Source organism: Delftia sp. WSY_22 (genome assembly GCF_043104185.1).
Taxonomy (GTDB): Bacteria; Pseudomonadota; Gammaproteobacteria; order Burkholderiales; family Burkholderiaceae_C; genus Comamonas; species Comamonas tsuruhatensis.
In genome coordinates this window covers 54,376-98,124 of the sequence record NZ_JBICKN010000023.1, presented here as the reverse complement: position 1 = coordinate 98,124, position 43,749 = coordinate 54,376, and the positions used below count along the sequence as shown (strand labels likewise).

At 68.0% G+C, this 43,749-nt stretch carries 38 protein-coding genes and 1 pseudogene (1 of these 39 only partly in view); 16 read left to right on the top strand and 23 right to left on the bottom strand.

Translation table 11 applies throughout. From position 1 onward, the window contains the following. The 6 genes and pseudogenes from ACF8NF_RS13355 to ACF8NF_RS13330 all read left to right on the top strand — a co-directional run. Nucleotides 1-534, top strand: a pseudogene (locus ACF8NF_RS13355) (phenylacetate--CoA ligase); the annotation flags it as partial. Nucleotides 535-551: 17 nt separating this feature from the next. Continuing rightward, the gene (locus ACF8NF_RS13350; RefSeq protein ID WP_016449263.1) at nt 552-1,211 is read left to right on the top strand and encodes a TetR/AcrR family transcriptional regulator; all 660 of its coding nucleotides are present in this window, start codon (nt 552-554) and stop codon (nt 1,209-1,211) included. 36 nt (nt 1,212-1,247) lie between these two features. Beyond that, nucleotides 1,248-2,399 carry an ABC transporter substrate-binding protein gene (locus tag ACF8NF_RS13345; protein ID WP_392450714.1) on the top strand — a complete coding sequence of 384 codons (1,152 nt, stop codon included), beginning with the start codon at nt 1,248-1,250 and terminating at the stop codon, nt 2,397-2,399. Nucleotides 2,400-2,482: 83 nt separating this feature from the next. After that, nucleotides 2,483-3,511: a branched-chain amino acid ABC transporter permease gene (locus ACF8NF_RS13340; RefSeq protein ID WP_012202505.1), complete on the top strand. Its 1,029-nt coding sequence runs from the start codon at nt 2,483-2,485 to the stop codon at nt 3,509-3,511. Beyond that, nucleotides 3,508-5,400: an ATP-binding cassette domain-containing protein gene (locus ACF8NF_RS13335; protein WP_016454720.1), complete on the top strand. Its 1,893-nt coding sequence runs from the start codon at nt 3,508-3,510 to the stop codon at nt 5,398-5,400. The genes ACF8NF_RS13340 and ACF8NF_RS13335 overlap by 4 nt, the downstream gene beginning before the upstream one ends. Next, complete coding sequence (locus ACF8NF_RS13330; RefSeq protein WP_070080829.1) at nt 5,397-6,146, top strand: ABC transporter ATP-binding protein; 750 nt, start codon at nt 5,397-5,399, stop codon at nt 6,144-6,146. The genes ACF8NF_RS13335 and ACF8NF_RS13330 overlap by 4 nt, the downstream gene beginning before the upstream one ends. 69 nt (nt 6,147-6,215) lie before the next feature. Here the strand turns inward: ACF8NF_RS13330 and ACF8NF_RS13325 are convergent, their stop codons facing one another. The 4 genes from ACF8NF_RS13325 to ACF8NF_RS13310 form a co-directional block, all read right to left on the bottom strand. Further along, the gene (locus ACF8NF_RS13325) at nt 6,216-7,187 is read right to left on the bottom strand and encodes a tripartite tricarboxylate transporter substrate binding protein (protein ID WP_203400322.1); all 972 of its coding nucleotides are present in this window, start codon (nt 7,185-7,187) and stop codon (nt 6,216-6,218) included. Nucleotides 7,188-7,291: 104 nt separating this feature from the next. Further along, complete coding sequence (locus ACF8NF_RS13320; protein WP_013800326.1) at nt 7,292-7,558, bottom strand: DUF2783 domain-containing protein; 267 nt, start codon at nt 7,556-7,558, stop codon at nt 7,292-7,294. 31 nt (nt 7,559-7,589) lie between these two features. Then, the gene (locus ACF8NF_RS13315) at nt 7,590-9,281 is read right to left on the bottom strand and encodes an FAD-dependent oxidoreductase (RefSeq protein ID WP_034368449.1); all 1,692 of its coding nucleotides are present in this window, start codon (nt 9,279-9,281) and stop codon (nt 7,590-7,592) included. A gap of 134 nt (nt 9,282-9,415) precedes the next feature. Further along, nucleotides 9,416-10,381 carry an MBL fold metallo-hydrolase gene (locus ACF8NF_RS13310; protein ID WP_043790848.1) on the bottom strand — a complete coding sequence of 322 codons (966 nt, stop codon included), beginning with the start codon at nt 10,379-10,381 and terminating at the stop codon, nt 9,416-9,418. 149 nt (nt 10,382-10,530) lie between these two features. On the opposite strand from ACF8NF_RS13310, the gene ACF8NF_RS13305 reads away from it, so the two are divergent. Beyond that, nucleotides 10,531-11,349 carry an IclR family transcriptional regulator gene (locus ACF8NF_RS13305; RefSeq protein WP_016449271.1) on the top strand — a complete coding sequence of 273 codons (819 nt, stop codon included), beginning with the start codon at nt 10,531-10,533 and terminating at the stop codon, nt 11,347-11,349. A 19-nt stretch (nt 11,350-11,368) separates the two neighbouring features. On the opposite strand, the gene ACF8NF_RS13300 is transcribed toward ACF8NF_RS13305, so the two are convergent. Then, nucleotides 11,369-13,201, bottom strand: a complete 1,833-nt coding sequence (locus ACF8NF_RS13300) for a methyl-accepting chemotaxis protein (protein WP_043790849.1) — start codon at nt 13,199-13,201, stop codon at nt 11,369-11,371. Between the two features lie 307 nt (nt 13,202-13,508). On the opposite strand from ACF8NF_RS13300, the gene ACF8NF_RS13295 reads away from it, so the two are divergent. Next, nucleotides 13,509-14,342, top strand: a complete 834-nt coding sequence (locus ACF8NF_RS13295) for a GNAT family N-acetyltransferase (RefSeq protein ID WP_026062563.1) — start codon at nt 13,509-13,511, stop codon at nt 14,340-14,342. Between the two features lie 254 nt (nt 14,343-14,596). On the opposite strand, the gene ACF8NF_RS13290 is transcribed toward ACF8NF_RS13295, so the two are convergent. The 4 genes from ACF8NF_RS13290 to ACF8NF_RS13275 all read right to left on the bottom strand — a co-directional run bounded on the left by ACF8NF_RS13290 (nt 14,597) and on the right by ACF8NF_RS13275 (nt 19,598). Continuing rightward, on the bottom strand, nt 14,597-15,064 hold the full coding sequence (locus tag ACF8NF_RS13290; RefSeq protein WP_392450713.1) for a CoA-binding protein: 468 nt from the start codon (nt 15,062-15,064) through the stop codon (nt 14,597-14,599). A gap of 28 nt (nt 15,065-15,092) precedes the next feature. Then, nucleotides 15,093-16,364 carry a Na+/H+ antiporter NhaA gene (gene nhaA, locus ACF8NF_RS13285; protein WP_203400324.1) on the bottom strand — a complete coding sequence of 424 codons (1,272 nt, stop codon included), beginning with the start codon at nt 16,362-16,364 and terminating at the stop codon, nt 15,093-15,095. A gap of 238 nt (nt 16,365-16,602) precedes the next feature. Beyond that, a complete protein-coding gene (locus ACF8NF_RS13280; RefSeq protein WP_016449276.1) occupies nt 16,603-17,136 on the bottom strand; it encodes a hypothetical protein in 534 nt (177 codons plus the stop codon). A gap of 191 nt (nt 17,137-17,327) precedes the next feature. Continuing rightward, nucleotides 17,328-19,598, bottom strand: coding sequence for a protein-disulfide reductase DsbD family protein (locus tag ACF8NF_RS13275; protein ID WP_392450712.1), 2,271 nt, complete (start codon nt 19,596-19,598; stop codon nt 17,328-17,330). 215 nt (nt 19,599-19,813) lie between these two features. On the opposite strand from ACF8NF_RS13275, the gene ACF8NF_RS13270 reads away from it, so the two are divergent. Together ACF8NF_RS13270 and ACF8NF_RS13265 are read left to right on the top strand one after the other, a co-directional pair. Continuing rightward, the gene (locus ACF8NF_RS13270) at nt 19,814-20,791 is read left to right on the top strand and encodes a tripartite tricarboxylate transporter substrate binding protein (protein WP_016449278.1); all 978 of its coding nucleotides are present in this window, start codon (nt 19,814-19,816) and stop codon (nt 20,789-20,791) included. 29 nt (nt 20,792-20,820) lie between these two features. After that, a complete protein-coding gene (locus tag ACF8NF_RS13265) occupies nt 20,821-21,681 on the top strand; it encodes a creatininase family protein (protein ID WP_392450711.1) in 861 nt (286 codons plus the stop codon). 154 nt (nt 21,682-21,835) lie between these two features. Here the strand turns inward: ACF8NF_RS13265 and ACF8NF_RS13260 are convergent, their stop codons facing one another. The 5 genes from ACF8NF_RS13260 to ACF8NF_RS13240 all read right to left on the bottom strand — a co-directional run bounded on the left by ACF8NF_RS13260 (nt 21,836) and on the right by ACF8NF_RS13240 (nt 26,904). Then, nucleotides 21,836-22,810, bottom strand: a complete 975-nt coding sequence (locus ACF8NF_RS13260; protein WP_209672366.1) for a tripartite tricarboxylate transporter substrate binding protein — start codon at nt 22,808-22,810, stop codon at nt 21,836-21,838. Nucleotides 22,811-22,929: 119 nt separating this feature from the next. Next, the gene (locus ACF8NF_RS13255; RefSeq protein ID WP_016449281.1) at nt 22,930-23,613 is read right to left on the bottom strand and encodes a histidine phosphatase family protein; all 684 of its coding nucleotides are present in this window, start codon (nt 23,611-23,613) and stop codon (nt 22,930-22,932) included. 91 nt (nt 23,614-23,704) lie between these two features. Beyond that, entirely contained in the window at nt 23,705-24,664 is a 960-nt protein-coding gene (locus ACF8NF_RS13250; protein WP_392450710.1) for a PhzF family phenazine biosynthesis protein, read from the bottom strand. A 224-nt stretch (nt 24,665-24,888) separates the two neighbouring features. Further along, nucleotides 24,889-26,067, bottom strand: coding sequence for a PLP-dependent aminotransferase family protein (locus tag ACF8NF_RS13245; protein ID WP_133073057.1), 1,179 nt, complete (start codon nt 26,065-26,067; stop codon nt 24,889-24,891). 234 nt (nt 26,068-26,301) lie between these two features. Then, a complete protein-coding gene (locus tag ACF8NF_RS13240; RefSeq protein WP_016449284.1) occupies nt 26,302-26,904 on the bottom strand; it encodes a LysE family translocator in 603 nt (200 codons plus the stop codon). Nucleotides 26,905-27,098: 194 nt separating this feature from the next. Between ACF8NF_RS13240 and ACF8NF_RS13235 the strand changes: the two genes are divergently transcribed. After that, complete coding sequence (locus ACF8NF_RS13235) at nt 27,099-28,550, top strand: PLP-dependent aminotransferase family protein (RefSeq protein WP_016449285.1); 1,452 nt, start codon at nt 27,099-27,101, stop codon at nt 28,548-28,550. 218 nt (nt 28,551-28,768) lie between these two features. Here the strand turns inward: ACF8NF_RS13235 and ACF8NF_RS13230 are convergent, their stop codons facing one another. The 9 genes from ACF8NF_RS13230 to motA all read right to left on the bottom strand — a co-directional run bounded on the left by ACF8NF_RS13230 (nt 28,769) and on the right by motA (nt 38,499). After that, nucleotides 28,769-29,482, bottom strand: a complete 714-nt coding sequence (locus ACF8NF_RS13230; protein ID WP_012202528.1) for an RNA polymerase sigma factor FliA — start codon at nt 29,480-29,482, stop codon at nt 28,769-28,771. 5 nt (nt 29,483-29,487) lie between these two features. After that, nucleotides 29,488-30,369 (bottom strand): hypothetical protein, encoded by an 882-nt coding sequence (locus ACF8NF_RS13225; RefSeq protein ID WP_392450709.1) that lies wholly within the window; start codon nt 30,367-30,369, stop codon nt 29,488-29,490. Then, nucleotides 30,362-31,975: a flagellar biosynthesis protein FlhF gene (flhF, locus tag ACF8NF_RS13220; protein ID WP_016449287.1), complete on the bottom strand. Its 1,614-nt coding sequence runs from the start codon at nt 31,973-31,975 to the stop codon at nt 30,362-30,364. The genes ACF8NF_RS13225 and flhF overlap by 8 nt, the downstream gene beginning before the upstream one ends. Further along, a complete protein-coding gene (gene flhA / locus ACF8NF_RS13215; RefSeq protein WP_016454350.1) occupies nt 31,972-34,071 on the bottom strand; it encodes a flagellar biosynthesis protein FlhA in 2,100 nt (699 codons plus the stop codon). Before flhA ends, flhF begins: the two co-directional genes overlap by 4 nt. Beyond that, on the bottom strand, nt 34,068-35,240 hold the full coding sequence (locus tag ACF8NF_RS13210) for a flagellar biosynthesis protein FlhB (RefSeq protein ID WP_016449289.1): 1,173 nt from the start codon (nt 35,238-35,240) through the stop codon (nt 34,068-34,070). The genes flhA and ACF8NF_RS13210 overlap by 4 nt, the downstream gene beginning before the upstream one ends. 200 nt (nt 35,241-35,440) lie before the next feature. After that, complete coding sequence (locus ACF8NF_RS13205) at nt 35,441-36,055, bottom strand: protein phosphatase CheZ (RefSeq protein WP_016449290.1); 615 nt, start codon at nt 36,053-36,055, stop codon at nt 35,441-35,443. Nucleotides 36,056-36,065: 10 nt separating this feature from the next. Then, nucleotides 36,066-36,452 carry a chemotaxis response regulator CheY gene (gene cheY / locus ACF8NF_RS13200; RefSeq protein WP_012202534.1) on the bottom strand — a complete coding sequence of 129 codons (387 nt, stop codon included), beginning with the start codon at nt 36,450-36,452 and terminating at the stop codon, nt 36,066-36,068. Between the two features lie 124 nt (nt 36,453-36,576). Next, on the bottom strand, nt 36,577-37,614 hold the full coding sequence (motB, locus tag ACF8NF_RS13195) for a flagellar motor protein MotB (protein ID WP_212646611.1): 1,038 nt from the start codon (nt 37,612-37,614) through the stop codon (nt 36,577-36,579). Nucleotides 37,615-37,638: 24 nt separating this feature from the next. After that, nucleotides 37,639-38,499: a flagellar motor stator protein MotA gene (motA, locus tag ACF8NF_RS13190; protein ID WP_016449292.1), complete on the bottom strand. Its 861-nt coding sequence runs from the start codon at nt 38,497-38,499 to the stop codon at nt 37,639-37,641. Nucleotides 38,500-38,863: 364 nt separating this feature from the next. Between motA and ACF8NF_RS13185 the strand changes: the two genes are divergently transcribed. The 5 genes from ACF8NF_RS13185 to ACF8NF_RS13165 form a co-directional block, all read left to right on the top strand. Continuing rightward, nucleotides 38,864-40,525, top strand: a complete 1,662-nt coding sequence (locus ACF8NF_RS13185) for a glycosyltransferase (RefSeq protein ID WP_392450708.1) — start codon at nt 38,864-38,866, stop codon at nt 40,523-40,525. Beyond that, on the top strand, nt 40,522-41,679 hold the full coding sequence (locus ACF8NF_RS13180; protein WP_312840979.1) for a DegT/DnrJ/EryC1/StrS family aminotransferase: 1,158 nt from the start codon (nt 40,522-40,524) through the stop codon (nt 41,677-41,679). Before ACF8NF_RS13185 ends, ACF8NF_RS13180 begins: the two co-directional genes overlap by 4 nt. Before the next feature lie 69 nt (nt 41,680-41,748). After that, nucleotides 41,749-42,378: an acetyltransferase gene (locus ACF8NF_RS13175; RefSeq protein ID WP_313283880.1), complete on the top strand. Its 630-nt coding sequence runs from the start codon at nt 41,749-41,751 to the stop codon at nt 42,376-42,378. Nucleotides 42,379-42,384: 6 nt separating this feature from the next. Continuing rightward, nucleotides 42,385-43,491 carry an aromatic ring-hydroxylating dioxygenase subunit alpha gene (locus tag ACF8NF_RS13170; RefSeq protein ID WP_312840977.1) on the top strand — a complete coding sequence of 369 codons (1,107 nt, stop codon included), beginning with the start codon at nt 42,385-42,387 and terminating at the stop codon, nt 43,489-43,491. Beyond that, nucleotides 43,488-43,749, top strand: partial view of a DapH/DapD/GlmU-related protein gene (locus ACF8NF_RS13165; protein WP_312840976.1) — the 5' end (the start) only. It continues 383 nt past the right edge of the window; 262 of the gene's 645 nt are visible here — the first part of the coding sequence; its start codon is at nt 43,488-43,490; its stop codon lies off the right edge, out of view. Before ACF8NF_RS13170 ends, ACF8NF_RS13165 begins: the two co-directional genes overlap by 4 nt.

Here is a 43,749-nt window from a genome sequence, read left to right as displayed (position 1 = left end):
AGCAAGGACGGGCCGGTGATCTGGGAAGACCATTTCTATCCCGAGATCATCGACCCCGACACGGGCGAGGTGCTGCCCGACGGCAGCGAGGGCGAGCTGGTCTTCACGTCGCTGTCCAAGGAAGCCATGCCCATCGTGCGCTACCGCACGCGGGATTTGACGCGGCTGCTGGCGCCGACTTCGCGCAGCTTCCGGCGCATGGGCAAGATCGTGGGGCGCAGCGACGACATGCTCATCATCCGCGGCGTGAACCTGTTTCCCACGCAGATCGAGGAGATCGTGCTGCAGAACGCCCAGCTGTCGGGCCAGTACCAGCTGGTGGTCACGCGCGAGGGCAACCTGGACCGGCTGGCCGTGCGCTGCGAGATGCAGCCGGGCACGCAGGGCGACACCGAGGCGCTGGCCCTGTGGGTGCAGCAGCGCATCAAGACCCTGGTCGGCGTGAGCGCCGAGGTCGAGGTGCTGCGGCCCGATTCCATAGAGCGCACCCTGGTGGGCAAGGCCCGCCGCGTGATCGACCACCGCAGCCGCTGAGCACGCACAGGAGTCCCATGGCCCGAGGCCGATCTTCCGGATACGACGACCAGCGCGAACTGATCCTGGGCCATGCCGCCGCGCTGTTCGCGCGCAGCGGCTACCCCGGCACTTCGATGAACGAGGTGGCCCAGGCCTGCGGCCTGTCCAAGCCCACCATCTACCACTACTTCCGCGACAAGTACGCGCTGCTGGTGGACATCACCGATGGCCACATGACGCGGCTGCAGGCCCTGGTGGACGAGGTGCAGGCCATGGGCCTGCCGCCCGAGCCGCGGCTGCGCATGCTGATCGAACGCTTCGTGCAGGAGTACGCCCATGCCCGCCATGCCCACCGCGTGCTGACCGAGGACGTGCGCTTCCTGCAGGACGAGGACCGCCAGCGCGTGGTGGGCAAGGAGCGCGCCGTGGTCGAGGCCTTTGCCCAGGCGGTGGCCCAGCTGCGGCCGGACGCCGACGGCGCGGGCCTGTCCAAGGCGCTGGCCATGCTGCTGTTCGGGATGATGAACTGGATGTTCACCTGGCTGCGGCCCGACGGAACGCTGGACCACGAGGCCATGGCCCCCGTGGTGGCCGACCTGTTCCTCGGAGGCTTGCCGGCCGTGCAGACCCCAGGCAAACCCGTGCATCAAACCGCTGGCAAAAAAATAGTTACCACGGTAAATTGTGGCGCCTGACGGCACCGCGCCCCATCCAACACAAAGGAGACAGACATGAAGCGCATGACAAAACTAGGCCTGCTGGCCGCAACCCTGGCCACGGTCTGGGGCTCGGCCCTGGCCGACATCAACGTGGGCGTGGTGGTCTCGGCCACCGGGCCGGCCGCGTCGCTGGGCATTCCCGAAAAGAACACGGTGGCGCTGATGCCGCGCACGGTGGCGGGCCAGAAGGTCAACTACATCATCCTGGACGACGCCTCCGACACCACGGCGGCCGTGGCCAACACGCGCAAGCTGATCAGCGAGAGCAAGGTCGACGTGATCCTGGGCTCCAGCATCACGCCCAACTCCCTGGCCATGGTGGACGTGGTCTCCGAGGCCAAGACGCCCATGATCACGCTGGCGGCCTCGGCCAAGATCGTCGAGCCCGTGGATGCCAAGAAGTTCTGGGTCTTCAAGACGCCCCAGCACGACGCCATGATGGCCGCCGCCATCGGCGAGCACATGGCCAAGGCCGGCATCAAGACCGTGGGCTACATCGGCTTCAACGACGCCTATGGAGAAAGCTGGCTGCAGGAATTCCGCAAGGTGGCCGATGCCAAGGGCCTCAAGCTCACCGCCACCGAGGCCTATTCGCGCAGCGACACCTCGGTCACGGGCCAGACGCTCAAGCTCATGGCGGCCAAGCCCGATGCGGTGCTGATCGCCGGCTCGGGCACGCCGGCCGCACTGCCGCAGAAGTCGCTCAAGGAGCGCGGCTACCAGGGCAAGATCTACCAGACCCACGGCGTGGCCAATGCCGACTTCCTGCGCGTGGGCGGCAAGGATGTGGAAGGCACGCTGCTGCCCGCCGGCCCCGTGCTGGTGGCCCACCAGCTGCCCGACAGCAACCCGGTCAAGAAGTCCGCCGTCTCCTATGTGGAGGCCTACGAGGCCGCCAACGGCAAGGGCACGGCTTCGACCTTTGGCGCGCATTCCTGGGATGCGGGCCGCGTGCTCGAAGCGGCGATTCCCGCCGCGCTCAAGAAGGCCCAGCCCGGCACGGCCGAGTTCCGCGCCGCGCTGCGCGATGCGCTGGAGCAGACCAAGGACGTGGCCGGCGCCCACGGCATCTTCAACATGACGCCCACCGACCACCTGGGCCTGGACCAGCGCGCGGCCGTCATGGTCAAGATCGAGAACGGTACCTGGAAGTACCAGCCCTGAACCTGCAGGCCTGAGGCCGCAGCGGCTGCCGCGCCTGGCGGCGGCCGCTGTGGCGCTTGGCCGCGTCTGCTCGAAAGTCGATCATGGATCTGCAAATCGCCCTGCTGCTGGGGCAGGACGGCATCGTCAACGGCGCCGTCTACGGCCTGATGGCGCTGGCCCTGGTGCTGGTGTTCTCGGTCACCCGCATCATCTTCATCCCGCAGGGGGAGTTCGTCGCCTTCGGCGCGCTCACCCTGGCCATGATGCAGGCCGGACGCGTGCCCACCACGCTGTGGCTGCTGCTGGCCCTGGCCGCCGCCGTGCTGGTGGTGGACCTGCTGCGCTGGCGCGCGGGCAGCCAGGTGAGCTGGCCCGCCACCTTCCTGTGGTGCCTGGCGCTGCCGGCCATTGCCGTGGCCCTGGCCTGGGGGCTGCGCCCGTCCTCGCTGATGCTGCAGGCGCTGGCCACCCTGGTGCTGATCACGCCCATGGGGCCGCTGCTGTACCGCCTGGCCTACCGGCCGCTGGCCCATGCCTCGGTGCTGATGCTGCTCATCGTCTCGGTGGCCATGCACGGCGTGCTGGTCGGCCTGGGGCTGCTGTTCTTCGGGGCCGAAGGCTCGCGCACCCCCGCGTTTTCCGAGGCGCAGCTGCGCCTGGGCGACATCACGATCTCGGGCCAGTCCCTGGTGGTGGTGGGCGTGACCCTGGTGCTGGTGGCCCTGCTGTTCGTGTTCTTCGAGCGCTCCATGATCGGCAAGGCGCTGCGCGCCACGGCCATCAACCGCGTGGGCGCACGCCTCATGGGCATTCCCACGGCCATGGCCGGCGACGTGAGCTTTGCGCTGGCCGCGCTGATCGGCGCCATCTCCGGCCTGCTGATCGCGCCGCTGACCACGGTGTACTACGACACCGGCTTTCTGATCGGCCTCAAGGGCTTCGTGGCCGCCATCGTGGGCGGGCTGGCCAGCTACCCGCTGGCCCTGGCCGGCGCGCTGCTGGTCGGGCTGCTGGAGGCCTTCTCGTCGTTCTGGGCCAGTGCCTACAAGGAGGTGCTGGTGTTCACGCTGATCATCCCGGTGCTGTGGTGGCGATCGCGCAATAGCCACCATGTGGAGGAAGAAGAATGAGCGCCCCCGTTTCCTCGCAGGCCACGGCGCCTGCCAAGGCCGCTTCGGGCGGCATCAGCACGCGCGTGCTCACGGTGGCGGCCATTGCGCTGCTGGCCGCGTCCTGGGGCTTCCTGCCCGATTTCACCGTCGTCATCCTCAGCTACATCGGCCTGTTCGCCATGGTGGCCGCAGGCCTGGTGATGCTGACCGGCGTGGGCGGCATGACCTCGTTCGGCCAGGCGGCCTTCGTGGGCATCGGCGCCTATGCCACGGCCTGGGTCTGCACGGCGCCTGCCTCGGTGGCGGCGCTGGGCGGGCTGGTGGGCGCGGCGGGCCTGCCCTGGGTGGGCCTGGCGCTGGGCCTGCTCATCACCTTCGTCGTGGCCTGGCTGCTGGGCGCGGTCACGGTCAAGCTGCAGGGCCACTACCTGCCGCTGTGCACCATCGCCTGGGGGCTGAGCCTGTACTACCTGTTCGGCAACATGGAGTTCCTGGGCGGGCAGACCGGCATCACGGGCATTGCGCCGCTGGTGATCGGTGGCGTCTCGCTGGCCTCGCCGCGCGCCATGGGCGTGGTGATCTGGGCCGTGCTGCTGGTGGCGCTGTGGCTGCTGCACAACCTGCTGGACTCGCGCGAGGGCCGGGCCATCCGCGCGCTGCGCGGCGGCCGCGTCATGGCCGAGTCCATGGGCATCGACACGGCGCACTACCGCGTCAAGCTCTTCGTGCTGGCGGCCCTGCTGGCCACGCTGTCGGGCTGGCTCTACGCCCACATGCAGCGCTTCGTGAGCCCGGCGCCCTTCAACCTGAACGTGGGCATCGAGTACCTGTTCATGGCCGTGGTCGGCGGCGCCGGCCACCTGTGGGGCGCGGTGCTGGGCGCCACGCTGATCACGCTGATCAAGCAAAAGCTGCAGGACATATTGCCGGCCCTGCTGGGCACCAGCGGCAACTTCGAGGTCATCGTCTTCGGCCTGCTGATGGTGCTGGTGCTGCAGCGCTTTGCAGAAGGCCTGTGGCCCACGCTGCAGGCGCTCACGGCGCGCTGGGTGCGCCGACCCGTGTCCGATCTGAAGCTGGCGGACGCTGCGCCGCTGGCGCAGCGCGCGCTGCCCGCGGCGGGCCAGGTGCTGCTGGCGGCCGAGCATGTGACCAAGCGCTTTGGCGGCCTGGTGGCCAACAACGATGTGGCCATGACGCTCAAGGCCGGCGAGGTGCATGCGCTGATCGGTCCCAACGGCGCGGGCAAGAGCACTTTCTTCAACATGATCTCGGGCGTGGACTCGCCCACCGAGGGCCAGGTGCGCTTCATGGACCAGGCCATGAACGATGCGCCCTCGCGCCGCTTTGCCGCCCTGGGCCTGGGCCGCACCTTCCAGCATGTGCGCCTGCTGGGCCAGCGCAGCGTGCTGGAGAACGTGGCCGTGGGCGCGCACCGGCGTGCGCACCGGGGTTGGCTGGCCTCCATGCTGCGCCTGGACCGGGCCGAGGAGGCCTCGGTGCTGGCCGAGGCGCGCCGCCAGATCGAGCGCTGCGGCCTGGGCGCCTTCGCCGATGTGCCGGCCGCCTCGCTGGCCCTGGGCCAGCAGCGCATCGTGGAGATCGCACGCGCCCTGGCCGGACAGCCTGCGGCCCTGCTGCTGGACGAGCCGGCCGCCGGCCTGCGCCACCTGGAAAAACAGGCCCTGGCCGACCTGCTGCGCCAGCTGCGCGCCGAGGGGCTGGGCATTCTCGTCGTGGAGCACGACATGGAGTTCGTCATGAATCTTGCGGACCGCATCACGGTGCTGGAGTTCGGCACCGTGATCGCCGAAGGCACGCCGGCCCAGATCCAGGTCAACCAGCGCGTGCTGGATGCCTACCTGGGCGGCGGCGACGACGACGAGGCAACCGGAGAGACGGCATGACCGACACCCTTTTGCAGCTCAAGGGCCTGAGCGTGTCCTACGGTCCCGTGGAGGCCGTGCACCAGGTGGATCTGGATGTGCGCAGCGGCGAGATCGTCACCGTCATCGGCCCCAACGGCGCGGGCAAGACCACGCTGCTGTCGGCCGCCATGGGCCTGCTGCCCTCGCGCGGCGAGATCCATCTGGACGGCAAGCGCATCGCACGCCCCGGCGTCGAGGTCATGGTGGCCAACGGCGTCGCCCTGGTGCCCGAAAAGCGCGAGCTGTTCGGCGAGATGTCGGTGGAGGACAACCTGCTGCTGGGCGGCTTCTCGCGCTGGCGCCGGGGCCTGCGCGACCAGGCGCAGCGCATGGACGAGGTCTTTGCCATCTTCCCGCGCCTGAGGGAGCGGCGCCCGCAGATGGCCTCCACCCTGTCGGGCGGCGAGCGCCAGATGCTGGCCATCGGCCGCGCGCTGATGGCGCGCCCGCGCCTGCTGCTGCTGGACGAGCCCTCGCTGGGCCTGGCGCCGCTGATCGTGCGCGAGGTGCTGCAGGTCGTGGCCGGCCTGCGCGACCACGGCGTCTCGGTGCTGCTGGTCGAGCAGAACGCGCGCGCCGCCCTCAAGGTGGCCGACCGTGCCTACGTGCTGGAGATGGGCGCCGTGGCCCTCAGCGGCGCGGCCAGGGAGCTGCTGCATGACCGGCGCATCATCGATACCTATCTGGGGATGGGGCGCAGTGCGGAGGCGGCGGCGGTGGCCTGAGACGCAACCCCCAGCCACAACGAAAAAGGCTGCCGGACCGGCAGCCTTTTTGCGTCTGCAGCGTGGCGCTCAATCCAGCTTGATGTTGTTGGCCGAGATCACCCGTCCCCACTTGCCGCGCTCGGCGCGCACGAACTGGCCCATCTGCTCGGCGCTGCCGGGCATGGGCTCCACGCCCATGGCGGCCAGGCGTGCCTTGGTGCGGGTGTCGGCCAGGGCCTGCTGCAGCGACTGGCTGAACTTCTTGACCACCTCGGCCGAGCTGCCCGTGGGCACGACGATGCCCTGCCAGGCATAGCCCTCGAAACCTTTCAGACCCTGCTCCTGCAGCGTGGCGACCTGGGGCAGCACGTCCACGCGCGCAGGGCTGGCCACGCCGATGGCCTTGAGCTTTTTCTCGCTCAGGAAGGGAATGATGGTGGCGCTGTCGGCCCACATGGCGGGAATCTGGCCGCCGACCACGTCCTGCACGGCCGGGGCGGCGCCACGGTAGGGCACATGGGTCATGTTGCTGATGCCCGCCTGTTCGCGGAACAGTTCGCCCACCAGATGGTGGGGGCTGCCCAGTCCGGCCGAGCCCCAGCTCACGCCGGTCTTTTGCTGTTTGGCCCAGGCCAGGAATTCGGAGAGGTTGGTGGCGGGCACATCGTTGTTGACCACCAGCAGCATGGGAAAGCGCACCAGCATGCCCACGGGCTTGAAGTCGCGCTCGGCGTTGTAGTTGAGCTTGCTGAACAGGAAGGGGTTGGCCGCCAGCGTGGCGAAGTCGGCCGTGAACATGAGGTTGCCGTGGTCGCGCGAGCGGGCGCTGTACTCGGCCGCGATGTTGGTGCCTGCGCCGGGCTTGTTATTGATGACGATGACCCGCTCCATGTTGCGGCCCATGGCTTCGGCGATGACGCGGGCGACCACGTCCGAGCCGCCGCCGGCCGCATAGCCCACGACCCATTCCAGGGGCTTGTCCTGTGCCAGGGCGGCAGGCCCTGCGGCCAGGGCCAGGCCCGAGCAGGCCAGTGCGGCCAGAAACTGCTTGCGTTGCATCCTTGTCTCCATGTTGTATGCGGCGCCCTTGTGAGATGTCCAAGGTGTGAGGCGGGCGCCTTTGTGGGGATGGCAGGCCGCCGCACGGGCGGCGGCGCGCGGCTTCAGGCGGCCGCGTGCACCGGGGCGACCGGTGTCACGGCGCCGCGCTCGGCCGGGTCCGCGCCGGCAGGCGCAAGTCCTGCGCTGGCGCGGGCCAGTTCGAGCGCATGCAGCAAGGTGCCCTGGTGGCCGATGTGGTTGGCCAGCAGCAGCACGAGGCGGGCATTGAGGGCATGGCTTTGCGCGGTATCGAGCCCCTGGTGGGTGGCGATCAGGGCTTCGTAGAAATCGTCGCAGGCCTGCAGGTTGGGGTGGGTGGACAGCAGCATGGCGGTCTCCTGTGGATGGGGCGTAAGAGGTTCAGGCCGTGGCGGCGGCGCCGCAGGCTCTTTGGAGAGCGGCGCGCACGCCGGCCTCGTCGGGGCGGCGCCAGCGCGCGCAGACATGCTGGTCGGGCCGCAGCAGGTAGCTGGTGCCGGGGCGCGCATCCAGGCGTCTGGCCGCCAGGCCGCGCGCATCGATGAGGTCGGCGTCTGGTGCATGGGCCTCGCCCTCTGTCGCGATGGACAGGTTGAGCACGCCGGGCAGCGCCTGCGCCCAGGCCGGCGTGGGGCCGAAGTGCAGCAGCGTGAAGTCCGGGCCCAGGGCGCGCAGCAGCCAGGCCGTGCCGTCCACGCCGGGCCGGCGCATGGGCGCATCGGCCAGCACGGCGCCGGGCAGCTGCGTTCCGTCGAAGGTGTCGGTGTCGGGCGTGTTGAGCGCCGAGCCATGCAGCGTGGCCGGCACGGACAGCCGCCCGCTGTTGACGATGCGGCGCGCGAATTCATGGTCGCGCGCCAGGTCCAGCACGGCGTCGCGGAACAGGCGGCTGATCTCGCTCTTGGGCGTGATGAAGTCGGTGGCGCGCGTGGAGTTGCGGATGTTCTCGTCGGCCGCGTATTCGCGCTCGGCGCCATAGGTGGCGATCAGCGAGGCATCGGCCTGGCCGCGCAGCACGCGGTCCAGCTTCCAGGCCAGGTTCTCGGCATCCTGCACGCCACTGTTGGCGCCGCGTGCGCCAAACGGCGAGACGCCGTGGGCGCTGTCGCCCGCGAAGACCACGCGGCCATGGACGAAGCGGTCCATGCGCAGACAGGCGAAGGTGTAGACGCTGGCCCATTCCAGCTCGAAGGGCGCGTCCTTGCCCAGCAGGGCGCGGATGCGGGGAATGATGTTCTCGGGCTTTTTCTCTTCCTCGGGATCGGCGTCCCAGCCCAGCTGGAAGTCGATGCGCCAGACATCGTCGGGCTGGCGGTGCAGCAGCACGCTCTGGCCCGGGTGGAAGGGCGGGTCGAACCAGAACCAGCGCTCGGTGGGGAATTCGGCATGCATCTTCACGTCGGCGATCAGGAAGCGGTCGCGGAAGATGCGGCCATGGCTTTCCTGGCCCAGCAGGCCGCGCAGCGGCGAGCGCGAGCCGTCGCAGGCCAGGACCCATTGCGCATCGATGCGGTAGCTGCCGTCGGGCGTCTCCACGGTCAGCAGCGCGCCCTCGGCCTGCGGCTCGAGCGCCGTGACCTTGCTGTGCCAGCGCAGGTCGATCAGCGGCAGCTGCAGGGCTCGCTCGACCAGGTAGGCCTCGGCGTAGTACTGCTGCAGGTTGATGAAGGCCGGGCGCTCGTGGCCGTCCTCGGGCAGCAGGTCGAAGCGGTACAGCGGCTGGTCCTTGAAGAAGACCTTGCCCAGGTTCCAGGACACGCCCTTGTCCACCATCGCCTGGCCCACGCCCAGGCGGTCCCAGATCTCCAGCGTGCGCTTGGAAAAGCAGATGGCGCGCGAGCCCGTGGACAGCCGGCAGTCGTTGTCCAGCAGCACCACGCGCTGGCCGCGCTGGGCCAGGTCGATGGCCAGCGACAGGCCTACGGGGCCGGCGCCGACGATGACCACGGGATGCCGGGCGGGCGTGTCCGCACCGGCGTCCTGGTCGGCATGGCGCTCGTAGGGGATGTGGATGGCCTGTATGTCTGCGCCGCTGCCGCGCAGCGCTTGCAGGGAGATGGCGGGGTGGGACATGGGGTTCGTCCTCTGGCGTGGGCGTATGAGAGAGAAAAGGCGCAGCCATCCCCGCCGGCATCAGGGAATGCCGGTGCGCGGGCGGGTGCGATGGGCAGGCGTGCCGGTGCTCAGGACCGGCACGCCGCCGTGGTTCAGCCTTCGAGCGCTTCCCACATCTGGCGGTCGCGCTCGGCGGTCCAGATGCGCGGGTCGGCATGGCCCGAGGCCTCGTCGTAGGCGCGGGTCACATCGAAGGGCATGCAGTGGTTGAAGATCACCCACTGGCCGTACTTGGGCTGCAGCTTGGCGAAGGCGGCCTCGTAGACCTTGCGCAGGTCCTGCTGGGCGTCGGCGCCGGCCTTGACCTCGGTCCACAGGTCGCTGATGAAGTCGCGCGTGCCGGCCAGGCCGGCCTGCACCTCGGCCGGCGTCTGCAGCGCGGCGCCCCGGCCTGGCACCAGCTTTTCGGGCTGCAGGGCGGCAATGGCGTCCAGCGTGTGAGGCCAGTCCTGGAAGTAGGCATCGCCCGCATAGGGCGTGGCGCCGAACTCCACCAGGTCGCCGCTGAACAGCACCTTGTCCTGGGGCAGCCAGACCACGGTGTCGCCCTTGGTGTGGCCGCGGCCCAGCTGCAGGATCTGCACTTCCAGCTTGCCCAGCCACAGCGTCATCTTGCCGGTGAAGGTCAGGGTGGGCCAGGTCATGCCGTCGGGCACGCTTTCCACGTTCTGGAACAGGCGGGGAAAGCGGCCGATCTCGCTGGCCTTGTCCTGCTCGCCGCGCTCCACGATCAGGTCATAGGTGTCCTGGCTGGCAATGATGTGCTCGGCACCTTCCGCGAAGAAGGCCGAGGCGCCCAGCACGCGCACCGCGTGGTAGTGCGACAGCGTGACGTACTTGATGGGCTTGTCGGTGATCTCGCGGATGCGGCGGATCACGTCCTGCGCCATGACGGGCGTGGCCTGGGTGTCGATCACCATCACGGCGTCGTCGCCAATGATGATGCCGGTGTTGGGGTCGCCCTCGGCCGTGTAGGCGTAGGCGTGCTCGGAGAGCTTGTCGAAGCTGACCTGCTTGATTTCGAGGTCGGCGGCGGAGGCAAAGGTCTTGGTGGTCATGGGCATCCTGCTTTTGAAATGGACAAACGCATTTGTTTTTATCGAATGCCTGAATGCTAGGGAAAAATTCAACATTGAACAATTCGTTTGGCATAGTGAAAAACCCTCGGAGCCGCAAACTCCGGGTTCCAGCCTTCACAATGCCTGCCATGTCCGATGCCGCCTCTTCCCCGAACAGCCCCGTCTTCCTTCCTGACAGCAGCGATGACGAGCCCGCGCGCGGCCCGCGCGGCATCCAGAGCGTGGAAGTCGGCGGCCAGTTGCTCAAGGCACTGGCACGCACGGGCCGGCGCATGGCGCTCAAGGATCTGGCGCGCGAGGCCGAGATGACGGCGGCCAAGGCCCACCCCTACCTGGTGAGCTTTTGCAAACTGGGCCTGATGGAGCAGGACCGCGCCAGCGGCCACTACGGCCTGGGGCCGCTGGCCATACAGATGGGGCTGATCAGCCTGCAGCAGGCCGATCCCGTGCGCCTGGCGATCGCCGAGCTGCCCGCGCTGGCGCAGGAGGTGGGCAGCACGGTGTCGATTGCCATGTGGAGCGGCCAGGGGCCGACCATCATCCGCGTGGAAGAGGGGCCCACCCATGTCTATGTGGCCATGCGCCACGGCACGCCCGCATCGCTGCGCCACACGGCCACGGGCAAGATCTTTGCGGCCTTTGGCGAGCCCGGGCGCATTGCGCCCCTGCTGGACGCGGAAGGCCACAGCCTGGAGGAGCCCGCCTTTGCAAAGGAGCTGGCCGCCATCCGCGCCAGCCGCCTGAGCCGGGTCGAGAACCAGCTGCTGTCAGGCGTGAGCGCGCTGGCCGTGCCGGTGTTCGACGGCTTTGGCCAGCTGGTGCTGGCCATTGCCGCCATCGGCCCCTCGGCCACGCTGGACCTGGACCCCCAGGGCCGGCCGGCCCGGCTGCTGCAGGCCCAGGCGCGCAGCCTGTCCCAGCGCCTGGGAGCGCCGGCCCAGGCCTGAGCCCGTCGCTTGCGGCGGCTCAGTTGGTGAGCAGCAGCTGATCCCGGGCAGGCGCACGCCCTTCCAGCGTGAAGCCGGCCACCGTGCGCGACAGGTGGTGGGCCTGTTCGTTGAGCACGGACGATGCGGCGGTGGACTCCTCCACCAGCGCGGCGTTCTGCTGCGTGGCGCGGTCCATGTCGGCCACGGCCTGGTTGATCTGGCCGATGCCCACGCTCTGCTCGGTCATGGCGCCGTTGATCTCGACAATGATCTGGGAGACGCGCTGGATGCCGTCCACGATCTCGCCCATGGTCTGGCCGGCCGCGCGCACGCGCTCCGTGCCCATGGCCACGCTGGCGCCGGAGGCGTCGATCAGGGTCTTGATCTCCTTGGCGGCCGCCGCGCTGCGATGGGCCAGGCTGCGCACCTCCGAGGCCACCACGGCAAAGCCCCGGCCCTGCTCACCGGCGCGGGCGGCCTCGACGGCGGCATTGAGCGCCAGGATGTTGGTCTGGAAGGCGATGGCGTCGATGACGCCGATGATCTCGCCGATCTTGGACGAGGCCCGGGAGATGTCGTCCATGGTGCTCACGGCGCTGCCCACCACGTCGCCACCCTTGGTGGCCGAGCTGCTGGCCGACTGGGCCAGGCGCGTGGCCATGGCGGCCGCCTCGGCCGACTGGCGCACATTGGCCGTCAGCTGCGACAGCGAGGCCGAGGTCTCCTGCAGGCTGCTGGCCGAGGATTCGGTGCGGTTGGACAGGTCCAGGTTGCCCAGCTTGATCTCGTCGGTGGCGGTCTTCATGGACTCCACGCCGTTGCGCACATCCTTGAGCACGGTGCCGATCTGCTCGACGAAGCCGTTGAAGGACGAGGCGATCTGCGCCACTTCGTCATTGCCCGACACCGGCAGGCGCTGCGTCAGGTCGCCGCCGCCCGAGCCGATCTTGTCCATGGCGTCGCGCACCTGGGACAGGCGCCGGAAGGACTGGGCCGTCAGCGCCGCCGCCACGGCCGTGGCCAGGCAGGCCAGCAGCACGATGGCGATGGCCAGCGTCTTGAGCACGCTTTGCAGGCCGGTCGTGGCCTCGGCCTTGTCCAGCGCCACCACCAGCAGCCAGTCCGTGCCTTGCACCGGGCGGGCCTTGAGCAGCTTGGCGCTGCCGCCCAGGTTCACTTCCAGCGGCGCCGTGGCGCTGGCCAGCGCGGTCAGCGCGGCCGGCGTCAGCAGCTCGGAGATGTCGGACGTGGGCTTGAGCAGCAGCTTGGCATCGGCATGCGCCAGCACCTGGCCGTCACGGCTGACCACGAAGCCCAGGCTGCCGGGCGTGGGGCGGATGGCGGAGACCACCTCGCGCACGCCCTCCAGCGGCACGGCGCCGCTGATCACGCCCTGCAGCGCGCCGCCGCGCAGCATGGGCGCCACGAAGGCCACATAGGGCACGCCCGTGGTGGAGTCGCCATAGGGCTTGGTCAGGGCCAGCTTGCCGGCCTGCACGGCGCTCTTGTACCAGGGGCGGGCCGTGGGGTCGTAGTCGGGCGGAGTGCTGGTGGTGGACTTGTAGGTCTTGTCTTCCCAGCCCACCGTGGTGATGGGAAAGCCGCTGGCCTGGCCCATGTGGGCGGCAAAGCCCTGCGGGTCGCCGTGCTCGATCACGGCGGCGGCGGCGCTGACGGCGCGTGCCTTGGAGGCCACCCACTGGTCGATGGCCATGGTGTTGCCGGCGGTGATGGCGTCCAGGTCCTGTTCAATGGTCTGGAAAGTGCTGCCGCGAACGATGTGGTACGTGGCAGCCCCCGTGATGGCAAGGGCGCCGACCACGGTGGCTGTGCTGATGGCAAGGATCTTGGAGCGAAGGGTCTGGAGCATGGCGCGGCAAGGGAAGACTGAGGACTCCGCAAGCCGCAATGGCCGGGCATGCGGCCCTGTCATTAACGCACAATTTGTTTCATTTTTGACGACATGCCAACCCTGTGGTGGCGTGCACCAACTTGCGCGCAACACCTGTCATAGAGGCATTTGCTGCAGTGCACCATTGCAGTGCGGTGTGACATGTTGCTGTAACGCAACCGTCGCGGGACTTTCATGGCCGCTTTCCACAATGGCGGCACGCAGGCAAACCGAGTGGCACAGGCAGGTCACCGACTGCGTCCAACATGACGAGGAAGGCGGGCATATGGACGTTCTGGACACCCTTCGCAACGCGGCGATCGAGATCGCCAAGCCCCCGCTTTCCGCGCTTCTCCAGCCACCCCAGGCCGCGGACAAACCGCTGCGGCTGGATGTGCGCTGGGCCCGCCATCTCGACGAGGTGCGCCAGGTGCAGCGCCTGCGCCACGCGGTGTTCGCCGCCGAGATGGGCGCCGTGCTGCAGACGCCGCTGGCCGGGCACGACATTGATGCCTTCGACGACTTCTGCGAGCACCTCATGGTCTGCGATGCCGACAAGGGCGTGGTCATCGGCACCTACCGCCTGCTCACTCCCACCCAGGCGCTGCGCGCCGGGGGCCTGTACTCCGACCAGGAATTCGACCTGGGCCCGCTCGCCGCCTGGCGCCCGCGCATGGTGGAGCTGGGCCGCAGCTGCGTGCACGCATCGCACCGCCAGGGCGGCGTGATCCTGGCGCTGTGGGGCGCGCTGGCCGAATTCATGCAGCGCAACCGGCTCGACGCCATGGTCGGCTGCGCCAGCATCCCCATGCAGTACCCGGGCCTGGCCCATGGCGAGGGCCCGGCGCGCGTCTGGCAGCAACTGCGCCAGACCCATCTGGCCGAGCCCGAGCTGCAGGTGCGTCCCCGCGTGGCCCTGCCCGAGGAGCTGGCATCCGTCAGCACCAGCGGCATGAGCGTGGAGCCGCCCGCGCTGATCCAGGGCTATCTGCGCACGGGCGCCAAGGTGCTGGGCGCACCGGCCTGGGACAGCGACTTCAACACGGCCGACCTGCCCATCATGATGCGCATGCAGGACCTGCCTTCGCGCTACCTGCGCCTGTTCACGCGGCGCGGCTGAGGCCGTCGCAGCGTTTTGGGGAAATTGGGAATTTTCGGAAAGAGAGGGCGGAGCCGGCTTCTTGTGCAATGGGCCGGACCGTGATGTGCATCACAGGGCTGTCACAAAGACCGTGCATGATGCTGGATGTGGGCTGAAGCAGACACCCGGACGGAGGCAGGTAACCTGCACCGGACTGACCGGGCCTTGGTCCACGCCAATTGCAGGCCGCAGCCTCTTCGGGGCTGCGGCCTTTTTCATGGGCAATTCCTGAGTTACCGGGCAGTGGGCGGGGCATCGGCCAGAAGGCGCTGGTGTTCGATCTTCACGCAGCGGTCCTGCACGGTCCACAGGCCCGCAGCGCGGGCCAGTTCCAGGGCCTTGTCGTTGACCACGCCCAATTGCAGCCACAGGCAGCGCGCGCCGACGGCAACGGCCTCGGCGGCCAGCGGCGGGATGTCCTCGCTCTTTCGGAAGCAATCGACCATGTCGATGCGCGGGCCCTGTGCGGCCAGCGCGGCCGCAGCGTCGGCCAGGCTTGCATGGACGGGCTCGCCCAGGATGCTTCCGCCTTCGCGTGCCACCACGGGGTTCACGGGAACGATGCGGTAGCCGTGGCGCTGCATGTACTGCGAGGCCTGGTGGCTGGGCCGCTCGGGCTGCGGCGACAGGCCGACCACGGCCAGGGTGCGGCACTGCACGAGGATGTCGCGCAGGCGGGAGTCTGTGGCTGTATCACTCATGCGCCGCAGTGTACGCAGCGCATGCGGATCAGGCCGGCTGCACTGTCGCGTCCGCAGCATGGCGCCGGCGCAGCACCATCCCCCAGCCCAGCCCCAGCACGGCGGCCGTGGCCGAGGCCAACAGCACGCCCAGCTTGGCGGCATTGAGCAGGGCCTCGCTGTCAAAGGCCAGCGTGGCGATGAAGATGGCCATGGTGAAGCCAATGCCTGCCAGCAGGCCTGCCAGCAGCGTGTCGCCCCAGCCCATGCCCGGCGGCAGCGCGCACAGCCGCAGGCGCACGGCCAGCCAGCAGCTGATCAGCACGCCCAGCGGCTTGCCCAGCACCAGGGCCAGGGCCACGCCCCACATCACGGCCGAGGTGCCCGCCGCATCGATGCCAGCGGTGCCCGCCCCCTGCAGCGGCACGCCGGCATTGGCCAGCGCAAACAACGGCATCACGCCAAAGGCCACCCAGGGATGCAGGTCCGCCTGCACGCGCTCCACGGGCGCGGCGCTTTCGCGGCCGGCCAGCGCATGCACGGGCGTCACCAGGCCCAGCACCACGCCGGCCAGCGTGGGATGGGCGCCGGTCTGCCAGATGCCCCACCAGAGCACGGCGCCCGGCAGCACATAGGCCCAGGCGCGGCGCACGCCCAGCGACTGCAGCAGGAACACGCCGGCCAGGCCGGCGGCGGCCACCAGCAGCTGGCTCCATTGCAGCCCGCCCGAATAGAACAGCGCAATGATGAGCACGGCGACCAGGTCGTCGATGATGGCCAGCGCCAGCAGGAACACGCGCAGCGCGGGCGGCAGCCCCCGGCCCAGCAGGGCCAGCACGCCCATGGCAAAGGCGATGTCGGTGGCCGTGGGCACGGCCCAGCCATTGCGCAGCGGCGGCGCGGCATTGAAGGCCAGGAAGATCAGGGCCGGCGCCACAACGCCGCCCAGCGCGGCCATCACGGGCAGCAGCGCCTGGCGCGGCCGGGCCAGTGCGCCGGAATGCATCTCGCGGCGTATCTCCATGCCGACCACGAGAAAGAACACGCTCATCAGCGCATCATTGACCCAGAAATGCAGGGATTGCGACAGCTGCCACGGGCCCAGGCCCACGCTCAGCGGCGTGTGCCACAGCGCCTCGTAGGAGCCGGCCCAGCCGGAGTTCGCCCAGAGCAGGGCGGCGGCCGCTGCCAGTAGCAGCACGATGCCGCCCGCGGCCTCGGCATGGGACCAGCGGGACAGGAAGGCGCCGACGCGATCGGCGAAAGACAGGAAAAGGGGCGTGCGCGGGCCGGACGGCCGCGGGGTCGTGTAGGTGTTCATGTGCAAAGCAGCAAAGGGGCCTTGCGGCCCCGGTGCGCAGGCGGCCCGACCTGCGCTATCAACACCTGTCCTGCCGCCCCATGCGGTCTGGACACCCAGCCGCCATTATAAAAGAAGCCCCCACGCCCCCTTTTGCTGCGCAAGGTCCGCTGCCCCCCCGAGGGGGCCGCTTTTTGCCTTGGGGCGGCCCGGCGGCAAAAAATCGGCGGCCGGGACTCTTGCGCAAGACCGTGCGGATTCAGGGCCTGGGCGGCTCATTGCGCGAGACGCATTCGGCCAGCAGCCCCAGCGAGGACAGCGCAATCATGAATACCAGGAACACATAGGCCGCCGTAGCCACGCCCAGGCTCATGCTGAAGCCCCATTGCAGCACCGAGCAGGCCATGCCGGTCTGCGGATACATGGCCGTGCATTGCGATGCGGCCGGCATGTGCACGTACCAGGTGATGGCCACCAGCATGGCGCCCGCCACCATGGCGGCGTTGGCCCAGGGATGGGTCTGCGGGTGGTAGAGCGCATAGATCAGCGCCACGGGAACGGCCAGGCCCCAGGCGAACATCATCAGCCAGCTGAACACCGGCGAGACTGCCAGGATGGACTGCAGCCACTCCATCTTGGGCAACCCGTTGACGAAGCCCAGCAGGTCCCACACAAAGGGCAGGACGATCCCCGCCACAGCCAGGCTGGCCAGTCCCAGCGCCAGCAGCAATCCCTTGCCGCGTGAACGATGGTGCACCCCCGAAGGGTGCGAATGGGTGATCAGTGCATGCATGGCCCACCTCCTGTGTCGTGCAGGGCGGGCAGTTGCCGCGCGGGCGGGTCCGGAGTCGGGCGGCAGCCGCGGCGCCTAGCGTTCGGATTGCGGTATTCCCCGGATGGATCCAGTCTAGGACGGCGTGCACTGCAACAGATGTAGGTCTTGCACCTACCCAAAATCGGGGTTTGTCCCAGGAGGGGGTGCCGTCAAAGCGCGGCCAGCGCCCCCAGCACCTCGCCCTTGGACAGCAGTTCGCTGAGCACCACCGGGGGCTTGCCCGGCGCATGCAGCACATAGACGGGCACGCCGCTGCGGCCCAGTTGCTGCAGCGCGGCGGTGATGGCCGGGTCGCGCCGCGTCCAGTCGGCGCGCAGCAGGGTCACGCCGTACTTGTCGAAGGCGGCCAGCACCTCCTCATGGTTGAGCGTGGTGCGCTTGTTGACCTGGCAGGTCACGCACCAGGCGGCCGTGTAGTCCACGAACACGGGCTTGCCCGCCGCCTGCAGCTCGGCCACGCGGGCGGCCGACCAGGGCTGCCAGCGCTGGCCTGCAGCGGACGCCATGCCCGTGCCCTCCGCCTGGGCAGGTGTGGCGATCAGCGGTGCGGTGGTGGCCAGCAGCGCGCCTGCCAGCACCACGGCCAGCGTGGCCAGCACGGCCCGCGTGCGGCCCTTGAGCGTCAGCGTCCAGACCAGGGCGCTGAAGGCCAGCAGCAGGGCCAGCAGCGCGGTGGCGGCGTCGATGCCGCTTTGGTGCCCCAGCACCCAGACCAGCCAGACCACGGTGGCGAACATGGGAAAGGCCATGGCACGGCGGAAAGTGTCCATCCAGGCGCCAGGGCGTGGCAGCCAGCGCACTACGGCGGGAACGAAGCTGGCCAGCAGATAGGGCAGGGCCATGCCCAGGCCCAGGGCGGCGAACACCGTCAGCGCCTGCAGGGCCGGCATGTCGATGGCAAAGCCCAGCGAGGCGCCCATGAACGGCGCCGTGCAGGGCGAGGCAATGGCCACGGCCAGCACGCCGGACAGAAAGGCATCGGCCACCGGGTGGCGCGCATGCGCCGCAGCCCAACGCCCGGGCAGCATGGAGCCGAACTCGAACAGGCCGGCCAGGTTCAGGCCCAGCAGCGTGAACAGGGCTGCCAGCAGGGCCACGATGGCCGGCGACTGCAGCTGAAACCCCCAGCCCAGCTGCTCGCCTGCCGCGCGCAGCGCCAGCAGCAGCCCGCCCAGGGCCAGGAAGGACAGCACCACGCCGGCCGTATAGGCCAGCCCGCCCAGGCGCTGGGCGCGGCGGTCCTGTCCATGGCGTGCAAAGCCCAGGATCTTGATGGCCAGCACCGGGAAGACGCAGGGCATGAGGTTGAGGATCAGTCCACCCACCAAGCCACCGAGCAGGGCCATCCACAGGCTGGCGGCGCTGGCAGCAGGCGCAGCGGCCTGGTTGGCAGCCAGGGCCGCAGCCAGTGCGGGCGAGACGCTGGCCATGGCGGCGGCCGTCCAGCGGCCCTCGACCGGGGCCTCGGCGCGCCAGGCCACGGGCTGGCCCTGCTCCAGCGCTGCGGCGCGCTCGGCGGGCGGCAGGGCCAGGACCACGGGCAGCTTGGCCGGAGTGTCGCCACGCATGTCGGACAGGGGCAGCTCTGCCACCCAGGCCGCACCATCCCAGCGCTGCTGCCAGTCCTTGCCCAGTTCTGCCGCGTGGTGGAAGGTGTCGGAGGGTTCGGGATAGAAGTCCAGCGTGCGGCCCTGCAGGGATTCAGGCAGCCCCTCGATGCGCAGCTGCACGCGCTCGTCGGGCGTCCTGCCTTGTGCGGCAGGCTGGCTGGCCGGCACCACCTTGGCCTGGGCCGGCGCGGACAGTGCCTGGGGCTTGAGCGCCCAGGCCTGGGTGAAGGCCTGACCCTGGCCTGCCGTGCTGCCCTGCACGGGCAGCTGCAGCTGGAAATCGCCTTCCTCGGGAATGCACTCCACGCGGCAGACCAGCCAGTTCGCATGCAGGCGCAGGTCCAGCATGCCGGACGCGGGCAGCTTGAAGTCGGGGGCCACCTGCACGGGCACGGGCAGCAGCACCTGGCCCTCATAGCCGTAGTTGAGCAGCGGGCCCACGCGCAGCGCCTCGGGCACGGGCCACTGGATCTCGCCCGCCGTCAGGCCCGCAGGCAGCTGCCAGTTCAGCTCGGTGGCCAGGCCGGAGTCACCGGCGTTCTTCCAGTAGGTATGCCATTCGGGCTGGTGGGTGATCAGCAGGCCCAGCCACAGTGTCTGGCCAGGCTGTACGCCTTCGGGCGCCTGGGCCACGAGTTCGGCGCGCACGCGCGGCGTGTCCACGGTCGCTGCCGCCCCGCTGCCGGTTTTCAGGCGGATCTGCGCGCCGGCCTGGAAGGCCAGCAGGCTGGAGGCGGCCAGAAGGAAGGCAAGAAGCCAGAAGGCGAGGCGCTGGGGTGCGGTGTGGCGAGGAGGCGTTTGGAGTGGCATGGCGGACTATGGGAGCCCGGGGCGGGATCTTTGGTTCCCCTGGCTACAGGCGGCGATGGTAGCGGCCATGCGCCATGGAATCCTCTGTGCGTTGTTGCAAGACGATTGGCAAAAGATATCGTTGCATAGGCGCTTGGTATTGGACAGGCGATAGGTCCGTTGCCCATCATGGGCCGGCCACCCATCCGGGATAGAGCAACACAAGGAGACAAGCCATGCAGGAGACATCTCGCCGCCAATTCCTGGCCGCCGGCGCGGCAGCGGCCGCCGCCTGGGGGCTGCCGCAGCACGCGCGCGCGGCCGCTGCCTATCCCGACAAGTCCGTGCGCGTGATCGTGCCCTTTCCCGCCGGTGGCACCACCGACGTGGTGGCGCGGCTGGCCATGCAAAAGCTCGGGGAGCTGACCGGCCAGTCCTTCGTGGTGGACAACAAGGGCGGTGCCAATGGCGTCATCGGCACGGAACTGGCCGCCCGCGCCACGCCCGACGGCTACACCCTGCTGATGAACACGGCGGGCGCGCAGACCCTGAGCCCGGTGCTCTACAAGACCAGCTACGAGGCGCTGGCCAGCTTCGAGCCCATCAGCCATCTGTGCGACGTGGGCTTCGTCCTCATTGCGCGCAAGGACCTGCCCGTGAACAGCCTGCAGGAGCTGGTTGACATGGCCAAACAGGGCAAGCCGCTGAGCGTGTCCTCGGGCAGCAGCATGATTTCGCTGATCACCGAGCAGTTCAAGAAGGTGATTGGCGCGCCGGGCATCGTCAACGCCCAGTACAAGGGCACGGCGCCGCAGATGCAGGCCGTGGTGGCGGGCGAGGTGGATTTCTCGTTCGACTCCTTCACCTCGGTGGAGATGATCCGCACGGGCAAGGTCAAGGCCCTGGCCGTGCTGCTGCCCCAGCGCGCCGAAGTCTTTCCCCAGGTGCCCACCATCAAGGAGGCCGGCGTGGACGGCATGGGCTTCAGCTCCTGGTCGGGCCTGCTCGCGCCCAAGGGCACGCCCCGCGACATCGTGGCCCAGCTCGCGCAGCAGATGGACAAGGTCATGCAGATGCCCGACGTGCTGGCCAAGCTGCGCAGCTACAGCTATGTGCCGCGCCGGGGCACGCCCGAGGAGTTCGCGCGGCTGATCGAATCCGACAACGAGCGCTGGAAGCGCATCGTCAGGGAATCCAACTTCAAGGTCGAATGAGACGCAGGGCGGGGGCTAAGATCATGGCCATGCCAAGCTCCCCGCCTCCACACACGTCCCTCGGTACCTGGCCATCGCGCTGGTGGGCCGAAGTATCGGCGCGCGATTTCGCGCTGGCCCAGGCGGGGCTTGCCGCGGAAACCGTGGCGGTGCTGCCCGTGGCCGCCGTGGAGCAGCATGGGCCGCACCTGCCGCTGTCCGTCGATGCCCGCCTGCTGCAGGGCGTGATCGATGCGGCCCTGCCGCTGCTGCCGGCCGACCTGCCCGTGCTCTTTCTTCCTCCTCAGAACATCGGCTTCAGCGTGGAGCACCAATCGTTTGCCGGCACGCTGACGCTGTCGCCCGCCACGGTGATCGCGCTGTGGACCGAGCTGGGCGCCTGCGTGGCGCGGGCCGGCGTGCGCCGGCTGCTGTTGCTCAACGGCCATGGCGGACAGGTCAGCGTGATGGACATCGTGGCGCGCGAGCTGCGCATGCGCCACGGCCTGCTGGTCTACAGCAGCAGCTGGTTCGGCCTGGTGGACGATGCGGCCAATGCGCAGTTCAGCGCGCATGAGCACCGCTTCGGCATCCATGGCGGCGAGGTGGAGACGTCGATGATGCTGCACCTGGCGCCGGAGAGCGTGCGCATGGAGCATGCGCGGGACTTTCATTCCACTTCGGAGGATAGGGCGCAGCGGCATGCCTTGCTGGGCAATGGGCGAAGCGCCAAGATGGGCTGGGCCATCGAGGACTACAACGTTTGCGGGGCGGTGGGGAATGCTGCGGGGGCTACGGCCGAGCGGGGGGCCTTGATGGTGGAGGCTTCGGCTCGGGGGCTGGTGCGGTTGTTGTCCGAGATGGTTGCGCTGCCTGCGGATACTGTGGGAAGGGCGCCGGAGCCTCTTTAGTTTTGGGCCTTTTTTGGACCCTGCCGGGTGGTGGTTTTTCGAGGCCGGGTCTCGGCCCGGCGGCCGACTGTCCGCGACCCCTTCGCTGCGCTGCGGGGCCACCTGCGCTGACATACGGGGAGTTGTTGCGGGCCTTCGCTGCGCTCGGCCCTTTTTACTGTTTCGGGATCTTGGCCTGGACGATCACGTCGCCCCAGCGTTTGATTTCCGATTGCAGCAATTGCGCGGTCTGCTCGGGCGTACTGGATTGGGCCTGGACGTTCATTTCGCGCAGTTTCTGCGTGACTTCGGGGGAGTTCACGGCGGCGGCGATTTCCTTGTTCAGGCGGGCGATGATTTCCGGAGGGGTCTTGGCGGGGGCGGCCAGGGCGTTCCAAGAAGAGGCGACGAAGCCCTTGATGCCTGACTCCTGGGCCGTGGGCACGCCGGGCAGCAGGGCCGAGCGCTTGTCGCCGGTGATGGCCAGCAGGTTGACGGCCTTGGAGTTGATCTGGCCCATGATGGGCGTGAGGATTTCGACGGCCGCGTCGATCTGCCTGCCCCGCAGGGCCGTGACCACGGCGGGAGTGCCGTTGAAGGGCACGATCTGGGCGTCGATGCCGGCCGTGGTCTTGAACAGTTCGGCCGCCAGGTGCTGGGTGCTGCCGATGGCGATGCTGCCGATGTTGAGCTTGCCGGGGTGGGCCTTGGCCCAGGCCACCAGCTCGCCCAGGTTCCTGAAGCGCGAGTCGCTGGCGGTGAGCACGCCGATGTCGAAGTAGCCCAGGGTGGAAATCGGCGTGAAGTCCTTGACCATGTCGAAGGGCAGTTGGTTGAACAGCCCCACGGTGACGGCGCTGCCGTTGGACATGAGGAACAGCGTGTGTCCGTCAGGTGCGGATTTGGCCACGGTGTCGGCTGCGACGATGCCGCCCGCGCTGGGCTTGTTGTCGATGATGACGGGCTGGCCCAGCTGCGAGGCCAGCTTTTGCGCAACGACGCGCGAGGTGACGTCGGCCACGCCGCCTGCGCCAAAGGGCACGACGATGCGGATGGGCTTGTTCGACAGGGGCTGTGCCTGGCTGGTGATGGCGGCCAGCAGCAGGGCCGCGCAGGCCAGGGCGCTGCGCGTGAAGCGGCGTTTGTTCATGGGTCTTTTGTCTCCTGGCCGGCCAGTGTGGCGCAAAAGCGCAGGCCGGCCCAGATCGCCCGTGTTCTGGCTGCTATGCCCTGGCGCAATAGCCGTGTGGCGGCCTGGCCGGGGCTGGATCAGGCGTGCGTGATCCAGCTGCGGTGCTCGTCCGTGTCCAGGTGGTTGAGCGTGTTGAAGGTCTGCAGCATCAGGCGCTTGGGGCTGGTGGTGAACTCGGTCACGGCGCTGTTGCGGATGCGCATGTTCAGCGCAATGGTGACCTCCGGCGAGGTGCCCAGCACATGGCCCACGGCGGTGGAGATGGGGCCGCCGCTGCTGACCAGCAGCACGTTTTCGTCGGCATGTTCATGCCGCACGCGCTCCAGCACCTGGCGCACGCCGCCGGAGAAGTCGTCCCAGCTGGGCATGCCCTTGGGGCTGATGGTGCCGGCCATCCACTGGGCCAGGGCATCGCACAGCAGCCGGAAGTGGTGGCGGTACAGCTCGGGCGTGTCGGGCTTGGGCAGTGGCGCTGGGTGGATGGCCTGCAGCAGCGCGCCGCTGTCGTATTCATCGAGGCCCGCAAGCGCCTGGGTGCGGTGCTGCTCGGCAGGCAGGCTGCCCAGGCCTTCGGCAATGCCGGCCAGCGTCTGCGCATGGCGGCGCAGCGTGCCCGTGTAGACCGCATCGAAGCGCAGGCCGCGCTCTCGCCAGTAGGCACCCAGCCTTTGCGATTGCGCCTGGCCGCGTTCGCTGAGCTGGTCGTAGTCTTCGGCACCAAACGAGGCCTGGCCATGGCGCACAAGATAGAGGGTTCCCATGGCGCGGATTGTGGCCAGCGCTGGCGCCGGCGTTTGTCCTGCGGGCGACTGGCTGCCGCCTTGGCGACAGATTCCAGCACCCCGGCAGCCCTTACAACAGCACCTGGCCGCTCACGCACTCCACCACATGGCCGCCTATCCACAGCGCGCCCTGGGCGTCCTCGCTGACATGCACGCGGCCGTCGCGGCCCACGCAGCAGCCCTGGCTGGCGATGTAGGGCGCGCGCAGCAGGCCTTCGCCGCGCAGCCACAGGGCCAGGCTGGCGTTGAGGCTGCCGGTGACGGGGTCTTCGGTGACGCCGACGGGGCTGGCGAGGCCTCGCACTTCCAGGCTGGGGGCGGCATCCGCATCGGCCCCGGCCGGGCGCTGGCCCGTGGCAAAGGCGCGTGCCTCGCGGCTGCTGCGGCCGATCAGTGCCGGTGCATCTTGCGCGCTTTTGTACAAAGCGCAGGCGCCCACCTTGGTGTTCAGCGCCTTGAGCCTTGCATGGTCGGGCTCCAGCGCCAGCACCTGGTCGGGATGCTCGAAGAGCACGCCCATCCAGCGCGGGCCGTTGTCCAGCCAGGCGGCGCGCAGGATCTGGCCGGGCTCCGCGCCCAGCGCGGCAGCCACCTCGGCCAGCAGGCCCGGCTCCACGGCGCCGATGTCGGTGGCCGGTGCCTGGAAGGCCAGGCGTCCGTCCTGGCGCGCAATCGAGATCAGCCCCTTGGCGCATTCCTGCACGATGCGCCCCGCCTGCTGCGGCACGCCGCCCTGCGCCAGCCAGGCGTGGCAGCTGCCCAGCGTGGGATGGCCGGCAAAGGGCAGCTCGCCGCCCGGCGTGAAGATGCGCACGCGGTAGTCGGCGCCTGCGGCGCGGCCGGCCTCGGTGGGCGGCAGCACGAAGGTGGTCTCCGACAGATTGGTCCAGGCCGCGAAGGATTGCATCTGCGTATCTGTCAACCCGGTGGCGTCGAGCACGACGGCCAGCGGATTGCCCAGGTAGGGCCGTGCCGTGAACACGTCCACGGTCATGAAGGGGCGCTGGCGGGAGACGTATGCAGGTGTCATGGCAATGGGCAGATGGAAGGGAGGATGGAAAAGCCGACGGCAAGCCGGACTTTGGTTCGACTGCGTGTCGGCTTCCCTCTGGCCCAAGCAGGTAACTGGCCCAAACACCAGGGACGCCGAGCAAGAGCCGCCTCGCGGCGGGGGCGCCTAGCCGAGGGCGTCGTCCCCCTCCCTTGCGAAGCAAGTAGAGAGGGGGAAGCGGCGCTAGCCGCTCAGGGGGTGGTTTACATCGTGGAGCGGATGGCGTCGGCCAGGGCGGCGATGCCCTTGTCGATCTGCTCGGCCGACACGGTCACGTAGGACAGGCGCAGCGTGTTGGCCTGGGGCTCGTCCGCGTAGAACGGCGCGCCGGGCACGAAGGCCGTGCCGCGTTCCACGGCGGCGGGCAGCAGCTTTTGCGCATCCATGCCCTTGGGCAGGCGAACCCACAGGAACATGCCGCCCACGGGACGGGTCCACTGCACGTCCAGGCCGGCCATCTCGCGTTCCAGCGCGGCCAGCATGGCGTCGCGCTGGCGCTTGTACATGGCGCGGATGGTGGGCACGTGGCGGTCCAGGAATCCGTCCTTGATGACCTCGGAGACCACGCGCTGGTTGAAGCCGGGCGTGTGCAGGTCGGCCGCCTGCTTGGCCTGCAGCAGCTTGTTGTAGACGGACTTGGGCGCCACCAGGAAGCCGATGCGCAGGCCAGGGGCCAGCACCTTGGAAAACGAGCCCAGGTAGATCACGCCTTCGGGGTTGCGCGCGGCCAGCGGCAGGGCAGGGGGCTGCTCGAACCACAGGTCGCCATAGGGGTTGTCCTCGATCAGCGGGATGTCGAGTTCACGCGCCTTGTCCACCAGGGCCTGGCGGCGTGCCTCGGCCATGGTGCGGCCGGTGGGGTTCTGGAAGTTGGGCAGCACGTAGGCCAGGCGGGCCTTGTCGGCGCCGGTGCCGGCCTTGGCGGCGAAGTCCTCGACGAGGATGCCGTCGTCATCGCTGTCCACGCCCACGGGAATCGGTTCCTGCGGCGCAAAGGCCTGCAGCGCGCCCAGGTAGGTGGGCTTTTCGACCAGCATGCGGCTGCCGCGGTCCAGGAAGACCTTGCCGATCAGGTCCAGCGCCTGCTGCGAGCCCGTGGTGATCAGCACCTGGTCGGGGTCCACTTCCCAGGGCAGGAAGTCGGCCACGGCCTGGCGCAGGGGCGCGAAGCCTTCGCTGGTGGCGTATTGCAGGGCCGCTGCGCCATCGCGCTGCATCACGGTCTGGCAGGCCTGGGTGAACGCGTCCAGCGGGAAGGCCAGCGGCGAGGGCAGGCCGCCCGCCATGCTGATGATGCCGGGACGGTCGGTGAGCTTGAGGATTTCGCGGATGGCGGAGGGGTTCATCTTGGCAGCACGGTCTGCCAGCGTCCAGGTCGTCATAAAAAAAGCAGTTCCAGGTCTTTGCGGTGCCCGCCATGCGGGCGGGCTGGTATGGGTTGCCATGCCGTCGTGGGGCACGGGCCGGCCGCATGTGAAGAGCGCAGTGCGGATGGTGCTTTCGCTCTTGTGCCGGCAATGAGGGTATTTTGTCGCGGCCGTGAAGGGTCTGCGCATCCTCCCTTCAATAGCTGGGCAGGCCAGTACGGCCTTTGCCTGGGTGTGGATGGCAGACCCTCATGCGGCCACCATCCACATCGCCGTCAGCGCCAGCATGGCCGCCATGGCACGGTTGAACCACAGCAGCCTGCGTCCCTGGGCCAGCCAGTGGCGCAGCAGTGCGCCCACGCAGGCATACAGCAGATTGCTGGAGAAGGCATAGGCGGCCATGACGGGCAGCACCACGGACAGGCGCTCGCTCAGGTCGTCGTGCCCCGCCAGCCAGCCGGCCACGATGGCCAGGGCCAGCAGCCAGGCCTTGATGTTCACGAATTGCAATCCCACGCCCTGCCAGAAACCCACCTGCAGCTGCTGCTGAGATTGCAGTGACGCCATCTGTGCGCTGCGGCTCAGGCGCCAGGCCATCCACAGCAGGTAGCCGATGCCGGCGGCCTTGACCAGCCACAGCAGCAGCGGTGCCGCCACGATCGCCGCGCCCACGCCGGCCGTGCTCAGCACCAGCAGCAAGCACCAGCCCACGGGCACGGCCAGGACGAAGCGCAGCGCCGGGCGCAGGCCGTGGTTGGCGGCCAGGGCCGTGGACAGCGTGGTGTTGGGGCCGGGGCTGAAGCTCATGGAAGCGGCGAGCAGCAGCAAGGCGGTGAGTTCGGACGGTGGCATGAGGCGGTGGCCCCGGAGGTCTCCATACAGGCGGCAAGGGGCTGTTGGGGAGGAGGGCACGGCAGGCCTGCTCCGCAGCACGAATGCCTGCAATATAGGTGCAAGACCTGTACAGTACCAATACAGTTGAACCCTCAATTGCATGTTCTGTATCGGCGCCCATCCCGATACAGTGACGTATTGGTGACCCTCTCATGCCCGTTCCCCTTTCGCGGCTGGCGCCGCAGACCCTGAGTACCCAGTTGGCCGAACGCCTGGGAGAGCGCATCCGCATGCGCCTGCTGCCGGCGGGCGCACGCCTGCCCTCGGTGCGCGAATGCGCGCGCCAGCAGGGCGTGAGCACGCACACGGTGGTGGCCGCCTATGACCTGCTGCAGGCCCAGGGCCTGGTCGAGGCGCGGCCGCAAAGCGGCTTTTTCGTGCGCGATTTCGTGCAGGACGCACCGCTGCTGCAGTCCGAACAGGCCCGCGCCGCGCCTGCGGACGAGGCCACCGGCGCGCCCAAGGGCACGCGCATCAATGCCTCCATGCTGGTGCGCGGCATGTTCCACCAGAGCGTGGGCGGCAGGCCCCAGCCCGGCGCGGGCGTGCTGCCGGCCCAATGGCTGGAGGCAGGCTTTCTGGCCGCTGCCATGCGCAAGGCCTGCTCGGGAAAATCCCTGCACGACTCCTGCGTGGGCTATGGCGACCCGCTGGGCGACATCAGCCTGCGCGAGGCGCTGTCGCGGCGCCTGGCGCGCCTGGGCATTGCGGCGGCGCCGCAGCACATCATCACCACCATGGGCGCAACGCATGGGCTGGACGTGGTCAGCCGGGCCCTGCTGCAGCCGGGCGATCCGGTGATGGTGGAGGAGCCCGGCTGGGCCGTGGAGTTCGCGCGCCTGGCATCGCTGGGCATGCGCGTGCTGCCCGTGCCGCGCGGCCCCGACGGGCCGGACCTGGCCGTGATGCAGCGGTACTGCGAAAGCTGTGCGCCCAAGCTCTACGTCAGCGTGAGCGTGCTGCACAACCCCACCGGCTACAGCCTGTCGCCGGCCAGCGCCCACGAGGTGCTGCAGCTGGCGCGGCGATTCGGCTTCTACGTGGTGGAGGACGATACCTATGGCGAGATCGCGCCCGACCACGCCGCACGCATGACCGTGCTGGACCGCCTGGGCCACAGCATCTACGTGAGCGGCTTCGCCAAGCTGCTGGCGCCCAACTGGCGCGTGGGCTATCTGGCGCCGCCGCCTGCGCTGGTGGAGCGCCTGGTGGACACCAAGCTGCTGTCCACGCTGACCACCCCCGCACTGACGGAACGCGCCCTGGCCCACTGCATGGACCAGGGCCAGCTGCGCCGCCATGCCGAGCGCCTGCGCCAGCACCTGGCCCAGGCCCGCATGCGCAGCGTGGCACTGGCCCAGCAGGCCGGAGCCCGCTTCGCGGCCGAGCCGGCCGGCATGTTCGGCTGGGTGGACACCGGCGTGGACACCGAAACCCTGGCCCAGCGCCTGCTGGACGCCGGCTACTTCATCGCCCCCGGCTCCATGTTCCACGCCGGCCGCCAGCCCAGCACCTGCATGCGCATCAACTTCGCCACCACGCAGGAACCCGCCTTCTGGCGCATCTTCGAACGCGAAGTCCAAGCCATGCGCGGCAGCGCATAGAAAAGGGAATGGGAGAGAGGAGAGGGGGAGGGGGCGGAAGGCGGGGAAGGCTGTATCGACCCGCAAACATAGATCAGACCAGCAGCGCAAAAAACCGACGAGGCCCAAAGCGAGGGACACCGAGCAAGGGCCGCCCCGCTGCGAGGGTGTCGTCCCCCTCCCCCGCGAAGCAGGTAGAGAGGGGGAAGGCGCGTCAGCGCCTCAGGGGGTGCCCCCAGTCAATGCGCCCGCATCTTCGTACGCAGGCGCGCAATCGCCTGGCTGTGCAGCTGGCACACACGCGATTCGGTCACGCCCAGCACAGCGGCGATTTCCTTGAGGTTCATGTCGTGCTCGTAGTACATGCCCATGATGTACTGCTCGCGCTCGGGCAGGGCCTTGATGGCTTCGACCAGGGCCACGCGCAGGCGGTGGTCGCGCAGCAGCGCAAAGGGGTCGGCGCCGCTGTCGGCCACGTGGCGTTCGAGGAAGTCCTCGCCCTCGTCGCCGCCTGACATGTCTTCCAGGTAGACCAGCTGCGTGCCGCGCACCTTGCCCAGCAGCGACTGGTAGTCGTCCAGGTCCATGCCCAGCTCGTCGGCGATCTCGGACTCCAGCGGGGTGCGTCCCAGGCGCTGCTCCAGGCGGTGCAGCGCGTGCTCTATGTCCTTCTGGCTCTTGCGCGAGCTGCGGCTCATCCAGTCGCCCTCGCGCAGTTCATCGAGCATGGCGCCGCGGATGCGCTGGCTGGCGAAGGTCTCGAATTGCACGCCCTGCTCGCTCTCGAAGCGGGACAGGGCTTCGGCCAGGCCGATCATTCCGACCTGTATCAGATCATCAAGCTCCACATTGGGAGGCAGCTTGGCGATCATGTGCAGCGCGATCCGGCGTACCAGGGGTACGTGCCGACGGATCAGTGCATCGCGGTCGAGTTGGCCTTTGGCGGTGTACATGGCAGTCAGTGGCTCCAGGCATGGGATGCAGGCAGCGGTGCGTAGCCGGCGGCCAGGTCCTGGCCGCCATGCGGCAATACGCTGCCCGCATGGTTGAGCAACTGCAGCGCCAGGCGCTGCAGGTCCGGTGCATGGTGCAGGCGCACGGGCAGCAGCCCGGGCGCGTGGCCCAGATGGCGCTGTGCGCAGCGCAGCAGCGCGTCGATCTGTGACTGGCGCCGTTGCGCATCCTCGGCCTGGCTGCGGGCACCGGTCTGTCCGCGGCGCCAATCGTAGCTGGTCACATCCACGGGGTCAGCGCCGGGCAGCAGCGGCGCCAGCAGGCAGCGCAGGCCGGCATGCACGGCCAGCTGCTTGAGCTGGCGGTAGCAGCCCAGCACGCGGGGACCGTGTTCGGGCAGCACCATCAGCGGGTGCACGGCCTGGCCGGGCAGATTGCGGGCCAGCGTGTCGGCATCGGCATACAGCATGACGATGGCATAGCCGCGCACATGGCGCTGCAGCCATTGCATGGGCGTCATGCCGGCTTGCCGTGCCTGCAGGGGCAGCAGCTCCAGGCCCTGGCGGGCAGGCAGCACGGCCACCGAGCTGTGGCGGGGGTCGGGGTGCAGGCCGGTACGGGCCTGCCAGGCGCTTTGCTGCAGCAGCTGGGCCAGGCCAGGCGCGTCGGCCGCCTCGCCCTGGCTGGCATCGAGCACAAGGACGGGCATGCCCAGGCGCTGCAGGCTGGCGCAGACCGGCCACAGCAGGGATTGCTCGGACTGGCCTTCAGGGTCGGCCGCCGTGTCGCGCAGCATGGCCAGCACACGCAGGCTGGACGGTGCTGCGGCGCCGGGCTGGCCGTGCAGGCCCAGGCCCTGGTGCAGTTGGGGGTAGGTCTCAAGCATGGCTGACCTCGCTGTCCATGGTGCTGGGGCTGGACGGGGTGAAGAAGAAGTCCAGGTCCAGCGCCTTGGGATCGAAGGCCGAGCGGGTGGAGGCGCGCATGGAGGCGGAGACCAGCTGCTGCGCATCGGCGCGCTCCCAGTCTTCGGGCACGCGCTGGCCGTTGGTCACGCCGCGCAGCTGCATCTGGTGGCGGATCAGCGTGTCCACCGAGGGGCCCAGCTTCACGGCCTCGTCCACCTTGGTGAGGATGGCCTGGCTGGAGCCGCGTGCCTTGAAGGCCTGCATCACATCGTCCAGCGCATCGCCCTGGCCGGCCGCGTTCACGGCCAGCAGCTTTTGCACGCCGGGCAGGTCCAGCAGGTCCAGGATTTCGTCCTTGCGCGGATCGCGCGGGGCCACGCCCGTGGTGTCGATCAGCACCAGCTGCTTGTTGGCCAGCAGGCCCAGCAGGTCCTGCAGCGCGGCGCGGTCATGGGCCAGGTGGGCGACCATGCCCAGCATGCGGCCGTAGGAGCGCAGCTGGTCGTGGGCGCCGACGCGGTAGGTGTCCAGGGTGATCAGGCCGACGCTGGAGGCGCCGTACTTGGCCGCGCACAGGGCCGCCAGCTTGGCCGTGGTCGTGGTCTTGCCCACGCCGGTGGAGCCCACCAGGGCGAAGACACCGCCTTGCTCGTACAGCGGCTCCTGGCCGGCGTCGGTGCGCAGATTGCGTTCCAGCACCTGCATCAGCCAGCGCACGGCGTCGCCGGCGGACAGGTCCTGGGGCATGTGCTCGACCAGGGCGCGGGCCAGCACGGGGGAGTAGCCCGCGCGGATCAGCTTGTGCGTGAGATTGGCGTGGATGGGGTTCTGGCGCGTCTGGCCCAGCCAGGTCAGGGTGTTGAAGCGCTCTTCGATCAGGTCGCGCACGGACTGCAGCTCATCGCGCAGCGCCTGGGAGGCCATGGCTGGAGCGGGTTCGCTGCGCAGGGGCTCGCGCAGCGGCGCCTCGGCGCTGGCGCGCAGCGGATTGTGGCGGGCCACGGAAGGCGCGGGCTGTGCCTTGAACGGCTGCTGTGCGGCCATGGGGGCGGCGGCCGGCGCTTCGCGCAGGGCGTCGCCCAGGCTGCGGCGCTGGGCAAAGCTGGGCAGGGGCTCGTCGACGCCGGCCTCGTGACGGCGGCGCAGCATGCGTTCGCGCACGTAGTCCTGGAAGGACAGGGTGCTCATGGCCAGTTGCTCGGTGTCTTCCTGCACGCTCTGGCGCAGGCCGGCGGGCTCGGCACCATCTGCCGACAGCGAGGCTGCCAGCGAAGCCGCCTGTGAGGGCGCCGGCGAAGCCTGCTGTGCCGTGCGCGGCTGGGTATGTGCCTGGATCAGCTGGGCCTGCAGCTGGGGACGCAGGCCCGTGGTCTCCTCGGCCGAGCGGCGCTCGATGGCTTGCTGCAGCGGCGTGCTGCTGGCGGCGGCCTTGCTGTGCTCCAGCGTGTCCTCGGCCGTGGCCATGACCTCGACGCCGTCGGGCGTGCTGCGGTTGGACAGGATCAGGGTGCCCGCTCCGAAAGCCATGCGCGCCTTGGCCAGGGCCTCGCGGGAGGTAGGGGCGTAGAAGCGTTTGATGTTCATGCGGATGCACCTTTAAGAATCGAGCCGATGCGGATGGTGTGCGTCTCGGGGATCTCGCTGTGGGCGAGAACCTGCAGACGCGGCGCCACGCGGCGCACCAGGCGGGCAATGGAGTTGCGGATGGAATCGGGGACCAGCAGGCAGGCAGGCAGGCCCAGCTCTTCTTGCTGGTTGGCCATGTCGGCCGCCTTCTGGGTGAGGATCTCGGCCACGCCGGGATCCAGTGAGGGGGCGCCGGGGTTGGACAGGGCCTGCACCAGCAGGCGCTCGAGTCCGGGCTCGATGGCGATGACGTTCAGCTCGCGGGTCGGGCCGTAGATCTGCTGGACGATGGACGGCGACAGCGCAATGCGCACGCGGCGGGCCAGCTCGACGGGGTCCTGGGTGGTCGAGGAGTGCTCGGCCAGCGTCTCGATGATGGTGCGGATGTCGCGGACGTGCACCGAGTCTTCCAGCAGCAGCTGGAGCACTTTCTGGAACGTCGTGATGGACACCATTTTCGGAATGACTTCTTCGATCAACTTGGGAGCCAGCTTGGCCACATGCTCCACCAACTGCTGCGTCTCGGTACGGCTGATCAGCTTGGCGGCATGCACTTGCATCAAGTGTGACAAATGGGTGGCCATCACGGTTTCCGAATCAACCACGGTAAAGCCTGCCATTTGTGCCGCTTCCTTCTGGCGTTCGTCGATCCAGTGGGCGGGCAGGCCGAAGGCCGGGTCGGTGGTCTGGGTGCCGATCAGCGGGGTGCTAATGCCGCCCGGATTGATGGCCAGGAACATGCCGGGGAAGGCCTCGCCCTCGCCCACCATCACGCCGCGCAGGGTGATGCGGTAGGCGCTGGGCTTGAGCTCCAGGTTATCGCGCACATGCACGGCCGGGGGCAGAAAGCCCACTTCCTGTGCGAACTTGCGGCGCACGCCCTTGATGCGGGTCAGCAGGTCGCCCTGGCGGCCCTTGTCCACCAGGGTGATCAGGCGGTAGCCCAGCTCCAGGCCCAGCAGGTCCACGGGCTGCAGGTCGTCCCAGGTGGCTTCGCCGTCGCTGGGCGCGGCCACGGGGGCGGGGGCCTGGGTTTGCTGGGCGGCGCGTTCCTGCTGGCGGCGCGAGAGCATCCAGGCCAGCCAGCCCAGCAGTGCGCCCGTGCTCAGGAACACGACGTGGGGCATGCCCGGAATGACACCCAGCAGGCCCAGCACGCCGGCCGTGATGCCCAGCACCTTGGGCGACATGAACAGCTGCTGCGCGATCTGCTGGCCCATGTCGGTTTCCTTGCCCACGCGCGAGATCACCATGGCCGCGGCCACCGAGATCAGCAGGCCGGGGATCTGTGCGACCAGCGCATCGCCCACGGCCAGCAGGATGTAGCTGTCGGCGGCCTGGCCGGCCGACAGGCCGTGCTGGATCATGCCGATGGCGAAGCCGCCGATGATGTTGATCACCAGGATCAGGATGCCGGCGACCGCGTCGCCGCGCACGAACTTGCTGGCACCGTCCATGGAGCCGAAGAAGTTGGCTTCCTCCTGCACCTCGGCGCGGCGGCGCTTGGCTTCCTTTTCGTCGATCAGGCCGGCGTTCAGGTCGGCATCCACGGCCATCTGCTTGCCGGGCATGGCGTCCAGGGTGAAGCGGGCCGAGACTTCGGCGATACGCTCGGCACCCTTGGTGATCACCACGAAGTTGATCACCACCAGGATGGCGAACACGATCAGGCCGACCGCGAAGTTGCCGCCGATCAGGAAGTGGCCGAAGGCCTCGATCACCGCACCGGCCGCTCCGGGGCCGGTGTGGCCTTCCAGCAGCACCACGCGGGTGGAGGCCACGTTCAGCGACAGGCGCATCAGCGTGGTCAGCAGCAGCACCGAGGGGAAGGCCGCAAAGTCCAGCGGCCGGATCATGTAGGCCGCCACCATCATCACCATCAGCGCCACGGCAATGTTCAGCGTGAAGAACGTGTCCAGCAGCCACGGCGGAATCGGCAGCACCATCAGCGCCAGGATGGCCACCACCAGCAGCGGCGCCATCAGGCCCTGGGCGAACCTGGTGTTCTCGCCCGACCACATCGATTGCAGGGATTGGAGCGGATTCGTCGTCATGGAGCAGTACCTTCAGTGGTCGCGGCGGCGGGCGCGCGGCGGCCCTGGTGCGGATCGAGTTCGGCGGGCACGGCGGGTTCGCCGAGATCGCCAGGCATGGGGCCTTCGCCGCGCAGCGCGGCCTTCAGGCGGTAGACATAGGCCAGGACCTGGGCCACGGCCGTGTACAGCGCGGCGGGAATGGCCTGGTCCAGGTCGGCGTGCGCGTACAGGGCGCGCGCCAGCATCGGGGATTCGAGCACCGGTATCTTGTGGGCGCCCGCGACCTCGCGGATCTTCAGCGCCACCAGGTCCGTGCCCTTGGAGATGACCTGCGGGGCGGCCATGGTCTTTTCGTCGTAGCGCAGCGCCACGGCATAGTGCGTGGGGTTGGTGACCACGAAGTCGGCGCGCGGCACGGCGTTGACGCTGGCGCGGTCGGCGATCTCGCGCTGCTTCTGGCGGATCTTGCTCTTGATCTGCGGGTTGCCGTCGGACTCCTTGTGCTCCTGCTTGACTTCCTCGTGGCTCATCTTCAGGCGCGACTTGAACAGGTAGGCCTGCAGCGGCACGTCGATCACGGCCATCAGGAACACCACCAGCAGCAGCAGGGCCACGCCGCTGGCCAGCCACTGCCCGGTCATGGTCAGCGCCATGGCCGAAGGCTGGGAGGAGATGGCGGCGATCTCGGCGATGTGGCTGCTCAGGAACTTCCAGGCCACGAAGGAGAGGATGGCCGTCATCGCCACCATCTTGGCCACGGTCACCATCTGCTGCTTGGAAAACAGATTGGTCAGGCCCGACAGCGGGTTGAGGCGGTTGAACTGCGGCTGTATGGGCTTGAGGCTCAGGATCCAGCCGCCGGCCAGCATGCCCGACAGCACGGCCGCGGCCGTGGTCACGGCGGCAACGCCCAGGGAAATCTTCAGGCCCAGGCTGCCCATGGACAGCATGCGCTCCATCATCAGGGCCGGGGTCTTGGCCGTGTGCGCGTCGAACGCCAGTTGCTGGGCCAGCGCCATGCGCAGGTGCTGGATCAGGGGCTCGGCGCCCATCAGCATCATCAGCGCGCCCGTGCCCAGGATGGCCAGGTGGGACAGGTCCCGGGAGCGCGCACCCTGGCCGTCAGAACGCGTTTTCTGCAGTTTGCGTTCGGTGGCTGGCAGGTTTTTGTCTTGGCTGGAGTCCATGGCGCAATGACGGAAGGATTTGCGTCATTGTCGGAACAAGCCGGATGGGCGAAGCCCCGATAAGCAGGGCTCAAGCGGCGCTTATGCGCTGTCTGGGGTGTGGTGCGGCAGGCAGCGGCACGCTGGCAAACCCTTGCCCCGCAGCGGGAAGGGTTGCCGTGCAAATGCAAATGCAAAGGCGCATGGCGCCCCGGGGTGTGTCAGAACCCCAGGCTGGCCAGCAGATCGTCCACCTGGGACTGTGAAGTCACCACATCGGGTGTCTTCTCGGGATCGACCACGGGGCCGGCCAGGTGCTCCTTGGGCTTTTCCAGCGGCTCCAGCGCCGTCTGCTGCGGGTTGGGCGAGGTCTGGATGAGCAGCTGCACCAGCTGGTCCTCCAGGTCGGCGGCCAGCGACACCACGCGGGCGATGACCTGGCCCGTGAGATCGTGGAAGTCCTGGGACATCATGATCTCGGTGAGGTGCTCATCGGCCTGCTGCGTGTCCTGCTCGACCTCTTCGAGGAAGTTCATCACCCGGCCCTTGGCCACGGCCGCCACGGGATCCTCGACCAGCTGCGCGCGCATGGCGCGCACGCGCTCGGCCAGCCGGTCCTGCTGGCTCTTGGCCAGCTCGACACGGTTGAGGACCTTCTCGGCGGCCTCTCCGGTCAGCCGCGCAATGTAGGAAAGGCGGCTTTGCGCATCCGGCAGCTCTCCCATGCTGCCGCGCAATCGGTCCGCATAGCCCAGCTCGTTGAGCGAGTCATGCAGCTGGCGTGTGAGAACGCCTACCTTGTAGTGGACGCTGTCGGGGACATCCGGGTTGCTCATGGCGCGCGCCCTACAGGCCCAGCTTTTTGAGGATCAGGTTGACTTTCTCTTCCAGCGTGGCCTTGGTGAAGGGCTTGACGATGTAGCCTGCCGCACCGCCCTGGGCCGCTGCCACGATGTCCTCCTTGCGGGCCTCGGCCGTCACCATCAGCACGGGAAGGTGCTTGAGTTTGTCGTCCTGCTTGATTTCGGTGAGCAGCTGGAAGCCGTTCATGTTCGGCATGTTGATGTCCGTCACCACGAAATCGAACTTGCTGTTGCGCAGCTTGTGCAGTGCCACGACGCCGTCTTCGGCTTCATCGGCTTCGGGAAAGCCGCTCTCCTTGAGCAGATTGCGCACGATGCGCCGCATGGTGGAGAAGTCGTCAACGATCAAAAAACGCAGGGCATTAGCCACGTGAGGCCCTTTCGGTCGGTAGGTGCTCGGTACTGGTAAGAATCCGCCGCGATGGTAACAATATGAAACCTTCTTGGCGCAATGTGGGAATTTTCCTGCTTTTCGGCAGCATCGGGCTCAAACCTTAATTTGTTACACGATCAGGTGACGCGGGCGCCGAAGGCGCGGCTGCGGGCGCGGCGGCAGCGGGCTGCGCGGCGGTCTCGCCGGCCGTGGCTTCGGCTGTGGCTGCATTCGCGGTGCCGCCGCTGCCGCCGGCCAATGACGGCGGCAAGGCGTTGCGCGTCACGGGCCCACGGTGGCCCAGCAGGCGCTTTTCGGCCTCCTGCGTGAGCACGGTGATGGTGATGCGCCGGTTCTGGGGCGCGCGCGGATCGTCGGGCAGCAGCAGGTCGCTGCTGGCCAGACCCGTGATGCGTGCCAGCTGGTTCAGGGGCATGCCGGCGGCCACCAGCTCGCGGCGCGAGGCGTTGGCGCGGTCGGCCGACAGCTCCCAGTTGCTGTAGCCGCGGTCGGCATTGCCGTAAGGGGCCGCGTCGGTGTGGCCGGACAGGCTGATGCGGTTTTCCGCGCCTGCCAGCGCCGCGCCCACCTCGCGCAGGATGTCGCGCATATACGGTTTGACCAGGGCGCTGCCGCTGTCGAACATGGGGCGGTTTTGCTCGTCCACGATCTGGATCTGCAGGCCGTCGGGCGTCACGTCGGTGCGGATCTGCGAACGGAATTCGTTCAGGCGCGCATTGCTGGTAATCATCGCGTCCACCTTGGCCTTGAGCGCCTTGATGCGGTTGGAGTCCACCTGGGCCTGATCGGCGCGGCCCGAATCGACGCTGGTGCGCCGGTTGGAGCTGTCGGCCGCCTCGGAGCGCCGTACCTGGCCGTGCACCTTGGCCAGGTCGTTGCCGCCGCCGGGAATCACGCTGGAGCTGTTGCCTGCACCGTCGCCGCCGGCCATCGCCACCTTCAGCGGCGAGGAAAAATACGCCGCGATGCCCTGCAGCTCGCCCTTGGCCGTGGAGCCCAGCAGCCACATCAGCAGGAAGAAGGCCATCATCGCGGTCACGAAGTCGGCATAGGCGATCTTCCAGGCGCCGCCGTGGGGCGCATGCGCAGTCTTCTTGACGCGCTTGATGATGATCGGCTGTAACTTTTTCTCTGCCATGGCTTGACGCTGCTGGGTGCAGGATTACTTCTTGCCCTTGACGTGGGTTTCCAGCTCCAGGAAACCGGGGCGTTCGGTAGAGAACAGCACCTTGCGGCCGAACTCGATGGCGGTGGCGGGGTTGTAGCCCTGCATGCTGGCCAGCAAGGTGGTCTTGATGCACTCCAGTTCCTTGGCGGCGTCCTGGGCGCGCTGCTCCACCAGGCCGGCCATGGGCTCCACCAGCGCATAGGCCAGCAAGATGCCCAGGAAGGTACCGACCAGGGCCGAGGCGATCATGCCGCCCAGCACCGAAGGAGGCTGGCCCACCGAGCCCATGGTGTTCACCACGCCCAGAACGGCCGCAATGATCCCGAAGGCGGGCAGGGCGCCGGCCAGGCGGGTCAGTGCGTTGACGGGGGCATGGGCCTCGGCGTGGTGGGCCTCGATCTCGCTGTCCATCAGCGACTCGATCTCGTGGGAATTGAGATTGCCCGACACCATCATGCGCAGATAGTCGGTCAGGAACTCCACCACATGGTGGTCCGCCAGCAGCTCGGGGTACTTGGTGAAGATGGGCGACTCGTTGGGTGCCTCCACATCGCCTTCGATGGACATCAGGCCTTCCTTGCGGGCCTTTTGCAGAATCTCGTACAGCAGGGCCATCAGCTCCATGAAGCGGGCCTTGGTGTAGCGCGAACTCTTCATCACGCCAGGGATGGCCTTGGCCGTGGCCTTGAGCACCTTGGGCTGGTTGCACACGATGAAGGCGCCGATGGCGCCGCCGCCAATGGTGATCATTTCAAAAGGCAGTGCCTTGAGAATGACCTGGACGTTGCCCCCGTGCAGCACATAGGTGCCGAAGATGCAACCGAAGGCGACGATGTATCCGATGATGACAAGCATGGGAGTGGATTCTGTCAGAGGTGTCCCGATGGAAAAGTCGGAACTGGCTTGGAAATGCGCGCTTGTTTTGACACTGGGCCGTGGCGGGGTGGCGGCCATCGACGAACCCATGGCTTGTCAAGCTATCGGCCGCAGGCATCCATACTTGAGAGCCCTGAGATGAAGGTGTAAACGCGCCGCTGCGCGACAAAAGCCTGAAAAGGCCGGCAAATCGGTGCCTGTTTGAATCTTGCAAGGCGGGCGCTTAACGGTGGATCGCGCGGCGCGCATGCGAGGATAGTCGGCACAGTTTTATTCTTTGTGTCACCGCGCGCACAAGCGTGCCGACCGCGGGCCGGCCTGATACTTCCTCTGCTCCACCGCCATGCCATCTTCACCCCTTGCCAACGCTTTTGCAGCCCCTGCGCAGCCGCCCAGCATCGACAGCGAGCTGACCCGCATCCGCGCCATGGTCGATCGCGCGCAGTTCCTCGAAGCCCTGTCGGAGCTGGCGCAGCTGGTGGCCCGGGAGCCGCGCAACTCCAAGGTCTGGCTGCACATCGGCTTTGTCTACGTGCGCATGAGCATCTGGCCACAGGCCATGGAAGCGTTGCAGATGGCCTTGGAGATAGAGCCCCGCATGCCCAACGCCCAGCGCCTGCTGGCCCTGGCCCTGTTCAGCACGGGCCGCAGGCAGGAGGCCTGCGACCTGATCGACGACGCCTGCCGCCATGCCAAGAACGAGAACACGCACTGGATGACGCGGGCCTACATCCACTCGCACACCAGCAGCGACCCGCTCAAATCCCTGGAAGTGGCGCGTGACTGGGGCCGGCGCTTCGCCGACCCGCTGACCCGCAACGCCAAGCCCTTTCCCCCGCGCGATCGCAACCCGCGCAAGAAGCTCAAGGTCGGCTATGTCACGGCCGACTTCCGCCAGCACTCGGTGGCCTTCTTCATGCGGCCCGTGCTGGAGCACCACAACCCGGACAACGTCGAGATCCACGTCTACTCCAGCGGCCGCCCCGACGCGATGACCGCAAAGCTGCGCGCCCTGGTGCCGCACTGGCACGATGTGGTCGAGCAGACCGACGACCAGCTCTACGAACAGATCCGCGCCGACGGCATCGATGTGCTGGTGGACCTGTCCGGCTTCACCCTGGGCCACCGCCTGGAAGTCTTCGCCCGCCGCGCCGCGCCCGTGCAGGTGACCTGGCTGGGCTATATGCATACGCTGGGGATGAAGGCCATGGATTACCGGTTGGTGGATGGCGCCATAGCGCCGCCCAGCCATGCTCCCCACTATTCGGAAAAGCTGTTCCAACTGCGCTGCATGGCCAGCTATGCGCCGCCCGAGTATTCGCCGCTGTGCGAAGACCCTCCCATGCTGCGCAACGGCTACCCCACGCTGATCTCGCTCAACAACTCTGCCAAGCTCACCGACGAGATGCTGGCAGTCTGGGCCCGCATCCTTCAGGAACGCAGGGACGCGCGCCTGATCATCATGGTCAAGGAGCAGGATCCCGATGCGGCGCAGGCCCATATGCAGCCACGTGTGGAGGCCGCCGGCCTGCCGCTGGACCGTGTGTCCGTGCTGCACCAGCAGCCGCTGAATGGCTTCATGGAACTGGGGCATATCGCCGATGTGGCGCTGGACACCTCGCCGGTTTCCGGCGGCACCACGACCTTGCATGCGGTGTGGATGGGACTGCCCATCGTGACGCTGGACGCAGTCCGCGGTGTGGAGGCTTCCACGGCCAGTGCATTGCGGGGCATAGGATTCGGCGGTGAAATCACCAAGGACGTTGACGGCTATGTGCAGGCGGCATTGCGCCTCATGGACGATCCGCAACGTCTCCTGCATCACCGGCAGGTCAGCCGCCGCAAGCTCGAGGCCAGCATTTTGATGAACTATTCCGAACGCACAGCCGATCTGGAGAAGGCCTATCGCTTCATGTGGCTCAACTGGCTTCAGAACGACCCGCAGACATTGAACGTGCGCGCCGACCTCGATCAGCGCCTGGCTCAGGTGGAAGCCGCCGCATGAGCTGCCTGCCTGAACTGGATTGGGTGCCCTTGCTGGTACCTGACATGCCCGCGCCCCAGGTGCTGATGCCGTGGCTGGAGCGTATGCATGCAACGCGACACTATTCGAACTTCGGCCCGCTGGTGCGGGAGCTGGAGTCCGAGTTCGCAAGCCAGTTTGACGTGTCGACGGAGGGCATTACCACCGTGGCCAATGCAACACAGGGGCTCGAACTTGTGCTGCAGGCGCTGGATCTTGCAGCGGGATCGCATGTCCTGCTGCCTGCATTCACGTTTGTGGCCACCGCGACCGCTGTGGTACGCGCAGGCCACGTGCCGGTGCTGGCCGATGTAGACCCCGACAGCTGGCTGTTGACGCCGGATATGGCACGCAAGGCCTGCCGGGAGACACGCATCGATGCCGTGATGCCGGTGACAACATTCGGCATGCCGCATGACATGCCGGCGTGGGGGCAATTCGAGGCAGACATGGGCATTCCCGTCGTTGTCGATGCCGCAGCAGCCTACGGCAGCCAATGGCTCCAGGGGGCTGAGGGCACCCTGGTTTTCAGCCTGCATGCGACAAAGAGTCTGCCAGCCGGAGAGGGCGGGCTGGTCGTTTCCACCCGTCCTGGCCTGGCCGGCAAAGTGCGCCAGCTGTCCAATTTCGGTATCAATCTGGATGCCTCGGCGGGCCTGCCGGTGGGCGCGCTGGCCAGTATCGGCACCAATGCCAAGATGAGCGAATACCACGCAGCCATTGGCCTGGCCTCGCTGAACGTTTGGGAGCAGCATGCGCGGCAGCGAAAGGCGTTGCATGCAGACATGGTGCAGGAGTTGTCGCGGCTGGCAGGCAATCGACTGGTCTGGCAGAAGCCCGGTCCGGGAGGCGAAATGGTGGCCCCGACCGTGATTTGCATGCAGCTGCCGGATGAACAGGCACGCATCGCGCTGGAGCAGCAGTGCCGGCAAGCGGGCATCACGACACGGCGCTGGTATCAGCCACTGCTGCAGGACATGCCGGTGCTGCGGCGCGAATGCAGGCTTTTGCACACCCCGCATGCTGAGGAGCTGTCGCGCACCTTGCTGGGCCTGCCCTTTTTTCTCGGCATGTCCGATGCGCAGCAGCAGCGTGTGCGGGAGAGCGTCAGACAGTGGGTGGCCGGTGCGTGCTGAACTCGTCAGCGCGGCCCGCAGCAGTGGAGCGCCCTGCGCAATTCATTTATTTCCAGACAGAGCTTCGTTATGAGAGACGTCTACATCATCAATGCCGGTGGTTTCGGTCGCAACATGGCATCGGTTGCGCTAGCGGACCCTGCATATGGCAAGGAGTGGGTCATCAAGGGGTTCCTGGACGGACGCCAGGGCCTCAAGCAGGTGCCGGAGCTGCCGATCCTGGGTGATCCGATGACGTTCCGCTACGAGCCATCCCAGATCATCGTGTGCGCTCTCGGTGACCCGGTCGCGCGCCGAAAATATGCGCAGCCCCTGCTGGAGCAGGGCGCGTATTTCATGAACCTCAAACCATGTCTGTACACCGCAGACCGTGTGGAGATGGGGATGGGCTGTCTGTTCGAACACCATGTCTCCATCGGACCCGATAGCCGGGTGTGTGACTTTGTCGTTGTGCTGGCCAATACCATCATCGGCTATGACGTGCAGGTGGGCTCGTACACCACCATTGCCAGCTTTGTGTTCATTGGCGGGGGCGCGCAGATCGGTGAGAACGTCACCATCCATCCTCATGCAACCATCTTGCCGGGCATCAAGGTGGGGGACGGTGCGGTCATCGGAGCTGGCAGTGTCGTCATCCGCGACGTGCCACCCGGCATCACGGTCTTCGGGAATCCCGCCAAGCCCTTCTCGTTCCGCTAGCCATCCATGTATCCAGGACTTTCACAGCTTGACTACATCGATGACGGCGTCTTTGCGCAGGAGCAATCGCGCATCTTCCGCAAGCTCTGGATCTTTGTCGGGCTGCGCACGCTGCTGGACAAGCCGGACAGTTTTCTGACCCGCCAGATAGGTGGCGTACCCGTTGTCGTCCAGAACTTTGATGGCGCCATCAAGGCCTTTCGCAACCAGTGCGCCCACCGGCAGGCTCCTTTGCAGATGGAGGAATATGGCTGCCGCCGCCTGGTCTGCCGCTACCACGGCTGGAGTTACGACAACACGGGCCACGTTCATGGCCTGCCGGGTGAGCACCGCCTCTACCATTACGGCGATGCACGGCGTGAACAGCTGTGTCTCGATGAGTTCGCTGTCCGCTGCATCGGCAATCTGTTGTTCGTCAACCTCGATGCGGACCCGCTGCCGATAGAGCAGCAGTTCGGGCCCGCACTGCTGCAATCCCTTGCCGACAGCAGCGGACATATGTGCGCGCAGGCCATCCATTGCGCGATGCCAGCGGCCTACAACTGGAAGCTCAACTTTGAAAATGTCCTGGACTACAACCACGTGCCCTTCGTCCATCCGCAGTCTTTCCGGCCGCTGATGGAAAAAGGCGCGTTGCACGAACTGAGTGTCGCGCCCGAGGCGGACCCGGCGCAGGAGGCCGATCTGCAGGACCTGAGTTTCCTGCGGGAGACGCCACTCAAGCTGCCTCGCAGTGCGTGGCACGGATCGGTGGACCGCTTTGGCGACAAGGATGTTTACTACAACTACTTTCTCTACCCCAACACCAACTTCATCTCGGTCGGAGGCTACTTCTTTCTGATCCAGCAGTTCGACCCTGTGGCACCCGCACGCACGGACGTGCGCTTCACCCTGGCCACTGCGCGGCCTCTCCAGCGCCTGGCGGCGATGCCGGCCATTCTCTGGGAGCACATGAAGATCGAAAAGCGTGTGCTGGACGAAGACAGGGTGATTCTTGAGACACTGCAGCGCGGGCTGCATGCAGCCGGCCCGGTGGCCAGGCATGGCGCCTACGAAGTGCAACTGCACCGCGTGGCCATGGCCTACCGCCAACTCATGGGGCGTTCGCAATGACCCAGGCACCATCTGTCGCGATGGCCCTCATGGGCCACGGCACCTTGTTCGATGACATCGTCGCCTGTGCACCTGCACTGGCGGCGGGTGGCACGCTGCGATTGATGCCTTTGTCGCCCGAGGGCGCGGTCGCCGACCAGGCAATGGCGATGCTGCAGGGACAGGACCCTTCGGGCCTGCGCATCTTCACGGCCATCGACGATCAAGCCCTGAACCATGCGCGCCTGGATATCTATATGAGGCTTCGTCTCGGGGGAT

Bases quoted from the DNA above. Each gene is read 5' to 3' on its own strand.
- ACF8NF_RS13350 (WP_016449263.1), top strand. From the start codon at position 552: ATGGCCCGAGGCCGATCTTCCGGATACGACGACCAGCGCGAACTGATC.
- ACF8NF_RS13345 (WP_392450714.1), top strand. From the start codon at position 1,248: ATGAAGCGCATGACAAAACTAGGCCTGCTGGCCGCAACCCTGGCCACG.
- ACF8NF_RS13340 (WP_012202505.1), top strand. From the start codon at position 2,483: ATGGATCTGCAAATCGCCCTGCTGCTGGGGCAGGACGGCATCGTCAAC.
- ACF8NF_RS13335 (WP_016454720.1), top strand. From the start codon at position 3,508: ATGAGCGCCCCCGTTTCCTCGCAGGCCACGGCGCCTGCCAAGGCCGCT.
- ACF8NF_RS13330 (WP_070080829.1), top strand. From the start codon at position 5,397: ATGACCGACACCCTTTTGCAGCTCAAGGGCCTGAGCGTGTCCTACGGT.
- ACF8NF_RS13325 (WP_203400322.1), bottom strand. From the start codon at position 7,187: ATGCAACGCAAGCAGTTTCTGGCCGCACTGGCCTGCTCGGGCCTGGCC.
- ACF8NF_RS13320 (WP_013800326.1), bottom strand. From the start codon at position 7,558: ATGCTGCTGTCCACCCACCCCAACCTGCAGGCCTGCGACGATTTCTAC.
- ACF8NF_RS13315 (WP_034368449.1), bottom strand. From the start codon at position 9,281: ATGTCCCACCCCGCCATCTCCCTGCAAGCGCTGCGCGGCAGCGGCGCA.
- ACF8NF_RS13310 (WP_043790848.1), bottom strand. From the start codon at position 10,381: ATGACCACCAAGACCTTTGCCTCCGCCGCCGACCTCGAAATCAAGCAG.
- ACF8NF_RS13305 (WP_016449271.1), top strand. From the start codon at position 10,531: ATGTCCGATGCCGCCTCTTCCCCGAACAGCCCCGTCTTCCTTCCTGAC.
- ACF8NF_RS13300 (WP_043790849.1), bottom strand. From the start codon at position 13,201: ATGCTCCAGACCCTTCGCTCCAAGATCCTTGCCATCAGCACAGCCACC.
- ACF8NF_RS13295 (WP_026062563.1), top strand. From the start codon at position 13,509: ATGGACGTTCTGGACACCCTTCGCAACGCGGCGATCGAGATCGCCAAG.
- ACF8NF_RS13290 (WP_392450713.1), bottom strand. From the start codon at position 15,064: ATGAGTGATACAGCCACAGACTCCCGCCTGCGCGACATCCTCGTGCAG.
- nhaA (WP_203400324.1), bottom strand. From the start codon at position 16,364: ATGAACACCTACACGACCCCGCGGCCGTCCGGCCCGCGCACGCCCCTT.
- ACF8NF_RS13280 (WP_016449276.1), bottom strand. From the start codon at position 17,136: ATGCATGCACTGATCACCCATTCGCACCCTTCGGGGGTGCACCATCGT.
- ACF8NF_RS13275 (WP_392450712.1), bottom strand. From the start codon at position 19,598: ATGCCACTCCAAACGCCTCCTCGCCACACCGCACCCCAGCGCCTCGCC.
- ACF8NF_RS13270 (WP_016449278.1), top strand. From the start codon at position 19,814: ATGCAGGAGACATCTCGCCGCCAATTCCTGGCCGCCGGCGCGGCAGCG.
- ACF8NF_RS13265 (WP_392450711.1), top strand. From the start codon at position 20,821: ATGCCAAGCTCCCCGCCTCCACACACGTCCCTCGGTACCTGGCCATCG.
- ACF8NF_RS13260 (WP_209672366.1), bottom strand. From the start codon at position 22,810: ATGAACAAACGCCGCTTCACGCGCAGCGCCCTGGCCTGCGCGGCCCTG.
- ACF8NF_RS13255 (WP_016449281.1), bottom strand. From the start codon at position 23,613: ATGGGAACCCTCTATCTTGTGCGCCATGGCCAGGCCTCGTTTGGTGCC.
- ACF8NF_RS13250 (WP_392450710.1), bottom strand. From the start codon at position 24,664: ATGACACCTGCATACGTCTCCCGCCAGCGCCCCTTCATGACCGTGGAC.
- ACF8NF_RS13245 (WP_133073057.1), bottom strand. From the start codon at position 26,067: ATGACGACCTGGACGCTGGCAGACCGTGCTGCCAAGATGAACCCCTCC.
- ACF8NF_RS13240 (WP_016449284.1), bottom strand. From the start codon at position 26,904: ATGCCACCGTCCGAACTCACCGCCTTGCTGCTGCTCGCCGCTTCCATG.
- ACF8NF_RS13235 (WP_016449285.1), top strand. From the start codon at position 27,099: ATGCCCGTTCCCCTTTCGCGGCTGGCGCCGCAGACCCTGAGTACCCAG.
- ACF8NF_RS13230 (WP_012202528.1), bottom strand. From the start codon at position 29,482: ATGTACACCGCCAAAGGCCAACTCGACCGCGATGCACTGATCCGTCGG.
- ACF8NF_RS13225 (WP_392450709.1), bottom strand. From the start codon at position 30,369: ATGCTTGAGACCTACCCCCAACTGCACCAGGGCCTGGGCCTGCACGGC.
- flhF (WP_016449287.1), bottom strand. From the start codon at position 31,975: ATGAACATCAAACGCTTCTACGCCCCTACCTCCCGCGAGGCCCTGGCC.
- flhA (WP_016454350.1), bottom strand. From the start codon at position 34,071: ATGACGACGAATCCGCTCCAATCCCTGCAATCGATGTGGTCGGGCGAG.
- ACF8NF_RS13210 (WP_016449289.1), bottom strand. From the start codon at position 35,240: ATGGACTCCAGCCAAGACAAAAACCTGCCAGCCACCGAACGCAAACTG.
- ACF8NF_RS13205 (WP_016449290.1), bottom strand. From the start codon at position 36,055: ATGAGCAACCCGGATGTCCCCGACAGCGTCCACTACAAGGTAGGCGTT.
- motB (WP_212646611.1), bottom strand. From the start codon at position 37,614: ATGGCAGAGAAAAAGTTACAGCCGATCATCATCAAGCGCGTCAAGAAG.
- motA (WP_016449292.1), bottom strand. From the start codon at position 38,499: ATGCTTGTCATCATCGGATACATCGTCGCCTTCGGTTGCATCTTCGGC.
- ACF8NF_RS13185 (WP_392450708.1), top strand. From the start codon at position 38,864: ATGCCATCTTCACCCCTTGCCAACGCTTTTGCAGCCCCTGCGCAGCCG.
- ACF8NF_RS13180 (WP_312840979.1), top strand. From the start codon at position 40,522: ATGAGCTGCCTGCCTGAACTGGATTGGGTGCCCTTGCTGGTACCTGAC.
- ACF8NF_RS13175 (WP_313283880.1), top strand. From the start codon at position 41,749: ATGAGAGACGTCTACATCATCAATGCCGGTGGTTTCGGTCGCAACATG.
- ACF8NF_RS13170 (WP_312840977.1), top strand. From the start codon at position 42,385: ATGTATCCAGGACTTTCACAGCTTGACTACATCGATGACGGCGTCTTT.